This is a genomic window from Vibrio ostreicida (genome assembly GCF_013074385.2).
GTDB lineage: Bacteria > Pseudomonadota > Gammaproteobacteria > Enterobacterales > Vibrionaceae > Vibrio > Vibrio ostreicida.
Map to the genome: position 1 here is coordinate 57,672 of NZ_JABEYA020000018.1, position 57,671 is coordinate 115,342.

The window sequence follows — 57,671 nt, forward strand, 5'->3', positions numbered from 1 at the left end:
TTTGCTGTTCGCTAAACCACACACTCTAAGCACAATACCTTTTTCCGCCAATTTAGCCTGCTGACGTTGAATTTGATCGACCAGCTCACCGCCCACACCTCCCACTCCAACAACAAAAACATCGAGGAAATGTTTGGAATTAAAGAGGTTTTCATGACACGCCTTAATCGCTTCTGAAATCTTATCTTCTGGAATAACCGCAGATATAGCGCGTTCAGATGATCCTTGTGCGATAGCCACTATGTTAACGTTTACTTCAGCAAGTGAAGAGAAAAACTGAGAGGCCACACCACGAGATGTCCGCATACCGTCACCCACCAGAGTCACGATCGCAACGTCGTCCATGAATTCGACTGGCTCAAGTAGGCCATCTTTAAGTTCCAACTCAAAAGCATCGTTAAGTGCTTGTTGGGCAATTTTTTTATCCTGAGATTCAATACAGAAACTGATGCTGTATTCAGACGAAGACTGGGTAATTAAAACGATAGAAGCCCCCGCTGAAGACATTGCGCCAAAAACGCGGCTAGCCATACCAACCATGCCTTTCATTCCAGGACCAGAAACATTGACCATGGTAAGATCACCCAAGGTGGTGATCCCTTTAATGGAGAGTTTATCTTCACCAGTATCCTGACCAATTAAGGTTCCTGCTCCTTGAGGGTTAAAACTGTTTTTAATGAGGCAAGGAATATGGAACTGGGCAATCGGAGCAATGGTTTTGGGGTGGAGAACAGACGCACCAAAATAGGAAAGTTCCATCGCCTCCTGATAGCTTAAACTCTTAAGTAAACGAGCGTCTTCCACCAAGCGGGGATCACAGTTAAAAACCCCATCCACATCTGTCCAAATTTCACAGCATTCCGCTCTGAGGCAAGCCGCGAGTACTGCCGCAGAATAGTCTGACCCATTACGTCCAAGCGTCACGATTTCGCCTTGTTCATTGCCTGCTGTGAATCCAGGCATAATATTGACATGGCCTTTCAGTAACGGCTGATTACGGAAGTTTTGCGTCGAAACCTCAACATCGACCATGGCTTCTAGATATTCACCTTGAGCAAATAAATAGTGTACAGGATCAATTAAGCTAGCGGGTTGATCTTTCGCCTCCAAAACGGCCTTCATCAACTGAACAGAAATTCGCTCACCCTTACTAATGATTCGCGCATTCACATTGTCTGGACACATACCCAGAAGATCAATGCCATGGACAAACTGTCGAAGTTGAGTTAACGATGTCTTGACCTGATTGTCATAATCAGAGCCATCGATATGGGGTAAAACGTGTTTAATCCCCTGATACAAATCACGTAAAGCATCTTCTAGCTCATTAATTTGCAATTCAGCTTGACCATTTTTTAGTGCTCCATCAATCACTGCGACCAATTTATTCGTTGTTTTTCCGGGCGCGGATAGGACCACAGCGACCTCTTCCTGCTGTGCATTGTTCGCAATGATATCTGCGGCTCGTAAAAAGCGCTCCGCATCGGCTAATGATGAGCCTCCAAATTTCAAAACACGCATTACTTCCTCCAAAAATCTGTCAATTGGTATAAAAAAAGGCCTGTATCTGGTGGGATACAGGCCTTTTTTTTAAAATTTCTTTCGCTTAGCCGCCTGCCCCAACATGTATGATGTCGGTAATAATAATGGTGGTGGTCATTACTGAAAGGCTGAGCTTATACATATATAAATGTTTGCGATAGTGTGATTGCTTACCCATACGTTTAACCCATTTGTTATTCTCGAGTCAATGAAAAAAAATATTTTTTTCTTTGTTCGGGTCGGAAAATCTGTTCTGTGAGCCAGTTCAACAAGTTATCTTTCGACGAAACAGTTTGAGTATGGTTGCATAATAAGGAAATCGATCATGGTCTTAAAATGTCGCTACCAGCTTGAGTGATTTATGCTTTAATTGATCGTGCGGTGGATCAATAACAATCAAGGAGTGGCAAATGAAAACAATACTAAGCCTGTTGCTAACTCTGTTCGCAAGCTCCTCACTTGCGACCGCACTGCCCGAATTGCCATCCAAATACAAAGGATCGCCACACAAGATTTTTCTCTCAAGCGAAAGCAACCATCAAGACTTCGACACTTGGAAAATTGACGGCGGTTATTCCTACAACATTTTCAGCAACATCGATGTTTATGTCGGTGCTCGTCTCGATCAGGGCAAGGACATCAATGAAAGTGGGATAATGAGCGGAGTCAGCTATCAAATCACGCCGAGAGTGTCTGTTAAAAGCACACTTCATGCCTATGCAGACGACCTAGCAGCAGACAAGGATGACAATGTCGTCAGTGCCGAGGTCTCTAGCCGGATGCGACTAACCGAAAACCTCGATTTTCATGCCACTCTCGAACATCAAGAGTGGCAGCAAGAGCTTGAGTTTGGTATTGGATTTCGTTTCTAATTCCAGTCTAGAATATCTGCTGACGTCAAGACACCATTCCAATCAGCATAAACATAATCACTGGGTTGAATCATTTGGTTTTGTACCGTCAAGGTCACATTAATTTCTCCAGCTCCTCGCTTTTCCGTTTTGAATGGGCTGGTCCCCAACGCTTTGATGCCTATTTCCATTTCCGCCATTGCGGCCGCGTCTCGAATCGCCCCATAGATAATAATGCCTTCCCAATGGTTGTTGATCGCTAACAGCGCCAGTTGATCGCCAAGTAACGCTTTCTGGCATGAACCGTTACCATCGACTATCAAGACTTTTCCTTTTCCATTTTGGCTCAATGCCTCTTTGATCTTTGAGTTATCATGAAAACAACGAACCGTAACAATTTCACCCCAAAATGCACTTTTATGGCCAAAGGTATGCAAAGGCAGATTCAGCAATCTGACTTTGTCCTCATGTCTATCACATATGTCCGGTGTAATGTCTTTCATGTTTCCTCCATGAGTATCTCAATCAAAGTTTATTTTCATCGAAACGTCCACTCTCTAAGGCTCACTTTAGTTTGGGCACCAAGACAGCAAATGGTCATCGTAAACACAGTAAATTGCGTTTTGTTGATATTTCCCCCACAGCAAGCCTTTACCCACTGACATGACAGGGACTTTGAGATCGTCGGTTTAACGACACTCTTTCGTTGAGCTTGGGTTCTTTCTATTGACCTGATGTTGGTTCAACCTGTGGCTGGATGGGTTCCATGCAATGATGATAGCAAACTTGTTGGCCAAAAGTTTGCCACAAAACACAAAATAGGGATCTAAGTAATTTTGCCAAAGCCGAACATTCAAACTCATGGTAAATCGTCATTTTCATCTGTTTTAGACCAATAATATTTGTTACATTCAAACTCTTGATATAAATCAACAAAGAGTATGGAATTAATACTCTGACGTTGTTAGCAAGCTGTTAACATTATAGAATCCGCCTCAAAGACTGGTAGAGGCAATGAGGGAAGGGACCTCAGAGAAGTGAATTAGTACCATGGACGGCGGGCAATCAAAGAAAGTATGTTTTTTAGAGTCTTTGGTTTATTATCAACATCACATTACCTGTATGTTAGGTTTTTGCCTAGAATTTATTCTATTAGCACAATTTTTTCACAAGTTTAGGTACCGCCAATGCAAACCCCGCACATTCTTATTGTTGAAGATGAGCAAGTAACTCGTAACACTCTAAAGAGTATTTTTGAAGCAGAGGGATACGCTGTTTTCGAGGCCAGTGACGGTGAAGAGATGCACCAAGTGCTGTCTGACAATCAAGTAAACCTAGTAATTATGGACATCAATCTTCCGGGAAAAAATGGCCTTTTGCTTGCACGTGAATTGCGTGAACAGGCAAATGTAGCCTTAATGTTCCTTACGGGCCGAGACAATGAAGTTGACAAAATTCTTGGTCTAGAAATAGGCGCGGATGATTACATCACAAAACCTTTCAATCCTCGCGAGCTCACTATTAGAGCGCGAAATTTGCTGAGCCGCTCAATGAGTGCAACAGCAACCACTGAAGAAAAGCGCAGTGTCGAAAAATACCAATTCAATGGCTGGGTATTGGACATTAATAGTCGCTCACTGGTTAATCCTAGTGGCGAAGGTTATAAACTGCCGCGTTCAGAGTTCCGTGCTTTACTGCATTTCTGCGAAAACCCAGGTAAGATCCAGACACGTGCTGATCTCTTGAAAAAAATGACCGGACGTGAGCTGAAGCCACATGATCGCACCGTCGATGTGACGATTCGACGTATACGCAAGCATTTTGAATCCATCTCTGGGACACCAGAAATTATTGCCACGATTCATGGTGAAGGCTATCGCTTCTGCGGTGATCTAGAAGAATAATGCCTGACTAAAAACTAAAAAATGGAGCCGAGTGGCTCCATTTTTCGATTGCAGGGGTTGTTCCCAAACTCATCTATCACTTTTTCTGACAATCCGATTAACTTCGGCCGCCTTTGATTGCGTCGATGATCTCGGTGGTTGAACAGCCATCTTCAAAGTTTAACACCTGAACATCACCACCATTGGCCAACACTTCTTTGCCACCAGCAATCTCTTCAGGTTTATAATCCCCTCCCTTGACTAACAAGTCTGGAAGCACATCCGCAATAAGACGCTGTGGGGTGTCTTCATCAAAAGGAACCACCCAATCTACCGCGCCAAGTCCCGCTAAAACCGCCATACGGCGGTCAGTTGGATTAACCGGCCTGCCGGGCCCTTTCAAACGCTTCACCGACTCATCAGTATTTACCGCAACAATGAGACGATCACCTAACTCAGCGGCGTGATTTAAATAAGAGACATGGCCTGCATGGAGAATATCGAAACAACCATTGGTCATCACAACCTTTTCACCTTTCGACTGAGCTGTTTTAACCGCATCAATTAAAGCTCGCTCTGTCGTCACACCAAAATCAGTATCTTGGCTACCATGCACGGCTTCCGCTAATTCTATTGTCGACACAGTTGATGTACCCAGTTTACCGACAACAACCCCTGCAGCCGCATTGGCTAAGGCGCATGCTTCATCAAGAGGCTTACCTGATGCGACGGAGGCTGCAAGAACCGATATGACGGTGTCCCCCGCACCCGTTACGTCGTACACTTCTTTTGCCAGCGTGGGTAAATGAAAAGGTTCCTGACCACGACGAAGAAGCGTCATCCCATGCTCGCTTCTTGTCACCAAGAGCGCTTCAAAATCATATTTTTCAATCAGGGCCAGTCCTTTTTCTACCATCTCATGCTCGGATTTGACCTGACCGACGACCAGCTCAAATTCTGCCATATTTGGAGTTAGGAGTGTGGCTCCTCGGTAACGTTCAAAGTCAGCCCCTTTGGGGTCAACGAAAACGGGCACCTGTGCTTGACGAGCTTTTTGAATGAACTGCTGCACATGTTCAAGTGCCCCTTTAGCATAATCCGACAACACAACAGACTTTACTTTGGGCAGAGCGAGTTCCATTCGATCCAAAATGAGGTCCGCTTGCGTATTTTCAAACTTGTCTTCAAAATCGAGACGAATCAGTTGTTGTCCACGGCTCAGTACACGCAACTTGGTTATGGTCGGATAGTTTGGCAGTGCCACAAAATCACACTTCACTTTCAAAGCAGCTAACGTTTCATTCAACACTTTTGCAGGCTCATCAATGCCAGTCAGACCGACGATATGCGCAAGGCCTCCTAAAGAAGCAATATTCATTGCCACATTGGCAGCTCCACCAGGACGCTCTTCGTTGTTTTCTACTTTAACCACAGGGACAGGCGCTTCTGGAGAAATTCGCCCAGTCGGGCCATACCAGTAGCGATCCAACATCACATCACCGATAATCAATACACCAGAATCACTGTAGTTAGGCAGGATTGGTTTCATTGTGAGTCTCCAAAGTCTAGTTCGGGCATGAGTTTAACACAGGGTAAGACGCGCCAAAACCTATTCCAACCATTGGTGCCAAAGCGCCTTTACCAACTCACGTTCTTCAATAAGCTTATCATCAGCAACATCCGCATCAAGGTGGAGAAGATTACGATGATGTATTTGGTCTCGCATCTTAATATATGCATTCATCACGCCCTTTGCTGCCGATCCTTCCATAATCCCCTCGGCCATCATCGATTCAAAAACTCGAACATTGTCACTCCAACGCGTCAGCTCCGGCTTATTTTGGCTGTACCGTAGAACGAGGTATTGAGCCAGAAATTCAACATCGGCGATCCCTCCAGGGTCCTGCTTGATCATAAATCGACCCGTTTTTTTTCCTCCCAGATAGGTTCTCATCTTAGCCCTCATATCAACCACCGACTGTTTGAGCTCTTCTTCCTCTCTGGGTAATGTAAGAATAGTATGCCGTATTTCGGCAAAATCACTTTGCAATTGTGGCGTTCCGAAGATCATTCGAGCACGAACTAGGGCTTGATGCTCCCATGTCCAGGCCTCATTGTGCTGGTAGTCAGCAAAAGCCTCAATAGGACTCACCAACAAGCCTGAAGCGCCAGATGGCCGCAAACGGGTGTCCACTTCATACAACACGCCAGACGCAGTCCGAGTAGAGAATATGTGAATGATTCGTTGAGCCAACTTAAGATAAAATTGACGGCCGTCTATTATCTTCTCACCATCGGTATAAGAATCGACAGGGCAGTCATGCATAAAAACAATGTCTAAATCCGAGGTATAGCCCAGCTCCCACCCCCCTACCTTTCCATAACCAATAACCGCAAACCCTCGTCCTTCGCTATGTTTCAAGTGAGCGGGCTCACCAAACTTTTTAGACACCTGTAACCAAGCTTGGCTGATCACCGATTCAACAATAGCTTCAGCTAAATAAGTAAGATGATCACTGACTTTCATAATAGGCATGGCATCAGCGATATCGGCGGCGGCAATTCTAAGCATACAAATCTGTTTGAATTGGCGGAGCCCTTCCATCTGTTGTTCCATATCCTCTTCTGGAATACGGGCTAAAAAATCCCGAAGTTCCGTCCGATAACTTTCAAGTGGCACTGGATGATACAGCTGCTGAGGATCAATAAGTTCATCCAACAAAATAGGATAACGACCAAGCTGCTCAGAGATCAATGGACTGGCTGTGCACAAGCGTACTAAGTGAGTGAGCGCAGCAGGGTGTTCATCGAGCAGCTCCAAATAGGTCGTTCGTGTGACTATTTTATTCAGTAAGTGTAACACCCTCGGCAAACCAAATTGAGCGTCGGCATGAGAATAGATCGCTGCAAACATCTTTGGCATTAAGTCATTGATCACTTCACGTCCACGTGGTCCAAGCGTTTTCTTCACTAAATCCTGATGGAATTGAAAAACGTTTGAGGCCATAGAAACAGGATCATCGACCCCAATATCTTGAGATAAGATTTGTTCGACTACATCTTGCTTCTCGGCCATATTCCATAGCTCGTGAAAGTGGCTTTCGACATCCAAACCGTCTTCGTCTTCATCTCCAATCAACTGGCGAAATATCTGATGTACATTGGCCATATGCTGGCCAATCTCTGCGATAAGCACACTCCAATTCACATACCCCATTGCCGTTGATATTCTCAACTGTTCAATGCCGTCTTCAGGTAAGCTCTGGGTTTGTTTATCGTTTGTTGCTTGGATGAGGTTCTCCAAGCGACGAAGAAACTGATAGGCCAGTTTCAGAGATTCAACATCTTGACCACTTAGCAACTCAAGTTCTGCAATGCCCGACAGCGTTTCCAATAAGCCTCGGTGGCGCAAAGTCGGTTCACGCCCACCACGGATAAGCTGAAACACTTGCGCAATAAACTCAATTTCACGGATCCCGCCTGCGCCTAATTTTATGTTGTTACTCAAACCACGGCGACGGACTTCGCTGCTGATCATCGATTTCATTCTTCTCAATGATTGAATCGCGCTAAAGTCGATATAACGGCGAAACACAAATGGACGTAACATACCTCTAAGTTCCTGATATTCAGGGTACATTTCGCAGCCCATTACTCGGGCTTTTATCATTGCGTAACGCTCCCAGTCACGTCCCTGCTCCTGATAATAATCTTCCAAAGCGGAATAACTCATGACTAACGGACCACTGTCACCAAAAGGTCGCAACCTCATATCGACCCGATAACAAAACCCATCCAAAGTCTGTTGAGACAAGGCTTTGATAATGCGCTGCCCCAAACGGGTGAAAAACTGGGCGTTAGCAATGCTTTTTCTTGCCCCTTGTGTTTCGCCGTTCTCAGGATAAGTAAAAACTAAATCAATATCCGACGAAAAGTTGAGCTCCCCTCCTCCCAGTTTACCCATTCCGATAATCAGCATAGGTTGAGGGATACCCTCATCATTGCATGGCGTTCCCCAAAGAGCGCAACATGCTTTATATTGCCATTGATAGGTTTCAAAGATCATTGCCTCAGCCAACTGAGAGAGATGAGCCAAACTCTGCTCTAGCGTCCAGCTTGAAGTAAAGTCCCGCCACGCGATATAAGTCATTTCACGGTAACGAAATTGGCGCAGAATTTTCAGAAGTTCTTCTTCATCAGCACACGCTTTCAATAGATCCGCTAAGTGCTTACGATACCCTTCCGAACGAGACTCATGCTGGAGCATATCTAAAAGATTAGACTGCAAAAACGAGTCATTTATCAAAGCGTGAGCAATGAATTCACTTAAGCCCACAACATACTCTAACTCGTTTTGGCGTTTTGTTGGCCACTCCGAAAAAGGGGCATTGTCCAGAAAGGTTTTGACCGTCGATTGAGAGATCGCGTAAAGCGTGGGTGGCAATGTCATAATGATTCCTTGGGCAACAAATCTTGTTAGGAAGTTTATATCAATAAAAAATACCCACTAACAATAAGTGAACGAGAATTGGTGCCATTCTGATCATCAGACTTTAAGAGATGTGATCTTAGCCCCCATCGCGCCCCCTTTCGTGACCAGCCGAATGATGAGTGATGGCTTATCCCCATCGATTAAAAGCCACCCTAATCCCTGTTTACGCTCCGCAAGTCGTTTGTATTTTCGTTGTTCTAGGCAGATATCTGTGGTGTTTCGCTATGCTTCGTAGCAATGAGATCATAGACTGACAACTCGCTTCTATTTTATTGACAACAAATAGCTACATAGAGCCCCATATGAAAAAAAGTGATATTAGAGACGATATAAAACCCATGAGTGTCTTGTCGCTCATCTTGTCATTTATGGCCTTATTCGTGATATCTGGGCTCTTATTTTTTCCACTGAGGGCAGAAATACGCCAAATTCTCATTGGTTTAGATTTTGTTATCTGTAGCATTTTTTTAATTCAATTAAGCATAGATTTTTTCCGTTCAAACGATCGAAGGCTTTTTTTGAAACAGCACTGGCTTGATATCGTCGCCAGCATTCCGATGATCGAACCTTTGAGGTATGCTCGGATATTCCACATTCTGAGGATCATTCTAGTGATGCGTACCAGCCGCAGTGTGATCAAGCAACTACTCAAGAATAAACATGAAACGACCATCGCTTCTATTTTGCTGATGATGGTCATTTTACTGACGTTAGGCTCAAGTTTGATGCTATTCATTGAAGGTCATTCACCTGAGGCAAATATCCAGTCTGGTGGGGATGCGATGTGGTGGGCTCTGGTGACTATCTCGACGGTCGGCTACGGAGACCACTACCCTGTGACCGAAGGAGGAAAAATACTCGCTGCTGGGTTGATCATTGGTGGCGTCGGTCTGTTTGGTATGATTTCAGGGTTAATTACCTCTATGATCACAGCCCCTTCTCAATCTCAAACTTATCGCTCTGAAAACAAAGAACGTTTACTCATTGAGATAGTCGCCAAGCAAGAACTGATTTTAAAACGTTTGGATCAAATTGAACAACATCAAAAAAGGGAGCACAAAGCCCCCTAGATCAAGGTGAGTAAGGAGAATCAATCTTGCCAGTAAGGTTCTGCCTCAATACAAATGACACGCGTCTGTTCCATCGCATGCAGAATAGATCCTTCTTGACGAGATAACCAACGCTCGAGTTGTTCACGTTCGTCACCAACGAGCTTCTCGACGAGATGTTGCAAAGTCCTCAATTTCAGAAGATCATCAATACCATGCAATAAGTCGTGCCACGGTAACCGGAATTTATCACGCTCTTCAACATCAAATAAACTGGCGAAACCGATTCCGGTGTAAAGGTTGCGCATGAGGCGATACTGTTGATCAATGTAGCCCTGACTATCTAGTGTTCGCTCCGGTGGAAAAGCTTCTATTAGCTCAGCCCATGAACGATCCAACTGTTTGATTGAAAAAGGCTCTATCGTCAATGACATTTTATCTCTTGCCTTATCATCAAGACATGACTGCCAACCTCGAGTAAGGATCCAATGGCTCAAATCCAACCATAAACTGGTGTAACGCGCAGACGTGAGCAAACTCAACATAGCATCACGATCTGGAAGTGTTTCTTGTATCTGTTTGAGCTCGCTGACGAGGAACTTTCGTGCATCCAACTTACGCAACGCATTCCCTTTATCATCGAGGAGAGATTCAAGGTAATCATAATCACTCAACCAGTCTAACTCTTGCTCAAGCCATTTAAGATCTTGACGGAGCGACGTACTCGCGCGTTTTGGAACCACTCCGCCATAAACGGTCAGCACCTGACGAATAAACCTAACAGCACTCTTGATTTCCAGTAGCGCTGCCACCGATTCCCTTTCTGCATAAATCTGCTCGTGATAATGCCAATGAGATAAACCATGCTCAATAGAATGAATAAAACAAGATTCAAGAGTGTCGTGCTTGCTTGTATTCACCAAGTGAAGTGATTGAACCTCATCACCAGTGTGGCCACTAGCCAAACGATAGCCCTGAGCGGCTTTACTCAAATTGCCAAGACGCATTCCACCAGCGTCACAAAAACGACGCGCTAAAGTGAACAAGGCTTCGGTCTGGCCGGATTTAAGTTCTAATTCTACCTCACAAATAGGCGTTGCATGTCCTCTAGCCTCGACTTTGCCCTGATCAAAAGCAACTTCAACCTGACTTCCATCAGGCATCACCAACAACCATAGCTCTCGGGTGAAGTTAGTCGAAAAGAGTGGAATCAACTCCGATTGGAGTGTTTGTGGATCTTTGCCATCAGGCCAGATTTCTTCAGGGTGGAGATGAATAAGGGGCTCATTGCTGTGATGTTCGGCGTTGAATTCAGGTCTTTGATGCAAACCCGCGACCACCCGCCCAGAGGTTTTGACTGTTTGGGTAAACACACCATCAAAACGACGAATTCTTAACCCTATATCATGTTGACGGAGCCAACTGTCTGGCGTATCGAAATAGGTATTCCCTAAATCACGACAGGTGTGTTGAAGGACTTTTTCCTGAGATATTTTCTCTCTCAAAACGCTTGAAAATTGGGGAGAAACAAAAAACTTCAGTTCTATCTCGGTTTCCATAACGATACCTTTTAAAGCAGATACCAACAGGATATTGCCAATTGTCATACCGGGCAAGAAAGAAATATCGACGTCGTGATGATCTAAAACAGTTTAAATGAGAGATTTAATGGGTTAACATGCGCGCCTTTATAGCCATCGCTCAACATTTCACCATGAATGGTGTATGTTATTCTTAGGTTATATTTATAGGTTTAATGAGCATGCCAGTGAATACAATTATGGGGTTATTTGCAAAGTCCCCGATTAAACCTTTGCAGCGCCACGTTGTGTGTGTCAACGAATGCTGTTCGCACCTTGTCAATTTCTTTGAAGTCAGTTCAAAGGGTGATTGGGAGAAAGCATCCGAAATCCGTGCACAAATTGCTCACCTTGAGAAAGAAGCTGACGTTTTAAAACGCGAAATTCGTCTCAAACTCCCTCGTGGTTTGTTTATGCCAGTCGATCGTGGCGATATGCTCGAGCTTTTGACTCAACAAGACAAACTGGCAAATCTAGCTAAAGACATTGCTGGCCGCGTCTACGGCCGTCAACTGACTATCCCCGAATCTCTTCAAGAGAATTTCATTGCATACGTGGAACGTTGTCTCGATGCAGCCAATCAAGCACAGAAGGTAATCAACGAACTCGATGAGTTATTAGAAACTGGGTTTAAAGGCCGTGAAGTGACGCTTGTGGCTGAAATGATCCATCAACTGGACGTGATTGAGGACGACACTGATGTGATGCAGATCCAACTTCGTCAACAACTAATGACACTTGAAAATGACTTAAATCCAATTGATGTCATGTTCCTTTATAAAATTCTTGAATGGGTGGGTGGTATAGCCGATCAAGCGCAGCGTGTGGGTGCGCGCCTTGAGCTAATGCTGTCCCGTTCATAACATAAGTCAACCATATAACGAAGAGCATTTAACTGCACACTCTGTTAGGCGATAAAACGAAGCGCCGAAGGAGTCTTGTCGTGCTAAATTTGCTCCGCTTGTTATCAACAACTAGGTATTACGATGGATATCCTTGCGAATTACGGCACTGTCCTGATCATTATTGCAGCAATTTTTGGTTTTATGATGGCAATCGGTATTGGCGCCAATGACGTTGCCAATGCGATGGGGACCTCAGTAGGTTCAAAAGCCTTAACGGTAAAACAGGCCATCATCATCGCGATGATCTTTGAGTTTGCTGGGGCCTACCTTGCAGGCGGTGAAGTCACCGACACTATCCGTAAAGGCGTGATTGAAACATCGCTGTTCGCCAGTCAACCCGATGTTCTTGTTTTTGGAATGATGTCTGCTCTGCTTGCCGCAGGTACTTGGCTTTTACTGGCTTCTTACATGGGCTGGCCTGTTTCTACCACTCACTCAATCATCGGTGCGATAATAGGCTTTGCTTGTGTCTCTGTGGGTACAGAGGCCGTAGATTGGGATTCCGTACAAGGTATTGTCGGAAGTTGGATCATTACGCCAATCATCTCTGGCTTCTTTGCTTATGTCATTTTTGTCAGCGCTCAGCGGTTAATCTTTGATACTGAGAAACCGTTATTTAATGCCAAGCGTTTTGTGCCAGTTTACATGTTCATTACCACCATGGTGATCGCACTGGTGACCATCAAAAAAGGCTTAAAACACGTTGGTCTCCATCTAACGAATAGTGAAGCTTGGATGTGGTCTGCTGTCGTTTCTGCTCTGGTGATGGTTGGCGGCTATATTTACATTCAGAAAAAATTCTCAAGCCGTGAAGACGACCATGGTTTTGCCGGTGTCGAAGGTATCTTTAGTGTTCTCATGGTAATTACCGCATGTGCGATGGCATTTGCGCATGGTTCAAATGATGTCGCCAATGCGATTGGTCCATTATCAGCCGTTGCCTCGACTATCGAACATATGGGTGAAATCTCTGCTAAGAGCAGCATTGCATGGTGGATACTCCCTCTCGGAGGCCTTGGCATCGTAGTTGGCCTTGCCACTCTAGGTCATAAAGTCATGGCAACAGTAGGGACAGGGATCACAGAGTTAACACCAAGCCGTGGTTTCGCCGCTCAGCTTGCGACAGCTTGTACCGTTGTACTGGCCTCTGGCACTGGTTTGCCTATCTCAACCACTCAAACCTTGGTTGGTGCGATTCTAGGCGTTGGGTTTGCTCGTGGGATTGCTGCACTTAACCTAGGTGTGATTCGCAATATTGTTGCATCTTGGATAGTCACTCTCCCTGCAGGTGCCCTGCTGGCGGTCATATTCTTCTACACATTACAGAGCCTATTTATTTAGTCAGACATGTGTTAACTGGCTGTCATTATTGACTCTAATCCACAGAAAGGGAGGCTTAGCCTCCCTTCTTTGTTGCAGTAATGACCGAAACTACTTACTATTTGGCACAAGCACGTTACAAAAAAAGATGTTAAAGGATTTACCGTGAAAAGATTGGTTTGCCTGCTTTTACTTACAATGATGGCGGTTCCCTCTGCCTTTGCAAAAGACCGTTATATCTCAGATAACCTATTTACTTACATGCACTCAGGCCCTAGCAACCAATTTCGCATTATCGGTAGTGTGGATGCTGGTGATCGAGTCACCTTTTTGGCGGCCAACAAAGAGACGGGATACACTCAAGTGCAAGACAGCAAAGGACGAAAAGGCTGGATTGAAAGTCGCTTTGTGACCACACAAGAAAGTATGGCTCTGCGTCTTCCCAAATTGGAAAAAGAGTTAACCGATGTGAAAGCGAAACTTGCTAATGCACGCACCAACGCCGATCAAGCGAAAGAAGGCTTAGCGGACTCGCTGGAAAGTCGTAACCGTCAGATCGCCGAACTCGAAAAAAGTTATAGTGACATTAGCCAACAACTCACAGCCTCTCAAGAAGAAGTGCGTAACCTTCGTGCAAAACTCGACACTCAGAAAGATGATCTTCTGATGAAATACCTCATGTATGGCGGTGGTATAGCCGGTATTGGTCTGCTCTTCGGGTTGATCCTTCCTCATATCATTCCAAGTAAAAAACGTTCTCGTCCAGGCTGGGCATAAGTTCAACAAAAAAGAGGTCGCCAACGCGACCTCTTTTTGATTAGCCCTTCCACTCATAAAGCGCTGGAATCGCTATCACGGTTCCTTTATATCGTATTGTGCTGCGCTGTGGTTCAATACTTTTCAGCTGAATATCCTTCGTAATCGAATCCCCTTCACTGTATTCAGTGCCATTTATTTTCACCCATCGCTTACCTGAATTGCTCGAATAGACATGGGTTTGGAAATTCAACGGGGGTAAAATACCCTGCCATTGACGGCTACTCACTGCCAAATCAGAGAGTTCAACACCGGATGATTCATCCACAACTGCTGACGAATCAGAAGCCAATACTGATTCCACTTTCAAAGCCAACTCTGGGGAAAGATCGGATAAATCGAGGCCATCCAAAAGATTCTCAGTTTTCGACGGATTATGTCTTTGAGGAAGGTCGACCTTCTCTTTATTAAGAGCGACAGGTTCGGATACCGGTTTGAATTGGCTTAATTCATCAGTGTTACGTAACGGTTCGACATTAGGGTATGGCAGGACTCGATAATCAAAGGCGACTTCTTGAATTTCTGGCAAAGCCTGCTTTTTCTGTTGCCATACAGACAGCTGCTTCCCATAGGTTTGATAGATTCCCAAACCACCAGCCAGTATGGGTGGTAACACAACCGCTGCCACCAACATCCACGTAGACACACGACGCGGTGAGGGTCCATTTGACCTTGTATGTTGATGACTTTGTCCCGTGACATTTTGATGATGCTTCTCCGAGCGCTCAAGCGCATCCAGAACTCTTGACATTATACTTCCTCCTCTGGACCACTCAGTGTCGGGGCGATATCTTGGGAAAGCTTCTCCAAACGTTGCAGAGTTCTTCTGCCAGCAATCCCGTCGACATCCAACCCTTGCCATTGTTGAAAAAGCTCTACTTTTTGTTGTAAAGACTGATCATAGCGATCGCTATCACTGTGAGGCTCACCCATAATATTCGACAAACGTTGAGCAAACTCTGCCACCGCTGGACCTGACATCGTGGGCTTTAGGGTCTGATTCCAATAACCCTGCCAGATTTGGTGATACTGCCCGTCCCAAATCGATTCCAATTTATCTATCGGTAACGCTATACGTTGTCTGCCTAGCAGCAGCTGTGCGGTGTTTGTATTAAGACGGTAAAGGACAGCGTAACCCCTTACATTCTGATGCCTCAAAAACAACAATACAGGCCTATCTGCGTCACGTATCTCTTCCAGACTGCCCCGCTCTCTGACACAACGAAAGACACTGGTTGTTTCTGTACGACAATACCGCTCAGAAACCGAGGCTCTAATCCCCCAAACCTGATACAAATCGTCAATGCCTTGCTCAAAGCTGGAGGCGCCTTTCAACAAATTCTGCAGATAAGGGGGAAACACCTCTTTCTCCAATGGCGGTACAATTTCCAGTGGATAGGCCTGAGCAATCTGCTCACTCACCCGATCTGCTACTATGAACGGCGTCAATGCATAACTGCCCATCGCCAAAAGGATTCCGCCAATAAAGGCCGTAAAAAACGACAGACGAGGGCTTGGTACACTGGACTGGATAGGCTGATAAGACGTCTGAAAACTCATCACTTCTTCACAGGCGATGTCGACACTCTCCCAGCTCGGTTGGGGCTCGCCTAGGTTATAAGCACGCTTTAATGCGTGGTCACAGATCAGGTTAACTAACCGGGGAATGCCCGAAGATTGCTGCGCGATGTACTTGATTGATTTAGAGGAAAACAAGTCGACATTCCCTCCGGAACACTCCAGCCGATACTGGATATAGCGGATGGTTTCTTTTTCATCTAGTGGCAAGAGGTGATAACGGCCAGTAATTCGTTGCGCGAGTTGACGCAATTGAGGCATTTTCAACTTTTGTTGCAACTCAGGTTGCCCAACCAAAAGTACTTTGAACAGTTTTTGGCTTTCCGTTTCAAGATTGGTGAGTAAGCGAAGCTGTTCCAGTACATCTGCGGACAAGTGCTGAGCTTCATCAATGACTAAAAGGGTTTGCATCCCTTTAGCATAGCGATCAAGAAGAAAGTCATGAATCAACTTACTGAGCTGTTTTAGAGAGGAGTTAGCCTCATAAATGATAGAAAACTCATCGCAAATTGCTTCCAACAGTTCTATGCTTGAAAATGTGGGATTAAGAATTAAACCAGACTGTGTCTCTGTGCCCAACGATTTTAATAGTGCCCGGGCAACGGTGGTTTTTCCCGTACCAACTTCACCAGAAAGTAAGGCGAATCCACTCCCCTCTCCTAGGCCAGCCTGAAGACGAAACAACGCCTCTTTGTGTCTGAGACTCCGAAAAAGGAAACGAGAATTAGGCACAATCGAAAACGGCAGTTCTGTGAATCCAAAATATTGTTTATACATACTTCTCGTCTCTAGGAATTTACCGATAAGGAAAGTACCATTGCTAGCATCAATAGCCAATTCTAAAATCTGAATTTAAGAGAGGTATCAGTGCAAACATTTCTGGTTGGCGGTGCAGTACGCGATAAATTATTGAATATTTCAGTGAATGATAAAGACTGGGTCATTGTTGGCTCGACTCCACAAGCACTGATCAATGATGGATTTACCCCAGTAGGCAAAGAGTTTCCCGTATTTTTACATCCGACAACCAAACAAGAATACGCTTTGGCGAGAACGGAAAGGAAAACCGGCTCTGGATATCAGGGTTTTGCTTGTTATTTTTCTCCCGATGTGACTTTAGAAGAGGACTTAGCCCGCAGGGATCTCACCATCAACGCAATGGCCGAAGATAAGGATGGCAAAGTCATCGATCCCTACGGCGGTCAGCATGATCTTAAACATCGTCTATTACGCCACGTTTCTGGTGCCTTTATCGAGGATCCCTTAAGAGTATTGCGTGTGGCTCGTTTCGCCGCCAAACTCCACCATCTTGGCTTTCGCATTGCCGATGAAACACAACAACTGATGGCAAACATTGTCGATGCTGGCGAGCTGCAGCATTTAACGGCGGAAAGGGTTTGGCAAGAATGGTACAAATCTCTCTCAACTCAGAATCCACAGATTTTTCTGACTGTTCTGCATAAATGTGGTGCATTAAAAGTCATCTTACCCGAAATCGATAACTTGTTTGGTGTGCCTCAACCTGAGCAATGGCACCCAGAAATCGATACTGGTATACACACCTTATTGGTGGCAAAACAGGCAGCGTTATTAAGCCACTCACTCACAGTGCGTTTTGCATCTCAAGTGCATGATTTAGGCAAAGGTATGACCCCTGAATCTGAATGGCCAAGTCATAAACGACATTGCTATACGGGGTTGGAATTAATTGAAGAATTGTGTGACAGAATTAAAGCCCCAAGAGATTTTCGCGACCTCGCCCTTTTGGTCTGTGAACAACATTCAAATATTCACCGAGCGGCTGAACTCAAACCTGCAACGATACTCAAGTTATTAAATAAAATTGATGTGTGGCGCAAACCGGATCGCCTCAACGAGGTACTGCTTTGCTGTCAAGCAGACAGTCAAGGTAGAACTGGATTTGAAGCCACAGACTACCCGCAAAAGAGAGTGTTTGAAACAGCCTATCACGCCGCACTGCACGTCAATGTGCAAGACGTTGTCAAAGCAGGTTATCAAGGAGCGGCTATCCGCGAAGAGGTAAATCAACGCCGTCTGACAGCGATTAAAGATTTAGACATGAAGTCCATGTTCGATCGTTGAACATCAAGAGCCGATATAAAAACACCTCGCCGAAGCAAGGTGTTTTATTGCGATAACGCTCAACTTATTTACTCAAAGAGATTAAGCTTGGCCTTTCACTTCTTTGAGGCCTTTGTAAGGCGCACGCTTACCTAGTGCTTCCTCAATACGGATCAGTTGGTTGTACTTAGCAACACGGTCTGAACGGCTCATAGAACCCGTTTTGATTTGGCCTGCAGCAGTACCCACCGCAAGATCAGCGATAGTAGCGTCTTCTGTTTCACCAGAACGGTGAGAGATCACTGCAGTATAACCTGCATCTTTCGCCATCTTGATCGCCGCTAGCGTTTCTGTCAGAGAGCCGATTTGGTTGAACTTGATAAGAATTGAGTTCGCCACACCTTTTTCGATGCCTTGAGCCAGGATCTTAGTGTTGGTAACAAACAGGTCATCACCAACAAGTTGAAGCTTGTCACCCAGTAGTTCAGTTTGATGTTTGAAACCATCCCAATCGGACTCGTCCAAACCATCTTCAATAGAAACAATAGGATATTGAGCCGCAAGATCAGCAAGGTAATGGTTAAACTCTTCAGAAGAGAAAATCTTACCTTCACCTTTCATGTTGTAGTTACCCGCTTCTTTATCGTAGAACTCAGAAGCGGCACAATCCATAGCCAAAGTAACGTCTTTGCCTAGAACATAACCTGCTGCTTCTACCGCTTCTTTGATCGCCGCTAAAGCCGCTGCGTTAGATTCTAGGTTAGGAGCAAAACCACCTTCATCGCCCACTGCCGTGCTCAAACCTTTGGACTTGAGCACTTTCGCTAAATTGTGGAAAACTTCAGCGCCAATACGTAGGCCTTCTTTGAGTGTCTTCGCACCAATTGGCTGAATCATAAACTCTTGAATGTCGACGTTATTATCCGCGTGCTCACCGCCATTGATGATGTTCATCATAGGTAAAGGCATAGAGAATTGACCCGGTGTACCATTAAGTTCGGCAATATGCTCAAACAAAGGCATACCTTTTGACGCCGCTGCCGCTTTCGCATTGGCTAGAGAGACCGCTAGAATAGCGTTTGCACCGAACTTAGACTTGTTTTCAGTACCATCAAGGTCGATCATCACTTGATCAACGTCGGCTTGTGCCTTAGCGTCTTTACCCACCAACGCTTCAGCAATGTCACCATTTACAGCTTCAACAGCTTTAAGAACACCTTTACCTAGAAAGCGGCTCTTGTCGCCATCGCGCAGTTCAAGCGCTTCACGAGAACCCGTTGACGCGCCAGAGGGTGCCGCTGCCATACCAACGAAACCACCTTCTAGATGGACTTCCGCTTCTACGGTTGGGTTACCACGTGAATCGATGATTTCACGACCTAGAACTTTAACGATCTTAGACATTGATCTTTCCTCTCGTTCAAATATAAATGATAAATTTCAAAAGCAGCGGCAAACCTTCGCCACTGCGGGTATTCCGATTAATTGTCGAATTCACCACGTGTGTATTGGCCCGCGGCTTTAACAAAGCCTGCGAATAATGGATGGCCATCACGAGGAGTTGAAGTAAACTCTGGGTGGAATTGGGCAGCGACAAACCAAGGATGCGCAGGGTTCTCAATCATTTCCACCAGTTTTTTATCGGCCGATAAACCTGAGACTTTCAACCCTGCTTTTTCAATTTGTGGGCGAAGTCTATTGTTCACTTCATAACGATGACGATGACGCTCATGAATGGTTGCATTACCATAGAGTTCACGAGCTTTGGTTCCTTTTTCTAGATGGCACAATTGAGAACCAAGACGCATCGTTCCGCCCAGATCGGAAGTCTCTGTACGCTCTTCAACACTTCCCGTTTCGTCAACCCATTCTGTAATCAGCCCTACCACAGGGAACTTCGTCTCTTTACTGAATTCCGAAGAATGTGCCCCTTCCATACCTGCCACATTACGTGCGTATTCAATCAGCGCAACTTGCATACCTAAACAGATACCAAGATAAGGGATCGCATTTTCGCGAGCGTATTGTGCCGCTCGAATCTTACCTTCAACCCCACGATCACCAAAACCACCAGGAACCAAAATGGCATCGAGGCCAGCAAGGGCTTCTTCTCCTTTTGATTCAACGTCTTGGGAGTCAACATATTTAATTGTTACATTAAGGCGGTTTTTCAGACCTGCATGTTTCAAGGCTTCATTGACTGATTTGTAAGCATCTGGCAATTCAATATATTTGCCAATCATGCCTATTGTGACATCACCTGTTGGGTTCGCTTCTTCGTATATAACCTGTTCCCATTCAGACAAATCCGCTTCAGGGGCGGTAATGCCAAAACGAGCACACACGAGATCATCAAGACCTTGGGCTTTAATTAACTGAGGGATTTTATAGATTGAATCCACATCTTTCATTGATATCACGGCTTTCTCTGGAACGTTACAGAACAAAGCAATTTTCTTACGTTCATTTGCTGGAATGATGCGATCTGAGCGACAAACTAAAATGTCTGGCTGAATACCAATCGAAAGCAATTCCTTCACAGAGTGCTGAGTCGGCTTCGTTTTGACTTCACCTGCTGCGGCCAAATATGGAACCAATGTCAGGTGCATAAACATCGCACGTTCACGACCCAGTTCAACCGCCAACTGACGAATCGCCTCCATAAAAGGGAGAGACTCAATATCACCAACGGTACCACCCACTTCAACAATAGCGACATCATGGCCTTCAGAACCGGCAATAACGCGATCCTTGATAGCATTAGTGATATGAGGAATAACCTGAATGGTCGCCCCTAAGTAATCACCGCGTCGCTCTTTGCGAAGGACGTCAGCATAAACACGACCTGCAGTAAAATTGTTACGCTTGGTCATCTTGGTACGAATGAAACGCTCATAGTGGCCAAGGTCTAGATCAGTTTCTGCGCCGTCTTCCGTCACAAAGACTTCACCGTGCTGAGTTGGACTCATTGTACCTGGATCTACGTTGATGTAGGGGTCAAGCTTCATCATCGTCACTTTAAGACCACGAGCTTCAAGAATAGCGGCAAGAGATGCAGCTGCAATACCTTTACCTAGAGAGGATACAACCCCGCCAGTAACAAAAATGTAATTTGTCGTCATGTTTAACCTGAAATTGGTTGAATGAGGGAAATGGAATTCTTCTGGACGGGAGATAAATATACCAGAAGACCCTTGCCGCCACAACGTGAAATCTATCACACTATGATTTTAATTTTTTGCTTCAAATCAATTTCGCGTGGCTCTGTTTGATTGTTTTATCCCTTCGCTTCTTGTCGTTTTACTTCATCCCATAAAGTATCTAACTGTTGTAAATCACAATCTTTTAGTTGTTTATTCTGTTGACCTACCAAAGATTCAACCGCCATAAACCGCCGTGAAAATTTAAGATTCGCTTTACTCAAAGCCGATTCCGGATCACAGCCTAAATGTCGACTTAGGTTTACCGTAGCAAACAAAAGATCACCAAGCTCTAATTCAATTTTTTCTTGGACTGGGGTAATTTGCAGGGCCTCATCCATGACTTCATCAACCTCTTCTCGGACTTTATCGACCACGGGCCCAAGAGAATCCCAATCGAAACCGTAGCTGGCACACCGACGCTGAATTTTGGTCGCGCGAGCAAGCGCTGGTAACGAATTGGGGACAGAATCTAAAATACTTTTTTGAACCGTACCCGCGTCCAATTTCTCCTTTCTTTTTTCCGCTTCCCAATGACGATTAAGTGCTTCTTCGCTTTCAAATATTGCGTCAGAAAAAACATGGGGGTGACGGCGAATCAGTTTTTCGTTGACCGTGTCCACGACATCCGAGAAATCAAATAGCTCTTGCTCTTTAGCCAACTGACTGTAAAAAATCACTTGGAATAATAAATCACCCAATTCTTCTTTAAGGTTTGGCCAGTCACGGTTATGAATCGCATCTACAACTTCATAAGTTTCTTCGATAGTATGCGGAACAATAGTGTCAAAGTTTTGCTTCAAATCCCACGGACAACCGGATTGTGGGTCTCGCAGCTGGGTCATGATCGCTTCTAATTTATCGATTGGGTGACGCATTTTCTCTATCCTCTAGAAAGGCGAATCACGATGCTGAAACCCACCTTTATTTATCGTTTAACGGCCTTGCTTTTGCTACCCTAAACGCTTGACCGTCATAACATCTTTAATTTGTTCTACCCTTTTCGATACTCTTGATAGGACTTCGACATTTGTGACTTCCAGATCAAAGTCCATAATCGACAATTGATTGCGGTAATCAACTCGGCTCTTCATGCTCGTGATCTTGATTTTCTCGTTGGCAAACAGAGTCGTAATATCTTTTAACAAGCCACTCCGTTCCATCGCTTCAACCCTCAAAGTCAGAATATAAGAGCCCACGAACCCACTCCCCCATACCGTATCAATGATTCGCTCTGATGCGTGGTGGCGTAACTCTTCAAGTTGTTCACAATCGCTACGATGAACTGATATTCCACGCCCCTGAGTAATGTACCCCGAGATATCATCCCCTGGGATAGGCTGACAACATCGTGCTAGATGGGTCATCAGGTTGTCGACACCCTCAACCACCACTGCATCTTTCTTTGGCCTGCTATGCACGGGGGCTTTCGATTCGGACTCCTGAAGTTTTTCCAGTGCCTGTTTATCTTCCTCTGCCGCGGTGGGCTTATTAACTAAGGCGTTAATATGGTTAATGATCTGATTAATACGTAAATCACCACTACCGATCCCGACATACAATTCATCAGCACTGTTCACATTAAAGCGCTTCAACGCGTATTGTTGGGCATCTTTGAAGGTCGCGCCAATCTTCGTGAGTTCGTTTTCTAAAATCTCACGTCCTGCTTCAAGGTTCTTTTCTCGTGATTGCTTACGAAACCAAGCATTGATCTTAGCGCGGGCACGTCCGGACGTCACAAATCCCATAGAGGGGTTGAGCCAATCTCGAGAAGGGTTGGGCTCTTTTGAAGTAATGATTTCGACCTGATCCCCCATAGTCAACTTATGGGTAAAGGGAACAATTCGACCCGCAACTTTAGCTCCTATACAGCGGTGACCGACCTCTGAATGGATGTGATACGCAAAGTCGAGTGGCGTTGCACCCATAGGTAAATCAACCACATCACCTCTCGGGGTAAATGCATAGACTCGGTCATCAAAGACTTGGCTTCTCACTTCATCCAGCATCTCACCAGAATCCGACATTTCTTCTTGCCAATCGAGGAGCTTACGCAGCCAAGTTATCTTTTCATCATAACCACTGCGACCACCGCCGCCTTCTTTGTATTTCCAGTGCGCTGCCACACCAAGCTCAGAGTCTTCATGCATGTCCTTAGTGCGAATTTGAATCTCTATTGTTTTTCCTTCAGGCCCGAGAATCACGGTATGAATCGATTGGTAGCCATTGGGCTTGGGGTTGGCAACATAATCATCGAATTCGCTCGGAAGATGCTTGTACTTGGTATGCACAGTCCCAAGCGCTGCATAACAATCTTGCAGCTGGTCAGCAATAATGCGCACAGCACGAACATCAAACAATTCATCATACGCCAGACCTTTCTTTTGCATCTTGCGCCAAATGCTATAAATGTGTTTCGGACGCCCACTCACTTCAGCATTAATTGATGATGTTTTCATCTCAGCGGTCAGATCATCGACAAAGTCTTTAATGTACTGCTCACGGACAATCCTGCGTTCCGATAGTTGCTTTGCGATTTGCTGATAGGTTTGTGGCTGTTGGTATCGAAAAGCGTAGTCTTCAATTTCCCACTTTAACTGGCCAATGCCCAAACGATTGGCCAATGGTGCATAGATATTTGAACACTCTTTTGCAGCAGAACGGCGCACTTCGTCAGGGGCTTTCTTGACTTCAATCAGGTTACAAATTCGCTCTGCGAGTTTAATGACGACGCAGCGAAAATCATCCACCATCGCCAGTAGCATGCGCCTTACGTTATCAACTTGAGAGGAGGCTGCGCTTCCTTCCATAGTGATATTGAGTTGCCCCAATGCCGCCATTTCTTCAACCCCATCAATCAATTTGATGGTCTCTTTTCCAAAGTCGTCCTCTAGCGCTTCACGATCGTAGGCACCACTGGAGACCACAGGAAACAACAAAGCGGACACTAATGTCGCTTTATCCATCGAGAGTGTGATAAGAATTTCAATCATTTCCCGCCCACGCCAGAGCAAAAGTGGGCCCTGTTCATGGTTTTCGAGTACCGTCTCACAATGGCGATACACTTCGCTGAGGCGTTTGGCCACATTGGAGTCAAGCCCCAGACTCGCAATCCAGTTATTCAGTTCAAATTGTTCATCTTGATTTAAATGCGCGCTTCTTACCGCAACCATTGTCTTTGTCCTGTTTTACTATTTCTTCAGCGTATTCAAAGGGCATTCTCACTTTCAAACGCTGTCTATTTAGCCCTTCACAAACAGAGCCATGGACTCTAAGTGACTGGTATGAGGAAACATATCTATCATTCCAAGCCTCTCCAATCGAAAGCCCTGACGAAGTAAGCTTTGAGAATCTCTGGCAAGTGTGGCCGGATTGCACGAAACATAAACGACCCGTTGCGCTCCTAACGCCGCAATGTGTTCAATCACCCCACTCGCACCTGCTCTCGCGGGGTCCAATACTATCTTATCAAATTTTTTCTTACTCCAATGCCAAGAAGAAATGTCTTGCTCTAAGTTTGCCTGCCAAAATTCCGTATTCTTTATGTGATTAAGTTGGGCATTATATGAAGCTTTATCAACCATAGATTCGACCCCTTCCACCCCGACTACACTGTCGACTTGAAGAGCAATAGGTAAGCTGAAGTTACCCAATCCACAGAAAAGATCTAAGACTTTGTCTTGCGAGGATAACGCCAACCAATCCAAGACCTGTGATACCATTTTTTCATTGACCTTTTGATTGACCTGAATAAAGTTATTTGGTTCAAACGGTATGGTTACACCCACTTCCTGATACACACCAGGTTCACCTGACTGAAGCAACACTTGCTCACCAGTGGGTCTGAGATATAACGTCACATTATGGTGCGCAACAAATTCACTCAGTGCGGCAAGATCAGCCGGCCTAAGTGGTTTTAAATGACGAAGGACGACAATACGAGTATTGTCTCCTTTTACCAACTCTACGTGACCAATATGTTCTTGCTGTGAAAAGCTCTGAAGCAACGTATAGAGTTCAGGTAATAAAACATTGAGGTCTGGGTCCAAAACTGGACAATCCGTTAGTGTCACAATATCTTTGCTGTTCTTTTTACGAAAGCCAAATTTGAGCTGACGTGTTTTTTTGTCCACATCCACACTCATACGCGCTCGTCGACGATAACCTTGAGTGTCTCCTAAAATAGGGGCATCTAGACTCAGAGTTTGCCCTGCAAATTTTTCCATCAATTGACTGAGTGTGCGTTGTTTGTGCTCTTGCTGATGTTGACTGCTCAAGTGCTGCATATTGCAACCACCGCACTGGGTAAAGTGTGGACAAAAAGGCTCCACACGTTGCTGACTGATTGTCTGGAGTTTAATTAACTCCGCCCTAGAAAATTTGCTTTTACTTTCAGTTAATTGTACCAAGACCTGTTCACCTGGTAACGCCCCTTCAATAAAAACAGGTTTCTTATTTTGATAGGCAATGCCAGCGCCATGATGATCGAGCTTTTCAACCTGCAAGGATTGATGCTTGGCATTCAGTTGGGTTTTCTTCTTAGGTTGGTAAAAACGCGCCATGGTTTACTCTTTATCTTTGACTGTTGCACTTATATTGCTATCTAAGTGTCACCTTTTCAGGCTTGAATCATTGTCTGAGTCGAACGAGTTGATTATGCTTAGTAACCATAGTTAACGTGATTTGGTTCGACAGCCTCTATTATTTTGGACGCTATTTTCCCATATCCACACCACGATGTTTAGACAATAATGACAAGATATGGCTTGCGCGCCCGCGTTATTACTCTCACACTTGCACCAACATTGATCATTGGCCTGCTACTGAGTGCGTTTTTCTCCTTTAATCGCTATCACGATCTTGAAAAGCAAGTCATCAACTCCGGTTTAAGTATTATCGAGCCTTTGGCGATTGCCAGTGAAGACGGATTGAAAAATAACAGTCGTGAATCTGTGCGCCGTATCATTAGCTACGCCCATCGAAAAAATTCAAAGTTCGTACGCAGTATTGCCGTTTTTGATTACAACCATGAACTGTTCGTCACGTCCAATTTTCATCCTAATTTTGAATCACTCACGTTCCCACGCAGTGAGGCGATCCCTCTTTTAGTTACCTCATACCTAAAAGACAACACTCTCATTCTTCGGGCTCCAGTGATCACCGAATCCGGCCTCATTGCAACGCCAAAAGGACAAAATGCTCGCTCAGCCTTGGGCTATATTGCTATTGAATTGGATCTATCCTCGCTGAGGCTACAGCAATATCAAGAAGTATTCTCCGCTTTTCTGGTTCTCCTTTCTGGACTTGGCTTATCCGCGGTGTTTGCCCAGCGTCTCATGTATGATGTTACTCGCCCAATCTCACACATGAAGAATATGGTGGATAGGATTCGCCGAGGCCATCTAGATGTCAGAATTGAAGGAAAAATGCATGGTGAGCTCGATTCGCTTAAAAATGGCATTAACGCGATGGCAATATCGCTCTCCGAATACCATGTAGAAATGCAACACAGTATTGATCAAGCGACATCCGATCTCCGGGAAACTCTAGAGCAATTAGAAATTCAAAATGTCGAATTGGACATTGCGAAAAAACGCGCTCAGGAAGCCGCTCGGGTCAAATCAGAATTTCTGGCCAATATGTCCCATGAGCTGAGGACGCCTCTCAATGGCGTAATAGGATTTACGCGTCAAATCCTCAAAACCAAGCTGACCAACAACCAAGCCGACTACCTTCAGACGATTGAAAAATCAGCAAAGAACTTACTGCATATCATCAACGACATTCTTGATTTTTCAAAACTAGAAGCGGGAAAATTAGCCTTAGAAAATATCCCTTTTGAATTTCAGGAAACACTGGAAGAGGTTGTCAATCTTCAAGCCACCAACGCTCATGAGAAAGGTCTGGAGCTAACTCTAAAGGTTGATTCAAAGATTCCATATGGTCTGATTGGCGATCCGTCACGTATCCAGCAGGTGTTAACCAATCTCGTCGGAAATTCAATTAAGTTTACCGAACGAGGCAATATTGACATCAGTGTTGAGTTACGCTCAAAAAAAGAAGACGTGGTTGAATTGCAGTTTATGGTACGTGACACAGGTATCGGAATTTCTGAACGGCAACAAGCACAGCTATTCCAAGCATTTAGCCAAGCCGATGCCAGTATCTCTCGCCGCTATGGCGGTACTGGTTTAGGTCTTGTCATCACCCAAAAACTCGTCGGTCAAATGGGCGGAGAAATCAGCCTAACCAGTCGCCTGCATCAAGGGTCAACTTTTTGGTTTAATTTACGTCTCAATGTCACCGACATGCCCGTCAATGAACTGTTTGAAAGCCGTGTATTGAGAAATCACTCGATTCTCTTAGTGGAACCAAATATGCAAGCGGCGTCGGTCGCTCAGCAAGCACTTACCCAAGAAGGTCTGATTGTCACGTATCGCTCCTCTATTCCAGATCAAGTCACCCACTATGATTACGTGTTGCTTAACCTTGCTGCGAGCAACACTCCAGAAGCAGACGTTGTTGAACGTTGGGTTGAGGTAGCGAAGCAATGTGCGCCACAAGTCATCGTCGGTATTCCAAGTACTTCACTGGCCCTGTCTGATCACTTAATTCAGACCTATCAAATTAACTGCATCAGCAAACCTATTTCTCGCCGGAAACTCTTGCAAACACTGACGACAAATCAGGAAAGTTTACCCATTATCGAGGCCACACCGACCTACAATGAAAAACTACCATTGACTGTTATGGCCGTCGATGACAATCCCGCAAATCTCAAACTTATCAGCGCTCTACTTCAGGAGAGGGTAACCCAAGTGTGTACCTGTACCAATGGTATTGATGCTGTAGCCCTTGCGGAACGTCAAAGCTTCGATATTATTTTGATGGATATTCAGATGCCACATATGGATGGCGTTATGGCTTGCAGCAAAATCAAAAAGACCAAGCTTAATGCCAAGACGCCAGTCGTTGCCGTTACCGCTCATGCAATGACTGGCGAACGCAACCGACTACTTAACGCAGGAATGGATGACTACCTGACAAAACCGATCGAAGAACATGTACTTCAACAAGTCTTGATGCATTGGAACCCGAATACATCAGAAAAAGAGCTTGGAAAACTTGAAATTGCTGCCAGTGAACCTCCAGAGAGTGGAACCAATCAGGCACCAGAACATAGCCATATGATTATCGATTGGCAAACCGCTCTAAAGCAGTCCGCGAACAAAGAAGATCTCGCAAGGGATATGCTCCAAATGTTAATTGACTACATACCTGAAGTCCTGACTATTGTAGAGAGGGCCTTGGAGGAGGACGGCTTTGATATAACACAACTCAACCACCATGTTCATAAACTACACGGCAGTAGCGCGTATTGCGGCGTACCTAGACTAAAAAAAATCTGCGCGACGATTGAAAAAGCATTAAGCTCCGGCGCCAATATCGAAAACATAGAACCAGAGCTGTTTGAACTTCAAGATGAAATGGAGAAAGTCAGCGCAAGTGCTGCGCCCTATTTAGACTCATAGATGACGGTAGCAACGGCGTAATGCCTTTCATCAGAAATGGACAGGTGGACATGCGCCACCTTTTTTTGTTTGGCAAATTCCAGAGCTTTACCAGACAACGATAATATCGGAGCGCCGTGCTCGTCATTAGTGACGATAAAGTCATGAAAGGTAACACCCTGCGCAATACCGGTCCCTAGCGCTTTAGAAGCGGCCTCTTTGACCGCAAATCGTTTGGCAAGAAACCGCCCCTGCTGCTTCAAGTTGTTGAATTTTTCAAGTTCAACATTCGTTAGGATCCGCTTTGCAAACGCCTCGCCATTACGAGCAAGCGCCTTTTCTACTCGATCAATCTCTGCAATATCTGTCCCTAATCCAATAATGGCCATAGCGACTATTTACGTGCTTCAACCATAAGGGCTTTCATATCCGCCACCGCTTTGTGCAGGCCATCAAACGCAGCACGTCCAATGATGGAATGCCCTATATTGAGTTCATAGATTTCTGGAATGGCCGCAATCGGAGCGACATTGTGATAAGTCAGCCCATGTCCAGCATTGACCGTAATACCTAAGTCAGCGGCGTAGCTTGCTCCTGCAGCAATTTTTTTGAGTTCATCTTGCTGATCTTCATCAGTATCAGCATCCGCGTAATGTCCCGTATGAAGCTCAACAAACGGCGCACCACAAGCCTTAGCTGCATCAATTTGTTCACGGTCTGGGTCGATGAACAAAGAGACTTTTATGCCAGCCTCAGACAACGTTTGAGTTGCCGCCTTGATCTTGTCCAAGTGACCGAGAACATTTAAGCCCCCTTCAGTAGTCAACTCTTCACGTTTTTCAGGCACTAAACAGACGTACTCAGGCTGAGTTTGCAAAGCGATCTCAACCATCTCATCTGTCACCGCCATTTCGAGATTCATACGGGTTTGGATCGTCTCGCGTAAAATTCGAACATCTCGGTCTAGAATATGGCGTCGATCTTCTCTTAAATGAATCGTAATACCATCAGCACCAGCGCGTTCAGCCACTTCAGCCGCATGAACGGGATCTGGGTACTTCGTACCACGTGCATTGCGCAATGTAGCGATATGATCGATGTTAACACCTAAATAGATTGAACTCATTTTCCAGTACTCCGTGATCTGGGCGCTAATATTTGCATAAATAGCTCCCTACTCTTTAGTGGTTTTCCGCCAAGATAAGGCTTTAGGGCTACACGTGTAAAGCGTTTTGCCGCGTTAAGTTGTTCTTTTGTGGTGAACCTTCTCTCACTAATGGCGATTAGCTCATCCCCTAAAAACGACAAGTTATCTCGTCTCACTGACGCAATGAACCCTTTCTGCTCTCGATATCGATAGGTCATCTTAGGTTCAATAGGCTCCCCACTGCCTGCACAATGCAGGAAATCAACGCCGTACCCCATTGCTGACAACAAGGCCAGTTCAAAGCGTCGCAGAGCGGGCTCTGGATTTTCGCACTGAGCTAACTCTGTCAAAGCGTGGAGATAGTCATGAAACAATGAGGGCATAGCAACTTCCGCAGCCAACACTCTACCTAAAAGCTCATTCACATAGAGCCCTGAATACAGATAAATGCCGCTTAAAGGAAGACCTAAGCTAATCGGTTCAGCCTGGCGAAGTGTTTTCATCGAGCCTTTCCCTGACCATTTAAGTAGCAATGGCGTGAAAGGTTGGAGGGCGCCTTTTAAGGTAGAACGTTTGCTTCTAGACCCTTTGGACATCAAGGTTACTCGGCCGTATTCTTCACTAAACACATCAAGAATCAGGCTTGATTCACTGTAGGGGCGTCGATGGATCACAAAGCAGCGCTGTAAACCTTCTGAAGTCATAGAAATCGCCAATATTGCATGAAAAATAAGGAGCCTTTAGGCTCCTTATTCAAAGTGTTCTTAGAACGAACTCAATTCGCGGCCCAAATTACAAATCGTCGATATAACCTAGTGAGCGCAAGGCGCGTTCATCATCAGCCCAACCAGATTTCACTTTGACCCAAGTTTCTAGGTAGACCTTACGCCCAAATAACTCTTCCATATCAAGTCGAGCTTCTCGGCCAATTGTCTTTATCTTATCACCACCCTTACCAATAACCATCTTCTTCTGGCCGCTGCGTTCGACGAGGATCAGAGCATTGATATGAAAACCATCGGTTTCTGGGTTGTAATCAAAGCGTTCAATCTCAACAGTGACTGAATATGGAAGCTCTTCTCCGGTGAAACGCATCAGCTTTTCACGGACAATCTCAGAGGCCATAAAACGTTGAGACCTATCGGTAACATATTCTTCAGGGAAATGGTGCGTCGCTTTAGGCAAATGTGCTTTTACATGCTTGCGAAGTACATCAATGTTCTTTCCGTGTTTAGCCGAAATAGGGACGACATCGACAAATTCCATTTTCTTCGACATGTCCATCATATGCAACATGACATCATTACGATCTTGTACATTATCGACTTTGTTCACACACAGGACAACAGGAAAATTAGATTTGCGGAGTTTGGTCAGTACCATCTCATCATCATCTGTCCAGTGAGTACCATCAACCAAAAAGAACACCAAGTTCACGTCACTGAGTGACGAGTTTGCCGCGCGATTCATTAGACGGTTGATCGCTCGCTTTTCTTCAATGTGTAATCCTGGCGTATCCACATAGATGGCCTGATGGTCACCTTGTGTATCGACACCCATGATACGATGGCGAGTTGTTTGCGGCTTTCGTGATGTAATCGAGATTTTCTGGCCCAGAATTCGGTTCAGCAAGGTTGATTTACCGACATTTGGACGCCCAACGATCGCGACAAAACCACAATGCTGATTCTCAGGAGAGCTGGCTGGCTCTTCATTTGATGAGAAAAAAGCATCAATATCAAAATCATTATTTTCTGTTGAATCAGTCATTGTTCAGTTGCTCTAATGCTAGCTCGGCAGCCGCTTGTTCTGCTTTGCGACGGCTCGTACCTTTACCAATTACAGGTGAACGAATACCTGCTACATCACACGACACCGTAAACTGCTGGTTATGTGCTTCACCTTTAATATTAGTCACTGTGTAGACAGGCAAGGCTTTTCTTCGCCCCTGCAGAAACTCCTGAAGACGAGTCTTAGGATCTTTCTGAGAGACTCCGGGTTGAATAGCATCAAGCCTTTGCTGATACCAACTCAGGATCATCTGGCGAACGCCTTCGATACCCGTATCTAGGTAAACCGCACCAATGATAGCTTCAACAGCGTCCGCTAAAATCGAGTCGCGACGAAAACCACCACTTTTTAATTCACCTGGACCTAATTTTAAGTGATCTCCTAGTTCGAATTCTCGCCCCAACTCCGCCAGAGTGTGGCCACGAACTAATGTCGCACGCATACGGCTCATATCTCCCTCATTAATTTTAGGGAAGCGATGATAAAGATCGTCAGCAATGACAAAACTTAAAATTGAATCGCCCAGAAATTCAAGACGTTCATTATGCTTTCCATTTGCGCTACGGTGTGTCAGCGCCAAATGGATAAACTCGGCATCTTTAAACTGATAACCGAGCTTTTTTTCTAGTTTGGAAATAGGAGAATTCATGCTTTCTCAATAGGGTTAGTTAATACCACCGATGCGGTCAAATCGCACATCAGTTGGAATCCAGGACGGCAAAATACTGTCAGAATCACGTTCAAATTCGAAACTGATCCAGATTGCGACGGCTTTACCTACTAGATTAGCCTCTGGGACAAACCCCCAGAAACGACTGTCTTTACTGTTATCACGGTTATCTCCCATGACAAAGTATTGGCCTTCCGGTACCACCCATTCGTTCACACCACGTCGAGGCTGATATTGGTCCTCAAAGTTGGGGCGAGTTGGGTTGACGAGAATTTGGTGCTCTGTCGCTCCCAGCTTTTCATTGAGCTGGATGAGTGGCACAGAACCTATACGATACGGGCTTTCCTTGATTTCAGACAAAGGGACTTGAGTACACTGACTCTCACCTTTCGATTGAATACACAGCTCTTTTGTCCGGCTGTAACGCACGATATCACCGGGTAGCCCGACAACTCGTTTGATGTAATCCACACTTGGCTCTGGCGGATACTTAAAAACGACAATATCGCCTCTTTCAGGCCTACCTGTTTCAACCAGCTGCTTTCGCCAGACCGGATCTTTGAGACCATAAGCGTATTTTTCAACCAAAATAAAATCCCCGACCAATAAGGTCGGCATCATTGAGCCAGAAGGAATTTGAAAAGGCTCATAGATAAAGGAACGTAGAACCAACACTGCACCAATGACAGGAAAAATAGACACACTATTTTCAATCCACCAAGGCTGTTTGCTCAACTGCGCAACCGTCGATGAATCGAGACCGTTGGTCTTTGCCTCAAGCTCAGCTAACTTTGCTCTGCGCTGTTTAGCAAATATTAGTTTCTCTAGTACCCAAACGATACCAGTCACCAATGTGACAAGAACCAGAATCAGTGAAAATGTCTTCGCCATTGAATTCCCTTATCTCAGAAATACGAAAGTGAAAGAGTTCAAACCCTTTCACTCACCAAACATCTTATTAGGTCAACACCTAACAAGTTAATCTTTACCTACGTGTAATATCGCTAAGAAGGCTTCTTGAGGCAACTCAACATTACCGATTTGCTTCATCCGTTTCTTACCTTCTTTTTGCTTTTTCAGTAGCTTTTTCTTACGGCTCACATCACCACCATAACATTTAGCAATCACGTTTTTACGTAGCTGCTTAACGGTAGAACGAGCAATTATATGGTTACCAATCGCCGCCTGAATAGCAATATCAAACATCTGACGAGGGATAAACTCTTTCATCTTTTCAACAAGCTGACGACCACGTGTCTGGGAGTGTTCTTTATGAGTAATCATCGCAAGAGCATCGACCGTATCACCATTGAGAAGTACATCAACACGCACCATATTGGATGCTTCAAAGCGCTGGAAGTTGTAGTCCAAAGAAGCGTAACCGCGAGAGGTCGACTTGAGGCGATCGAAAAAGTCGAGTACAACTTCAGCCATAGGAATATCATACGTAACCGCAACTTGATTGCCGTGATAAACCATATCAACCTGAACACCCCGCTTCTCAACACACAAGGTAATTACGTTGCCCAAATATTCTGAAGGAACCAAAATATTACATCGAGCGATCGGCTCACGGATTTCTTCAATATCATTCACTGCAGGTAGCTTAGCTGGGCTGTCTACATAAAGTAACTGACCCCCCGCTTGCTCGACCTCATAAACAACCGTTGGTGCCGTTGTAATCAAATCTAAGTCATACTCACGCTCAAGACGTTCCTGAATGATCTCCATATGCAACATACCAAGGAAACCACAACGGAACCCAAAACCCAATGCCGCTGAATTTTCAGGCTCATAAAAGAGAGACGCGTCGTTTAAGCTCAGTTTGCCTAAGGCATCACGAAAGTTTTCGTAATCATCGGAAGACACAGGGAACAAACCTGCATAAACCTGAGGTTTGACTTTCTTAAAGCCTGGGAGAGGCGCTTGACATCCATTCTTTGCCAAGGTCAATGTATCCCCCACTGGCGCGCCAAGAATATCTTTAATACCACATACAACCCAACCAACTTCACCGGTTCTAAGTTCGGAGGTGTCGACCTGCTTAGGTGTAAAAATACCCAAGCGATCCACGCCCCAAACCTGTCCAGTACTCATGACCTTGATCTTGTCATTCTTGGTAAGAACACCATTTTTAATTCTTACTAAAGAAACAACACCGAGGTAATTATCAAACCAAGAATCAATGATTAAAGCTTGTAATGGTGACTCGGGGCTTCCTTCCGGCGATGGGATAGAGGCAACAATGTTTTCTAACACATCTTGAACACCTAATCCGGTTTTCGCTGAACATCGCGTTGCTTCAAGTGCATCGATACCCACAATTTCTTCGATTTCTTCTGCAACTCGCTCAGGATCTGCCGCTGGAAGATCAATCTTATTTAGGATAGGAACCACTTCCAGATCCATTTCAATTGCGGTGTAACAATTGGCCAGAGTTTGAGCCTCTACACCTTGGCCAGCATCGACGACCAAAAGGGCACCTTCACACGCAGCCAATGAGCGTGAGACTTCGTAAGCAAAGTCGACATGCCCAGGAGTGTCGATGAAATTTAACTGGTAGGTTTCACCGTCTTTGGCGGTGTAGTTGAGTGTCACACTTTGGGACTTAATGGTGATACCACGTTCACGCTCAAGATCCATCGAGTCTAAGACTTGCGAGGCCATTTCTCGATCACTTAATCCACCACAATCTTGGATCAAACGGTCAGAAAGGGTCGACTTACCATGGTCGATATGGGCGATTATCGAAAAGTTACGAATGTGCTTCATGATTTGGTGTGACAAACTCTTTAAAATAGGGACATAAGAAAGCCGTCTTAAGACGGAGTTTCAATCAAGGGGCAGATTCTACCCAATTTCTGTGCACTTCGCACTAGCTAATTGGCTCTCCCAATATACGGAGCAAAACCACACCTTGCATCGACTGACGCTCAACATTCAATGATAGCTTTTTCGCTAGGTAGATTCCTAATGCGGTACAGAGTGCAGATGACAGAATAACAGGGCCTTCACCAGCACCTAGCGCAGGAGCCAGCAACCATTGACCGCATAAAGCGCCGAGTATCATAGAAAATAATGGCACCAAATAAACCACCGCGGCAGATTGAAGTAAGCTCTTTTCTGGCAAACCAATTTCAACAACCTGCCCTTCCTTAACCAATTTATGCGTGCTTAAGTGCCAGTGGAGAGATTTATTGCCAAGTGCTTTCGACACGATCCCCGTACCACAATTTTTCTGTGAAGCGCAGCTATTACAACTGGTTTGTTGCTCACAACTCAGTTCTACATTGTACCCTGTAGGAACTGATGTAACAGAAGATACCGTCGCTAAGGCCGTCATCATGGCGTTAAACTCTTGTTTTTATCTATGGTCACTGATTGAGCGATACGTTTTGCTGTTGCTGGCGGGATATCACCAATAACAGAAATCTCTTTATCACCTTTTACGTAGCTATGAAGCGTTCGGCGCCCTTGTCGTACCAATTGCCCTTTCAGGGAATTACTGTCGCGTTCAGACACGTAGATGGAGAAACTGAATAAGCCATCGGTGAACATCTGTGTTTCAACCATTCGAGCAGTATCTTCCATTCTATAACGATTGAGCTCTTCAGATTCAAAGCCCTTTGGAATCCATCCAACATCCCAGAAACTCTCTTTTAACTTACCTTTTGGTAAAGAAAGGACTTCAGGCAGCTTGACCTCATTCAATCGACCCAAAATATCTGCAATTTTGTCGTTAACACTGAACGAAATTGTACGGAACTGCTCCAACACTTCACCGTCACGATCGACTAAATCGGCTCTCAGTGGCAATTTGGTTTGCTCGTCTATCCACAAGATATAGGAATAGCGCAACCCATCTTTGGGAGCAATTCTCAGCACTTGACATGCAGAACCTGCTTCGCGAGCACGACCCACTTGGACAAAATCGTAAAATTCTCCAAGTTGGTCAACATTGGAATTGAGTAAGGGGATTGTAGGCGCTACGATGTTGCCTGACTCAATGGTAAAGGGTTCAACACCCGGTTCGATGTAACTCACTTCATCACCGCGACGAATCACCTCCCTTAGCGAGCCACTCAGATAAACCAGATGCGCTAATTGTTGTTTATCATTGCGGGCATGACGATACAAAAGGGGTTCAATGCTGTTTTTCTTGATGAGGATATACGATAGCTCATAGTTGAGATGCTGACTGGCTTTGTTCATTTGAAGCAACAAAGCCTTCGCAGGCTTTTCGTCTGCGAAGGCTAATGGCGAGCTCAAACTGAACAGTGTCAGTACACTGATCAGAAATTTTCTCATTCAGCGACCGTCTCTAGTTTATCAGTACTGTTGCTACTTAAACGCAACTGCAATTCATAGTCTTGCAGCAGCGCATTAATATGGCGACGTTGTCCCTGAAGATTCGCTTCACTTGCTGGTGATGCTTGTTCAACAGAAGAGCGCGTTAAACTGACTGGGGCAGCGCTCCCAGAAAAAGGAATAGTTTGCAGCACGGGAAGCTGATCGGTTGCAGGCTGACCTGATTCACTCCCACCATACTGTTGCACACCCAATATCACCGCCAGTGAGACACAAGCCGCGACCGCAACCTGTCCAAACTGAGTCAGCCAGACAGGCAAATGGCGACGAGCGCGAGAAGGTACAGGCTGTGATTCCAGTGGTTGTTCGCTAATATCGACGATATTGTCGACAGTAAACGTTGAATGCACAGGTTCATCTTCCAGCGCGAGCGCCACGTTCTGTGCGATATTCCATTCCAACCTTTCTGGCGCCTCACCTCTCATTACATCACCGATCAGGTGAAAGTGATTCCACGTTGCAAGTCCATCTTGCTCTATTTCTGTAATTAGAGCCTTATCGACCAGTTCCCCATCCATAAGTGCTGAAAGTTTTTCTTTGTCAGCCATTCTCTTCACCATAATTTATGCTGGTACTAGCGTTGCAAAAGTGGCTGAATTTTATTTTCAACCGCTTCACGTGCGCGGAAGATACGAGATCGTACCGTTCCAACAGGGCAATCCATTACTGCCGCGATCTCTTCATAACTTAAACCATCTAGTTCTCGAAGAGTCATCGCCGTTTTTAAATCATCGGGTAGTGCTTCGATTGCACTGAAAACTACGCGTTTCAACTCATTGGACAACGTTAAATTCTCAGGGTTCGAAATTTCTTTCAATGCACTACCTGTTTCGTAATATTCAGCTTCTTCAGTATCCACATCCTGTGCTGGTGGACGGCGCCCTTGAGCAACGATATGATTTTTGGCGGTATTAACCGCGATTCGATATAACCAAGTATAGAAAGCACTTTCGCCACGAAAACTTGGTATTGCACGGTACGCTTTTATAAATGCTTCTTGTGCGACGTCAGGTACATCTCCAGGATTGTTGACGTAGCGAGAAATAAGGTTGCAAACTTTGTTTTGGTACTTCGTTACCAATAAGTTAAATGCTTGCTTATCTCCATTCTGAACGCGCTCAATTAATACTTGGTCAGTCAGAGGCTCGTTCATTCGAGCATGTACTCCTATTGTTATTTTCAACCCTATCTTATTCCGACATGGGTATTACTTCTGCAAAATGTAGTATTGACACCACTGCTTACTTGAGCACTATTGTGACTCAGCAATAAAAGTAAAGTTCAAACTTTCTTCAAAATTTATTTGAGAAATCATGTAACGATGACTTTATGCTTCAGATTGTGATGATGAAAGGTACGAAAAGCAATATTATTTACGAAGAATTGCCTTCACCCAAATGCTACTATAGCGTAATGAATCTGGCACGCTCAGAGTCCGAATTGCAATTTAAATATTTGTTTAAGAATATATACGCTCTGTGAATGACGCTTTCAATTGGAGTAGCGTCAGTTCAATCTAACTCGGGAATTTAAAAGTTTTATGAACGCAAACCGTGAACATCAGTGTGATGTGTTAGTGGTGGGTAGTGGTGCAGCAGGTCTCTCACTCGCCCTGCGTGTCGCACAGCATGGCAAAATCATTGTGTTAAGCAAAGGACCACGCAGCGAAGGGGCCACGTATTACGCCCAAGGCGGTATTGCTGCTGTTTTTGATGAGTCGGACAGTATTGAATCTCATGTTCAGGATACGCTCATTGCAGGTGCTGGCCTTTGTGAAAAAGACACCGTTGAATTTATTGCTCAGAATGCAAAAAGCTGTGTCCAATGGCTTATTGATGGCGGCGTCCCTTTTGATCGCGAAGACGGCGATAGTGATGACAATCCACGCTACCACTTAACGCGCGAAGGCGGACATAGCCATCGTCGTATTTTGCACGCCGCAGACGCCACCGGAATGGCAATGCAAACCTCCCTGCAAGATAATGCCCACCATCATCCAAATATCACTGTTTTAGAACGGTACAATGCTCTTGACTTGATTTGTGAAGACAAAATCGGGGGTGACAGTAACAAGGTGGTAGGCGCCTACATTTGGAACCGTAATCAAGAACATGTCGAAACTGTACGAGCGAAATTTGTCGTACTTGCCACTGGTGGGGCATCAAAAGTATACCAATACACCTCAAATCCGGATGTGTCTTCTGGTGATGGTATCGCCATTGCGTGGCGGGCAGGCTGCCGAGTTGCCAATATGGAATTCAACCAATTCCACCCGACCTGTCTCTATCATCCTGAAGCACGAAACTTTCTATTGACCGAAGCCCTTCGTGGAGAGGGTGCTTATCTGATCAGGCCAGATGGCTCTCGCTTTATGCCCGACTTTGACCAAAGAGAAGAACTCGCGCCGCGAGATGTGGTTGCCCGAGCAATAGACTTTGAAATGAAACGTCTTGGGGCCGATTGCATGTATCTTGATATCAGCCATAAGCCAGCGGACTTTATCGAAAAACACTTCCCTACCATCTATTCACGTTTGATGGATTTGGGTATCGATATGACAAAAGAAGCTATCCCCGTTGTGCCTGCCGCTCACTACACCTGCGGTGGCGTAATCGTCAACAAGCAAGGTGAAACCGACCTTTCTCAATTGTATGCAATTGGCGAAGTGAGTTATACCGGCCTCCATGGTGCTAACCGGATGGCGTCCAATTCCTTACTAGAATGTGTTGTTTACGCTTGGTCTGCCGCCCGCGACATTATTCAACGTTTAGAGAATGCAAATATGCCTCCTTCTTTACCGCACTGGGACGAAAGCCAAGTGACCTGTTCTGACGAGGAAGTGGTCATCCAGCACAACTGGCATGAATTGAGGTTATTCATGTGGGATTACATGGGGATTGTACGCACGAATAAACGACTGGAACGCGCATTGCGTCGTATTCAACTCCTTCAGCAAGAAACACACGAATATTACAGCCATTTTAGGGTTTCAAATAATTTGCTTGAACTGCGCAACTTGCTACAAGTAGCTGAACTCATGGTCCGTTGTGCTATGGAGCGTAAGGAAAGTAGAGGCTTACACTACACTCTCGATTACCCTGAGTTGGACCAAAATAGCGGCCCAACGATACTCAAGCCACACTAAGGGTTAACATCACTCGTTGGGGGGAGCTTCGGCTTCCTTTCTCAATAATACGAGTAGTTGTCGATAACGGCGTTCAGAAACACTGTCTCGCCACAATATTCTGTTCTCACTGTTTTTGACGATAAAGATAATTGCGAACGATGAGCAACTTAACAAATGCAGGCTGATGTTAAGGCGTTGACCATTACATTCACATCCTGCGGTATGAAAAAAAACGAGGTTTCCCAATAACGGTTTGGCGAGCAAAGATGACAGTGAACGAGTACATAACACAGCGCCCAGTAGGCTTATGCTGGGAGCCAAGGGAAAGTCAGAAGAGACAACGACATAAAAGGTCAACAGCATCAGGGCGGTGTTGACCTTTTTGGCCAATAATGAGGGCGTTGAAAATAACCTAACGCATTTTGCTGAGGTTATGGGCAACAATTTTATCAACCATCGACGCATGTGCAAGGTTGTCACTACGCCCATGCCCCATAATCCAAGTAAATAAATCAGGGTCATCACACTCTAGCAAAGAGACAAAATTACGCTGTTCATCGCTCTGGAGATCGTCAAAACACTCTTCAAAAAATGGCATAATAACAACATCCAACTCCAACATTCCTCGACGGCATGCCCATTTTACACGTGCTTTTTCTTCCGCTTTATACATTATTTTTCCTCACCGGTTCGGTTGTTAGCGACGAGTGTAGCAAGCAAAACATTCAACAACCACTACGTCAGTCACACTACCGAGCGAGCCATGCCACATCCAACCCTCATTCTGACCACTCTAAAGCTTGTCCATGATGCCATTTAAACGCTAACATAGCCCTACTACTCTATGCCCTTTTAGGTAAACTCAATGAACTGTCAACATGATTTCCCCTCTTTTCCTCTATCGAGCTCGGATACCCTTCCCTCATTATCCCTCACCTTACTCACATCATGGAGTACCATCTGGATGGAGGGTGAAGACAAACTGCCCTATATTCAGGGCCAAGTAACATGTGACGTAGGCCACTTAGATGAGAAAGAGTCAACCTTCGGTGCCCATTGTGATGCAAAAGGAAAAGTTTGGAGTGTGTTTCGTCTGTTCCACCACAGGCAAGGCTACTCAATGTTTCAGCCTAAGTCAGCGGTCGATGCAGAACTCGCTGAATTAAAAAAGTACGCGATTTTTTCCAAAGTAAATATCGTTGAAAGCAACGATGTCCTGCTCGGACTCATTGGTAACGACGCCCAAATGGTTATTGATGGTTTATCTGATCACAAAGGCGATGTGAGACCGATCCAAGGAGGCAACGCGGTTAAAATTGATCAACAGCGCTGGTTACTTGTTCTTGAGCCAGAGTCAGCTGATCAATTGTGTCAAACCATAGAGGCAACCAAAGTCTCAGAAGCACTTTGGACTCGTTTAGATATTGAAGCGGGCTTTCCTTTCGTCACCAAAGCACATCAAATCGAGCATATTCCACAAGCGCTTAATCTTCAGGCATTGGGAGGAATCAGTTTCTCCAAAGGGTGCTATACCGGTCAGGAAACTGTCGCTCGGGCAAAATATCGTGGTATGAATAAACGTTCTTTGCACATCATTCAAGGCAAAGTAAAGGCACCATTGTCCGGCGAAATCGAAATTGAACGGGCCGTAGGAGATAACTGGCGCAGTGCCAGTCAACTCATGAGCTACCATCACTTTAGTGACGGTCAGTGTATCGGCTCCATTGTCTTACCCAACAACCTAGATGCACAGACCCAGTTTCGCCTCAAAAATGAACCAGAGTCCATTTGGACAATGGTTCCACTGCCATACTCGCTCGCAGAGGATTCGTAGACAGCAAGATCGCCAGCGGAAGTTTTTACGTAAAAAGCCGATACCTATTATGCCTTTATCGTTAGGCGACGCTTTAATTGGCGTTTGTTGAACCCTAAGCCCGTGACCGTAACTGCCCGCCCGCTGCTGCGGGCTTTTTTATACATAAATTTGACAGAGAATTAGCAATTTCTAAAAAAGATAATCTATTCTTAAGAATGTCATAATTCTCGGGTTTACTATGCACTTACTGGCAATCCGAGTTAAGTTCCATTTTCAGAACATAAGTGAGGTGATTGTCACGATAAATTGGATATTTATCCGGATTCTTTGCCATAGCAACACAAATATCCAATAAAATACGGTTTACTGCATATTTCTCCAGTTGAATCACATTATTACCAAGGAGAAATTCGTATACTTCGCAGTGCTTGCTAACCATAAGGATTGTCTATGAGACTGTTTAAGCGCTATACACCAGGTATGATTGCTAAACACATAAGCCGGCTATTTAAGGGAAGAATTTATATCTACGGCATAGGTAGATTCGAGTTTGATAATGGCAAACTCATACTCCCAGACAAAGCAGAAAAGCGCCATTTTCAGACAGTAAAAGAAGTCAATCAAGAGATCATGAGACTTCGCTGCTCGTACGCTTGATACTGAAATTATGAAAAGGCTGGCGACGCTAGCCTTTTCGAGTTTAACCTTAAAATCTGGCCAGTGTGGGCAACTCGCCTTTCAATCCTAAAGCCCGCTTAATGATTTCGTCTTTCGCTCCCGGAAGGCGTCCCACCAGCGTCATGCCCAAGTTCCTGACGATTTTCTTCGCGGGGTTATCGCTGGAAAATAAGTCTTTAAACCCTTGCATTGCGGCTATCATTTTCGCTGCTTCTGCCTTACGCCATCGCTCGTAAAACCTTAAATTTCTTTTAGAACCAATATCCTCACCTTTACGCCATAAGGCGATCACTTCTTGCGCTAGGCTAGCAGCGTCAAGAAGGCCTAAGTTGGCGCCCTGTCCAGCCAACGGGTGAATGGTATGTGCCGCATCACCAACCAAAGCGACTCGCTCTGTGACAAAATCCCTTGCATATCTCATTTTGAGTGGAAAGGAAAAACGTTCACCAACAACGTCACACAAACCTAACCTAGCATCAAATTCCGCGGTAAGCGATTTATTGAACTCAGCGTCCGTCATCGACATTAGCTTGTTTGCACGAGAAGGCTCAGTCGACCAAACAATTGAGCTCATATGGGCGTCACCTAAGGGCAAAAAAGCCAGAGGCCCCTGTGGAGTAAAGATCTGGCGTGCAACCTTTTGGTGAGCTTCTGCTGTAGACACATTAGCGACAATAGCATTGTGCCCATAATCCCAATGGGTCAATGGGATATCTTGCTGCTGACGTACCCAAGAATTCGCCCCGTCAGCACCAATAACGAGTTTGCTCGTTAACGCTTGTCCATTATCGAGTGTCAACCAAGCTTCACTTTCCCCAATAGACATGGATTTGCATTGAGCGGGCATAAACAAGGTTACATTGTCTTGGTTTTTGACTTGTTCGAGCAAAGAAAGTTGAATAACTCGATTTTCGATGATGTGCCCCAAATCGGGCTGCGCGAGTTTCTGAGCATCAAATTCAAGGCGGGAAAAGCTGTCCTGTTCCCATACTTCCATCGCAGTGTATGGCGCAGCTCGGCGCTGAACCATGCCATCCCAAGCGCCTACATTGCGCAGCACGCGTTCACTGGCTCGACTCAATGCAGAGACCCTAACGTCATAAGAATCAGTAAGTTCAAGATCAGGAGCATGGGATTCAATCACTGCTACTCTCAAATCGGTATCTTTAAATGTGGCGGCAAGCGTCAAACCAACCATACCGCCACCGACAATAACAATATCAACACTTTGAATCATATCAATTCAATCCTTATTTACACGATTAGCGCTCTACTAAACCTAACGTTCTCAATAACAGAGGCGATTTTAGCACGGGAAAATGGTCCATCACCGATAAGCCAACATTACGTCCAATACGCAGGGTCATGTAGTCATTCGAAAAAATATGCACCAGAGAGGAGGTTAGAGAAATGACGGTTTCACGATCATTTTCACGACGCATTTTAAACTGACGCAACACGGAGTAAGACCCTGGGTCTGTGTGACTGGCCGCGATAAGTTCCGCCAATGTCGCAACATCACGTATACCTAAGTTAAACCCTTGCCCCGCAATAGGATGAAGAGTCTGTGCCGCATTACCGACAACAGCAAAACGGTGGGATGTATTCTGCGGGCGATAGCTTAGTTTTAAAGGATAAGAAGAACGCTGACCCACCTTTTCCAGTTTGCCTAAACGCCAGCCAAAGGCAGCCTGTAACTCGTTAAGAAACATAGCGTCACTTAAACCCATGACACGTTGCGACTCATCAGGCTTTAAACACCAAACCAAAGATAATCTGCCTTCACTCATCGGCAATAAAGCGAGTGGGCCTGACGACGTAAAGCGCTCAAACGCCTGCCCACAATGAGGCTCTGCCGTAGTAATATTCGCAATCACTGCGACTTGGTGGAAATCTTGCTCGGTGACGTCTAAACCTATCTGCTGACAGCAAACGGAGGTTGCACCATCCGCAGCGACCAATAACTTCCCAACGATCTCTTGTCCGCCATTAACGCGAACTCGCACTTGGTGTTGATCACGTTCAACATGCTCAACCGACGTCGGGCACAGTAACGTAATGTGTTTGTCCCTCATCGCCATATCAACCAATATACGCCCAACATCGGACAGTTCCACAACATAGCCTAAAGCTTCAAGCCCTAATTCCTCGGTGGTTATATCTGTCATACCAATATGAGTTCGGTCAGAGACCTGAATATGCTTGATCGCCGTAGCCACATGAGAAATATCGTGCCAAAGTTCGAACTGCTTAAGAATATTCACTGTGCCATAAGACAGAGCGATGGACCGAGCGTCAAAGCCTGGGTGAACCTGAGCTTTGAGATCAAACGACTCGACCACCGCAATAGAAAGAGGCTTGTCAGATAACTTATTGATGGCCAGGGCCAGCGTCATACCTGCCATTGCACCACCGGCAATGACAACGTCAAACTTTGTCATAGCTTTCCCTGATTAGTGAATCGTCGGAGGCGTTTCTTGACTGACTTTCTGACCTAACTCAGCATGAATAATGAGCGCGCAAGCCTTGACGTGTTCGATGACGTGCTCAAGCAATTGAGCCTGTTCTTGCAAGTCATCATCTTCGTCAATGCCCAAACGAGCGATTTCTTCTAAATCAGCCAATGCTTCTTTCACATCTGTTGATGTTTTTTTTAGCTCGGCCCCGGCAAGCCCTAGCCCAGAGATATAATGGTTAACCCATTCAGCAACAGCATCTGCGGTCTCGAACAGACTGTTACGGCTTTGTTCGTCTGGGAGCATTATAGAGATGTCCATCTCAGTGCCCGTAAACTCTTTGATTGTCACATCCAAAGTTGACTGAGCAAGCTGCAAGGAGTTTGTCGGCCAGCCCAGACCATCATTGGTGTAATCAAAAAGTAGTGGTTGCCAGCTGTTGTCCGTCAGATTCAAACCACCACTGACCATTCCGGCAAGAAGCCCGTGTAACTCAGCAGGGTTAACAGCAAGACCAGCGGATTGCAGTGCATTAGCCAAAGTCAGGTACTCTGGCAGATTGCTTTTGCTCATAATTAGACCTAATTTAAGCTAAATAAACGAGATTCTACCATTTACCAACAAAACCGAAAACGCACGATTACACAATTGTGGCCAGCATTTATACAATTTGCCCAATTACTGTGTTATTGCGCTCTGTTTTACCTCGCTTGGTAGGGAAAAGCTTGAATCTTAACTGGCCTTTTTCTATAGTTTCCTCCTTGGTGATTGTCTGCATATCACCCTTAATAACGCATCTAGAGTCGGTATGAACAATCAAGCGGTTGAAGTCGAAATTTTAGGCAAGTTAACTCGGGTCAATTGTCCCGAAGGTCAAGAGACATCTTTGCGTGAGGCTGCTCAACGTCTTGATGACCGTTTGAAAGATATGGCCGCCAAAACGAAAATAACCAACGAAGTTCAGCTGTTAACTTTCGTTGCACTTAACTTCTGTCATGAACTTGAAAGCCGTGATAGAGTGGAACAAGATCATAACGTTGCTGTAGACGAAAAATTAGAACAATTGATTACATTGCTCAATGATGCAATGAGTCACCACAGCAGTACGCTTGATAACTGATATAAAATAAATTTACCCTAGAGTGTTCGTGAGGGGATTACGTCCCCGAGCCGATAAGCAATAACCCAGGGTTAGTACTTGATAACTATTGAGCAAGCTCGGCTTGTACCGAGAAGCCTACGGTTAACATTGCTGACCCGCCTTGAACTAGCTGGTTCAAGGGTCAAAATCTCCAACGGCACTCTGGGGTATCCTTTTCCCTACCCTACAGCGGGTATTGTTATGATACTTTCACGAACAGAACTACGCGCCCTCATACGAAATAAACGCCTTCAATTGACAGATGAAGAACAAATCTTCGCAAGCACCTCCCTAGTCAGTCAGTTTTCTCAATTGCCCGAAATGTCTTCTGTTCAACATATTGCTCTATACCTCAGCGTAGATGGTGAAATAGACACCGCCCCATTAATTGACTGGTTGTGGCAACGAGGCAAGACCATCTATCTTCCAGTTATTCACCCTTTTTCAGCTGGGCATTTGCTCTTTTTACGCTACGAACCACACACTCCTTTAGTCCTTAATCGCTATAAGATAAAGGAACCCAGATTGGATGTAACTGAGATCCTACCCGCTCATAAACTGGATATCATTTGTACACCGCTGGTTGCTTTTGATCACAACGGACACCGATTGGGGATGGGCGGAGGTTACTACGATCGTACTCTCGAGCCATGGTTTAAGAACCAATCGGGCCCCAAGCCCATTGGGCTCGCCCATCAATGCCAGAAAATTGACCAACTGCCGATTGAATCATGGGATGTGCCTTTACCTAAAATAGTGACGCCCGTAGAACTCTGTGATTGGGAATAGTCATCGATAGATTATATAATCGCCGCAAAATTTTTAAATGAAACCCTACTCAGGAGATGTGCATGACTCAGGATGAAATGAAAAAAGACGCTGGTTGGGCAGCACTCAAATTTGTCGAAAAAGACTCTATTGTTGGTGTTGGTACAGGCTCTACCGTCAATCACTTCATAGACGCTCTGGCTAGCATTAAAGAGGACATTAAGGGCGCTGTTTCAAGCTCAGATGCCTCTACTCTAAAGCTCAAGCAATTGGGTATCGAAGTATTTGACTGTAATCAAGTGGCAAGTCTTGATGTCTACGTCGATGGTGCCGATGAAATTAACGCAGCACGTGACATGATCAAAGGTGGAGGCGCTGCCCTAACCCGAGAAAAAATCGTCGCAGCCATCGCAGAAAAGTTCGTGTGTATTATCGATGATACCAAAGCGGTCAATGTACTCGGTGAATTCCCTCTTCCTGTTGAAGTGATCCCAATGGCTCGCTCTTATGTCGCTCGAGAATTGGTTAAACTCGGCGGAGATCCTGCGTATCGAGAAGGTGTGGTCACCGATAATGGCAATGTTATTTTGGATGTCTACAATATGACGATCACAAATCCTAAACAGATGGAAGATCTCATCAATTCGATCGCGGGGGTCGTCACTGTTGGACTTTTTGCTCACCGAGGGGCCGATATCGTCATAACCGGAACCGCTCAAGGGGCAATAATTGAAGATTAATTAGCATCCTTTTCGTCATTTCACGACAAACGGCACCATTAGGTGCCGTTTTTCTATTTCATCTTAGGTGAATTATGTCTTATAACGTAATTTTCTTACCCAAAATGGTTTTTTTTTGTTAATTTAATGGACAGGATATAGGCAAGGTAAACGTTTGCTTTCCATTTTTCGCTGATTAAACGTTTACCTTATTAAGATTATGAGCCCTTTGCGCTGATTAAGCTCCAAATTTTATATTTTAAGGAAGAAAAGCATGGCTAAAGTTTCACTAGAAAAAGATAAAATCAAGATCCTGCTCCTTGAAGGACTCCACCCCTCATCTGTAGAAGTCCTTAAGGCTGCTGGCTACACAAATATCGAGTATCATAAGGGCTCATTACCTGAAGAAGAGCTTCTAAAAGCCGTTAAGGACGTTCACTTTATTGGTATTCGTTCCCGAACTCACCTTTCTCAGCAAGTCATCGATTCCGCAGAAAAATTAGTCGCCATTGGTTGTTTTTGTATCGGAACCAATCAGGTCGATCTCGGTGCTGCCGCCTCACGTGGTATTCCGGTATTTAACGCCCCATTCTCAAATACTCGCAGCGTAGCGGAGCTAGTGCTTGGGCAAATTCTGTTACTGCTCAGAGGCATTCCTGAAAAAAATGCTTTAGCACATCGAGGGATCTGGAAGAAAAGTGCCGACAGTTCTTTTGAAGCTCGAGGAAAAAGGCTAGGCATTATCGGCTACGGTCACATCGGAACCCAGCTTGGTATTATTGCCGAAAACTTGGGCATGCGCGTTTATTATTACGATATAGAAAATAAACTGTCATTAGGCAACGCCACACAACTGCATTCATTAAACGATCTGCTTAATACATGTGATGTCATTTCTATGCATGTCCCAGAAACCCATGAAACCAAGAACATGATGGGCGCAGAACAATTTGAACGCATGAAGCCTGGCGCAATTTTTATTAATGCTGCGCGTGGCACCGTGGTCGATCTTGAAGCACTATGCCATGCGATGGAATCACAACACCTTTCAGGCGCGGCGATCGATGTCTTTCCTACGGAACCAAAAACCAACTCAGATCCATTTGAGTCGCCATTGCAAAAGTTTGATAACGTCATTCTGACGCCACATGTTGGGGGTTCAACTCAGGAGGCTCAAGAAAACATCGGGGTCGAAGTCGCCGGAAAGCTCGCAAAATATTCCGACAATGGTTCAACATTATCGAGCGTCAACTTCCCTGAAGTCTCTTTGGCAGAACATCGTGATTGTTCACGTTTACTGCATATACATAAGAATCGTCCCGGCATTTTGACTCAAATTAACACCATTTTTGCAACAGAAGGGATCAATATCGCCGGTCAGTACCTTCAAACCAGCGCAGACATTGGTTATGTTGTTATCGATGTCGAAACAGGCCGGTCGGAAGAAGCTTTGACGAAACTCAAAAGCATCGAAGGGACCATCCGAGCACGAATCCTACACTAATCTCCCATCCGTTCATAAAGAGCCACCGTTCTTTGGTGGCTTTCTCTCTAGAATCTAAAATCAACAGCTCAAGCCTGACGACTCCTCTCTTTATCTCAAAAACATCGTAAACACTCGCTTAACCAGTTGTATTATTTAAAAATAAATACATATGTAATCTTAATCACACAAATTACTTATACAAATAATACAATGCGAAATGAGTCAAATAATAGTTCGCCTCAATATCAAAAAACACTTTATCTAGGATAGAAAGAATGAAAGCAACGACACTGTTTACTGGCTGCTTGGCAATGAGTCTGTCTGCCGGCGCCCTAGCCAAACCGCTGGTTATCGCACACCGCGGAGCATCGGGGTATCTACCTGAGCATACGTTAGCCGCAAAAGCGTTGGCGTACGCAATGAAACCGGACTACATCGAGCAAGATGTGGTCATGACTAAAGATGACCATTTAGTTGTGTTGCATGATCATTATCTCGACCGAGTCACTAATGTCGCCGAACAATTCCCAGAGGGTGCTCGTGATGATGGTCGTTACTACGCGATCGACTTTACCCTTGAGCAAATAAAATCTCTTGAAGTCACTGAAGGCTTCAAAATCGACAACGAAGGTAAAAAAGTTGCCGGATACCCTGACCGCTTCCCGATGTGGAAATCTAACTTTACTGTGCCAACGTTAGCGGAGGAAATCGAACTGATTCAAGGCTTAAATAATACTCTCGGTTACGATATTGGTCTGTATCCCGAGATAAAAGCACCTTGGTTCCACCGTCATGAAGGCAAAGATATTTCAAAAGCCGTACTCAAAATACTGAAAGAATATGGCTACGTTAACCAGAATGATAAGGTCTATTTACAAAGCTTTGATGCCAATGAGCTGCAACGCATCAGGAATGATCTGATGCCTGAAATGAAAATGGACCTAAAGTTGGTTCAACTGATGGCCTACACTGATTGGAATGAAACCATGGTCTATGCGAAGGGTCAAGCGACACCCTATAGCTATGACTGGATGTTTGAACCAGAAGGGATGAAAAAAGTGGCGACTTACGCACAAGGCATAGGGCCTTGGAAGCCTATGTTAGTCGATGATGCTTCTACCCAAAACAAGATTATTATCAAGCCATTGATGAAGCTGGCAAAAACCGCAGGGCTTGACGTTCACCCTTATACTTTTCGTGCCGACCCTGGGCGTATCCCACCCTACACAGACAACTTTGAAGGTATGATGGACATTTTCTATAACCAAGTGAGAGTCGATGGTTTATTTACCGACTTTCCTGACAAAGCCGTCGATTTCTTGAAACACAACTAAAAGTAAAAGCCTTAGTTTAGGGCTAGGGCTTTCTCAATCTTTATACCTTTAGTGCGCGCTCACCACGTGCAATTCCAACCACACCGCTTCGCGCGACTTCAACCACCTCAGTGACTTCAGAGATGGCTTGAATGAAAGCATCGAGTTTCTCACTTGTTCCCGTCAATTGGACGGTATATTGCGTAGCGGTCACATCAACGATCTGTCCACGAAAAATATCAGCGGTACGCTTTACTTCTTCACGAATAAACCCACTGGCCCTGACCTTGACCATCATCAGTTCACGCTCGATGTGTTCAACCTCAGTCACTTCTTGTACTTTTAACACATCAATCAGTTTGTTGAGTTGTTTTTGGATCTGCTCAAGCTGCATGTCGTCAGAAATCGTCGTAATATTCAACCGAGACAGTGTCTCATCATCTGTGGGAGACACCGTCAGAGATTCTATATTATAGCCGCGCTGTGAGAACAAACCGACGACGCGAGAAAGCGCGCCTGATTGGTTTTCCAATAAAAGCGAAATGATATGTCTCATATTAGGTTCTCTCCGTCTTGCTCAACCACATTTTGTCCATGCCTTCGCCTTTTATCTGCATTGGATAAACATGTTCAGTGTCATCAACACTGATATCAACAAACACCAAACGATCCTTCATTTCAAGGGCGCTTTTCAAACCAGCCTCTAACTCGTCAGGAGATGAGATGCGCATTCCAACGTGTCCGTAAGCTTCTGCAATGGCAGCAAAATCTGGAACAGAATCCATGTAAGAGTTGGAGTGCCGTCCTTGATAGACAATATCCTGCCATTGCTTGACCATACCTAAAAAGCGATTATTTAAGTTAATAATCTTAACGGGTATGTTGTACTGCAAGGCAGTGGAGAGTTCTTGTATATTCATTTGAATACTGCCATCTCCCGTAACCACAACCACCTCTGCTTCAGGCTTAGCGAATTTCACCCCCATTGCGGCAGGAAGGCCAAAGCCCATGGTGCCCAATCCTCCAGAATTAATCCAACGACGAGGTTTGTTGAACGGATAATACAAAGCGGCAAACATTTGGTGTTGCCCAACATCCGACGCGACGTAAGCTTCTCCATTTGTCACTTTGTGCAACGTTTCAATCACTTGTTGAGGCTTGATACGTTCCGAAGATTTGTCATAGTTCAGACACTGGCGACGTTGCCATACCTTAATGTCATCCCACCAGCGGCTAAGAGTATCTGGTGAACGAGAACCCGCAGTTTCTGCAAGGACGTGAAGCATACTTTGCAATACTTTTTCCGCTGAACCAACAATAGGTAAATCGACTTTAACGTTTTTAGAAATGGAGGAAGGATCAATGTCAATGTGCATCACCTTCGCATTGGGGCAATATTTCTCTAGATTGTTCGTAGTACGATCATCAAATCGGACACCAACACCAAAAATGAGATCCGCATTGTGCATGGCCATGTTTGCTTCATAAACACCGTGCATACCCAACATCCCTAAAAAATTCTGGTGTTCACCGGGAAATGCTCCAAGCCCCATAAGGGTGCTGACCACGGGTAAATTTAAGGTTTCAGATAACGTTAACAAATGGGCGTCTGCTTCTGAAATAATGGCGCCACCGCCAATATAAAGTACTGGCTTTTCAGCTGAAAGTAATGCTTTTAACGCTTTTTTAATTTGACCTTTATGCCCTGTCGTCGTCGGTTTATATGATCGCATTGACAGGCTATTGGGGTATTCATACGGCAACTTTATTTGAGGGTTTAGCACGTCTTTCGGGATATCAATAACCACAGGCCCAGGACGTCCTGTGGTAGAAATATAAAACGCCTTCTTCATGACCTCTGGAATATCTTCTGCTTTTTTGACCAAAAAGCTGTGCTTCACAATGGGGCGAGAGACACCCACTATGTCACATTCCTGAAAAGCATCATTACCAATCAGGCTATTCGGAACATTGCCCGAGATCACTATCATTGGGATAGAATCCATATACGCAGTGGCGATACCTGTCACGGTATTGGTCGCCCCTGGCCCTGAGCAAACCAACACTACTCCGGGTTTCCCTGTTGCACGTGTATAGCCATCTGCCATGTGGGTCGCTGCCTGTTCGTGCCGAACTAAGACATGTTTAATTTTATCTGTTTTCGCATGAAGGGCATCGTAAATATCCAGAACCGAACCACCTGGATAACCAAAAATTTGTTCGACCTCTTCTTCTATAAGAGATTGAACCACCATCTCTGCACCGGACAACATTGTCGTCATATTACTCTCCTCATCAGCTTGCCAATTAGTATGGTCAACCAATTGGGCCGATTTTACATAGTCTAGGTCTTATTCGTAGCCTAATCGAAATACTTCCACTTTTCGGCTATGTCTTATGCTGCTATAACGCAGTATAAGTTCACGCAACAAATGTAACGCTTTCTTTTCAACGGGTCTAATGAGACTTACGTCACACTAAGCCGTAAGTGTCATAAAAATAAACTTTAATGGCATTTAAACCTAAGAAATTAAAAAAATCAGCTTTTAATGTGAGATTTTAAAAATAATAAGATCAATATTTCTCATAAATGAATTATAAATAGTAAAATTAACGCCAATAACTTTCTTCAAAGCGATAAAAAAATCCCTCATCGATTTGGCAGTTACGACTGAGGGATTTTTGACCAGAACTCATGTTAATCAGGGCTTAAGAGGATTTTTTTCGGTCTTATCACTGTACATTTCTTCAATTTCGTCCTGATATTTGTCGTTAATGACCTTACGGCGCAATTTCTGCGTGGGCGTTAATTCGCCTTTATCCATTGAAAATGCAGTGGGTAACAGTTTAAATTTCTTTACTTGCTCAAACTTGGCGAGCTCTTTTTGCAAATTATTCACTCGCTCTTCTAACATTTCAACGACTTGATGATGCTTGATGAGCTCTATACGGTCATGGTATTTGATATTTAAATCTTTGGCGTACTGTTCCAAGCTATCATAACAAGGAACAATCAAGGCGGAGACAAACTTTCTGGTATCGGCAATCACTGCGATTTGCTCGATAAAATGGTCTTTACCTATCGCTCCTTCAATCATTTGCGGAGCAATGTATTTACCACCTGAGGTTTTCATCAGTTCTTTAATCCGGTCGGTAATAAACAGGTTACCGTTCTCATCAATGTGGCCTGCATCACCAGTTTTTAAAAAGCCGTGCTCATCAAATGTTTGGGCGGTTTCTTCGGGGAGATTGTAGTAACCTCGCATCACCATAGGACCTCGCACCAAAATTTCGTTATTGTTGCCAATTTTGACCTGCGCCCCAGGCATCGACATACCAATAGAGTCAGGACTAAAACACTGGTCATCCCAGCAAGACACTGTCGCCGTCGTCTCTGTCATACCATATCCAAGCTTGATATTGATACCTATCGCGTGGAAAAAACGACCAATGTTTGCATCTAGTTTAGCGCCACCGCAGGGCATAAAATTGATTTGTCCACCGAGTAGGGCTCTCATTTTTGTTAGAACTAACTTGTCCGCGAGCGCATGCGCCTGTCTAAGAAGGATGGATGGTTGATAGCCATCTTGGTAGCAAACCGCCATCTTGGCCCCCATATTAACCGCCCACGTAAAGAGTACCTTGCGAAATAGAGGGGCTTTATCGACTTTTTCATGGATAGCGGAGAATATTTTTTCATAGAAACGAGGTACAGCAGACATGACAGTTGGCCGTACTTCACTTAAAGCCTCACGGACCTGCATAGTATTCTGAAGGTAGCAGTTAACCGCTCCCTTATATAAGACATAGAAAGTCCAAGCTCGTTCAAACACATGAGCCAAAGGTAGGAAACACAATGAAACATCGGATTCAGATAGACTCAGTCGCTGATCATGGCCTTCCAGCTGAGCTGCAATATTTGCATAATCCAACATGACCCCCTTTGGCTGGCCTGTGGTTCCAGAGGTATAAATCAACGTCAAAAGATCGTCAAAGTTAGCCTGCGCAAGACGATGATCGAGCTCATTACGCTGCTCTTCTGCGATGTTCACACTGAACTTCTGCCAACCAATAGCAAACTCATGATCCGCAATATCAATGTCATCTGACATCGCCACGATCCATTCTAAGGTCTCGCATTGTTCAAAAATGGTGACGGCCGCATCAAATTGGGACTGCTCACCAACAAACAATATCCGTACGTCGGCATTCTTAAGAATGTACTCAGACTGAGCAGCGGTATTGCTTGGATAGATTGGGACGGTCACCGCCCGAACTTGCAAAGCAGCAAAGTCCGCGATAGTCCATTGTGGCATGTTGCTGGAAAAAATACCGATCTTATCTTGAACGTTGATCCCATGGGTCAGTAAAGCCATCGAAACAGCATCCATTTGCTGACCAAATTGTTTCCAGCTTATACCGTTCCACATATCGCCCATTTTATACTTGAGCGCAATGCCATCGCCGCGCTGAGCAACCTGTTGACGAATTTTTTTGACGATATGAAAATCTAAGTTAGCCATCTTTCACTACCTTTAGCTTACACATGTAAGCTTTTTTTGAGCGGGCAAGTGTACATTTCAGGTAATAAAAGGCAACTGACGGTCGTCAAAGTTCTCGACTGGACAATAAAAAACCTTGAATTATTTGATAAGATTCAAGGTTTTACTGGTATTACAATTCAAAGTAATTACTTAATGGCAACCACTTCACCGCAGCTCATCATCAGCTGATCACGCAACCAAATATGGCCCTTGTCCTTTTCACTTGATTCGTGCCAACTCAGGTAACCACTGATTTGAGCTTGTTCGAACGGGAAAGGCTGAACCTGAAGGTGTTCTTTGTTCGCTGCATTCTCTACCATCCAACGCGGTGCAATCGTAACTAACTCAGACTGGCCGACCACATAGAGTACATTACTCAAACTGGTGCCTTCGTAATAGGCTTGGACATCTAAGTGACGGTAAGCTTGCTCAGAAAAACTGCGCTGACCATGCACTCGCGATAATTTGGCGTGTCTTTCTGCTTTGAGATCTTCCGGTGTCACGTTATGTTGAATCCGAGGATGAGATTTAGAGGCAACCACCACCAACTCATCTTGGAAGATTTCCGTACTTGAAAAACCCTGTTCATCAAAACACGAATAATCAATGACGAAATCAATTTCCTGATAACGCATTCTTTCAGATAGCTGACGATCAAATTCAGCATCTAGATGAAGCTGAACGTTAGGAGCCTGCTCATTAATTGTTGAGATTATCTTGGGAGCAAAGCGGATATCACAAGGACTGCAAATTGCTAACTTGAACAAGCGTGTTGATGTTTCTGGCGAGAAGATAGAACTGGGCAGCTCATTACGGATCAATTGTAGAGCCTGACGCATCGGACCAAAGAGCAATCGTGCGCGTTGAGTCGGCTGAATGCCACGACCATGACGCATAAACAATTCATCGTTAAACATCACTTTTAGGCGAGCAACTGCATTACTAACAGCGGGCTGCGACATACCTAAATTGTGCGCTGCACGAGTAATATTTTGTTCTTGCATTACCGCATCAAACACAGTTAAAAGATTTAAGTCTACGCCACGGAGAGTGCTTTCCATACGGTAGCTAGCAATTGCACTCATCGACTCTTTTTTATCAATCATCAGGAAAGCCTCTTTGTCTTCATACAGTTTAAAATTGGTGTAAATAAGTAGGGTCTGGGTATAGCTAACCGACGCTTGAGCTTATATTTGCGGATTAGATAATTCCCGACAGAACTCTACTATCGACGAATCATTCAGTATTTAGCAACAAGATTGATAATTAATAAGTATTTTTTATTTAATTAACAACATTAAGTATACTTATCATGGACTTAAAAGTTTTATAAAATTTTATAAACTCAATTGACGTACACATTTATTCATTTAAACGGCAGCAAGGTAGGGAACGATTCTAGATTTTGGATTCATTGGCAGGAAAAATAGATTGTCTACATGATATAAAAACAGCATCAATGCTTAGATGCCGTTAATAAAAAAATCATCATTTATCGGAGGCACATCACCAACGTTCTACTTGAGTAACGTAGCTGGGAAAGTCGACTTTGTCCCACAAATGGCGGGTAAGCTGCTGTTTGTTGTCCCAGTCACCTTTTATCAACCACTCAACGATAGCTTGGGCCACATCAGGGTAATGAACACTTTCCGCCTGAGCTTCATCTAACCAAGAACGTACAATAGAAGCATCCAGAATTTCCATACAACTGGCCAACCCTAACTCTTCCAATGTTGCAACATTACTCATTTGCTCAAATTGACCAGATAACGGTTTTAATAGCAGTTTCTTGCCTAAAGTTAACGCTTCTGATGGCAACTCAAAACCGCCATTAGCGATCACCCCATTGCAACGATGAAGGTGGTACTGAAAACCATCAAAGCTCAATGGCAGATAGTGCACGTTATCAATAATTTTTTCTTCGATATTATTAGGGTGGTAGCACACAAATCGTTGCTGTGAGAACCTCAACAATAGGTCAGAAATGTCTTCAAGACTTTCAAACGGTAAGTACACTAAGACGATGTCATCCCCTTCAACCTCCTCTTTTTGCGTATGAACAATGGGCGGTAATATCGGTTGATCAAAATGATACCAGTGCAAACCAATATGATGCTCAGCCGGAGCAAAGTACTCAATGATTTTTTTATCAAACCAGCCAGCGCCTTTGAGCGGCACTGAGTAACGGAAAGCATTTTGGTGGCTAATACTAATCGATGCTTTTCCTTGCTGCTTGGCCGCCCACGCAGAAACGGGTTCAAAATCGTTGATGATGAGATCATAACCACTTAGATCAAGCTGCTTGACCTCTAGATAGAAGGAAAACAAATTATTCCTAACACAGGTCTTGCGATAATTCACTTTACCTTGTTCAGTGATAAAGGTTAAACCACGACGCGTGTGATAGTGACCAAACTCCTCCATAGAAAAATACTTATCCTGAGGACGGCCTGAGAAGAGAAATTCAACGTCTACATCACGCTTTTTCAGGGCAATACTCATTGATCGTGCGCGAGCAATATGACCATTGCCTGTTCCCTGCACTCCATATAATATTTTCATCGCCTAGCCTCCCATTGTTGCGAGTGCTATTTTCGCACTTCCCAATCCTAACAATGCCCCTAGCACAACATCGCTAAAAAAATGGACACCAAGCAAAACCCTTGACGATGCGATAAGTCCAGCCCAAATAAACGCGAACCATTCCAAATCCGTATAAAAATGTCCAATGACTGTCGCCATTAGAAAAGCGGCCGCAGTATGCCCTGACGGCAAACTGTATCGATCTGATGGCGTGATAAATGACGTCACCAGCTCTGACAGTTCTTCTGGCCTTCG

Annotated in this window: 49 protein-coding genes, 1 other RNA gene and 1 other annotated feature (2 of these 51 cut by a window edge); of the genes, 17 read left to right on the top strand and 33 right to left on the bottom strand. The window is 44.7% G+C overall.

Features of this window, described 5'->3' with window-relative positions; all coding sequences use genetic code 11:
• Positions 1-1,521: the 5' portion of a bifunctional aspartate kinase/homoserine dehydrogenase I gene (gene thrA / locus HLM86_RS17425; RefSeq protein WP_076590039.1), read on the bottom strand. The gene continues 939 nt to the left of window position 1, outside the view; the window shows 1,521 of its 2,460 coding nt (coding positions 1-1,521); it begins with the start codon at positions 1,519-1,521; the stop codon falls past the left edge of the window.
• Between the two features lie 29 nt (positions 1,522-1,550).
• Positions 1,551-1,669 (bottom strand) — a sequence feature (Thr leader region).
• Between the two features lie 283 nt (positions 1,670-1,952).
• On the opposite strand from thrA, the gene HLM86_RS17430 reads away from it, so the two are divergent.
• Positions 1,953-2,414, top strand: a complete 462-nt coding sequence (locus tag HLM86_RS17430; protein ID WP_076590037.1) for a hypothetical protein — start codon at positions 1,953-1,955, stop codon at positions 2,412-2,414.
• On the opposite strand, the gene HLM86_RS17435 is transcribed toward HLM86_RS17430, so the two are convergent.
• Positions 2,411-2,896 (bottom strand): putative 4-hydroxy-4-methyl-2-oxoglutarate aldolase, encoded by a 486-nt coding sequence (locus HLM86_RS17435; RefSeq protein ID WP_170883446.1) that lies wholly within the window; start codon positions 2,894-2,896, stop codon positions 2,411-2,413. The two genes, HLM86_RS17430 and HLM86_RS17435, sit on opposite strands and share 4 nt — an antisense overlap.
• Positions 2,897-3,580: 684 nt before the next feature.
• Between HLM86_RS17435 and arcA the strand changes: the two genes are divergently transcribed.
• Positions 3,581-4,297, top strand: coding sequence for a two-component system response regulator ArcA (gene arcA, locus HLM86_RS17440; RefSeq protein WP_076590034.1), 717 nt, complete (start codon positions 3,581-3,583; stop codon positions 4,295-4,297).
• 97 nt (positions 4,298-4,394) lie between these two features.
• Here arcA and hldE read toward each other — a convergent pair whose 3' ends face one another.
• On the bottom strand, positions 4,395-5,825 hold the full coding sequence (hldE, locus tag HLM86_RS17445; RefSeq protein WP_076590032.1) for a bifunctional D-glycero-beta-D-manno-heptose-7-phosphate kinase/D-glycero-beta-D-manno-heptose 1-phosphate adenylyltransferase HldE: 1,431 nt from the start codon (positions 5,823-5,825) through the stop codon (positions 4,395-4,397).
• A gap of 60 nt (positions 5,826-5,885) precedes the next feature.
• Complete coding sequence (gene glnE, locus HLM86_RS17450; RefSeq protein ID WP_076590030.1) at positions 5,886-8,726, bottom strand: bifunctional [glutamate--ammonia ligase]-adenylyl-L-tyrosine phosphorylase/[glutamate--ammonia-ligase] adenylyltransferase; 2,841 nt, start codon at positions 8,724-8,726, stop codon at positions 5,886-5,888.
• 344 nt (positions 8,727-9,070) lie between these two features.
• On the opposite strand from glnE, the gene HLM86_RS17455 reads away from it, so the two are divergent.
• Complete coding sequence (locus HLM86_RS17455) at positions 9,071-9,838, top strand: potassium channel family protein (protein ID WP_076590028.1); 768 nt, start codon at positions 9,071-9,073, stop codon at positions 9,836-9,838.
• Positions 9,839-9,858: 20 nt separating this feature from the next.
• Here the strand turns inward: HLM86_RS17455 and HLM86_RS17460 are convergent, their stop codons facing one another.
• Entirely contained in the window at positions 9,859-11,376 is a 1,518-nt protein-coding gene (locus tag HLM86_RS17460) for a CYTH and CHAD domain-containing protein (protein WP_076590026.1), read from the bottom strand.
• A gap of 203 nt (positions 11,377-11,579) precedes the next feature.
• Here HLM86_RS17460 and HLM86_RS17465 point away from each other — a divergent pair, with 203 nt between their 5' ends.
• The 3 genes from HLM86_RS17465 (at position 11,580) to HLM86_RS17475 (ending at position 14,399) form a co-directional block, all read left to right on the top strand.
• A complete protein-coding gene (locus tag HLM86_RS17465) occupies positions 11,580-12,260 on the top strand; it encodes a TIGR00153 family protein (protein WP_076590025.1) in 681 nt (226 codons plus the stop codon).
• Positions 12,261-12,383: 123 nt separating this feature from the next.
• Positions 12,384-13,643, top strand: coding sequence for an inorganic phosphate transporter (locus HLM86_RS17470; protein WP_076590023.1), 1,260 nt, complete (start codon positions 12,384-12,386; stop codon positions 13,641-13,643).
• A 144-nt stretch (positions 13,644-13,787) separates the two neighbouring features.
• The gene (locus tag HLM86_RS17475; RefSeq protein ID WP_076590021.1) at positions 13,788-14,399 is read left to right on the top strand and encodes a TIGR04211 family SH3 domain-containing protein; all 612 of its coding nucleotides are present in this window, start codon (positions 13,788-13,790) and stop codon (positions 14,397-14,399) included.
• A 40-nt stretch (positions 14,400-14,439) separates the two neighbouring features.
• On the opposite strand, the gene HLM86_RS17480 is transcribed toward HLM86_RS17475, so the two are convergent.
• Both HLM86_RS17480 and HLM86_RS17485 read right to left on the bottom strand, forming a co-directional pair.
• Positions 14,440-15,189 carry a general secretion pathway protein GspB gene (locus tag HLM86_RS17480; RefSeq protein ID WP_170883448.1) on the bottom strand — a complete coding sequence of 250 codons (750 nt, stop codon included), beginning with the start codon at positions 15,187-15,189 and terminating at the stop codon, positions 14,440-14,442.
• Entirely contained in the window at positions 15,189-16,793 is a 1,605-nt protein-coding gene (locus HLM86_RS17485; protein ID WP_170883450.1) for an ExeA family protein, read from the bottom strand. Before HLM86_RS17485 ends, HLM86_RS17480 begins: the two co-directional genes overlap by 1 nt.
• A gap of 90 nt (positions 16,794-16,883) precedes the next feature.
• Here HLM86_RS17485 and HLM86_RS17490 point away from each other — a divergent pair, with 90 nt between their 5' ends.
• The gene (locus HLM86_RS17490) at positions 16,884-18,119 is read left to right on the top strand and encodes a multifunctional CCA addition/repair protein (protein ID WP_170883452.1); all 1,236 of its coding nucleotides are present in this window, start codon (positions 16,884-16,886) and stop codon (positions 18,117-18,119) included.
• Between the two features lie 81 nt (positions 18,120-18,200).
• On the opposite strand, the gene eno is transcribed toward HLM86_RS17490, so the two are convergent.
• From eno to rlmD, 5 genes are all read right to left on the bottom strand, one after another.
• A complete protein-coding gene (eno, locus tag HLM86_RS17495; RefSeq protein WP_076590014.1) occupies positions 18,201-19,502 on the bottom strand; it encodes a phosphopyruvate hydratase in 1,302 nt (433 codons plus the stop codon).
• Positions 19,503-19,579: 77 nt separating this feature from the next.
• Positions 19,580-21,220 carry a CTP synthase gene (pyrG, locus tag HLM86_RS17500; RefSeq protein ID WP_076590012.1) on the bottom strand — a complete coding sequence of 547 codons (1,641 nt, stop codon included), beginning with the start codon at positions 21,218-21,220 and terminating at the stop codon, positions 19,580-19,582.
• A 155-nt stretch (positions 21,221-21,375) separates the two neighbouring features.
• Positions 21,376-22,176 (bottom strand): nucleoside triphosphate pyrophosphohydrolase, encoded by an 801-nt coding sequence (gene mazG, locus HLM86_RS17505; protein WP_076590010.1) that lies wholly within the window; start codon positions 22,174-22,176, stop codon positions 21,376-21,378.
• Positions 22,177-22,251: 75 nt separating this feature from the next.
• The gene (gene relA, locus HLM86_RS17510; protein ID WP_076590008.1) at positions 22,252-24,471 is read right to left on the bottom strand and encodes a GTP diphosphokinase; all 2,220 of its coding nucleotides are present in this window, start codon (positions 24,469-24,471) and stop codon (positions 22,252-22,254) included.
• Positions 24,472-24,540: 69 nt separating this feature from the next.
• Positions 24,541-25,860, bottom strand: coding sequence for a 23S rRNA (uracil(1939)-C(5))-methyltransferase RlmD (gene rlmD / locus HLM86_RS17515; protein ID WP_170883454.1), 1,320 nt, complete (start codon positions 25,858-25,860; stop codon positions 24,541-24,543).
• A 189-nt stretch (positions 25,861-26,049) separates the two neighbouring features.
• Between rlmD and barA the strand changes: the two genes are divergently transcribed.
• Positions 26,050-28,830 (top strand): two-component sensor histidine kinase BarA, encoded by a 2,781-nt coding sequence (gene barA / locus HLM86_RS17520; protein WP_170883455.1) that lies wholly within the window; start codon positions 26,050-26,052, stop codon positions 28,828-28,830.
• Here the strand turns inward: barA and acpS are convergent.
• The 11 genes from acpS to rpoE all read right to left on the bottom strand — a co-directional run bounded on the left by acpS (position 28,815) and on the right by rpoE (position 37,938).
• Entirely contained in the window at positions 28,815-29,198 is a 384-nt protein-coding gene (acpS, locus tag HLM86_RS17525) for a holo-ACP synthase (protein ID WP_076590003.1), read from the bottom strand. The two genes, barA and acpS, sit on opposite strands and share 16 nt — an antisense overlap.
• 5 nt (positions 29,199-29,203) lie before the next feature.
• A complete protein-coding gene (pdxJ, locus tag HLM86_RS17530; protein ID WP_076590001.1) occupies positions 29,204-29,935 on the bottom strand; it encodes a pyridoxine 5'-phosphate synthase in 732 nt (243 codons plus the stop codon).
• Positions 29,932-30,660, bottom strand: coding sequence for a DNA repair protein RecO (recO, locus tag HLM86_RS17535; protein ID WP_076589999.1), 729 nt, complete (start codon positions 30,658-30,660; stop codon positions 29,932-29,934). The genes pdxJ and recO overlap by 4 nt, the downstream gene beginning before the upstream one ends.
• 88 nt (positions 30,661-30,748) lie before the next feature.
• Complete coding sequence (gene era / locus HLM86_RS17540) at positions 30,749-31,726, bottom strand: GTPase Era (RefSeq protein WP_076589997.1); 978 nt, start codon at positions 31,724-31,726, stop codon at positions 30,749-30,751.
• The gene (gene rnc, locus HLM86_RS17545; RefSeq protein WP_076589996.1) at positions 31,719-32,396 is read right to left on the bottom strand and encodes a ribonuclease III; all 678 of its coding nucleotides are present in this window, start codon (positions 32,394-32,396) and stop codon (positions 31,719-31,721) included. The genes era and rnc overlap by 8 nt, the downstream gene beginning before the upstream one ends.
• Positions 32,397-32,411: 15 nt before the next feature.
• Complete coding sequence (lepB, locus tag HLM86_RS17550) at positions 32,412-33,308, bottom strand: signal peptidase I (RefSeq protein WP_076589994.1); 897 nt, start codon at positions 33,306-33,308, stop codon at positions 32,412-32,414.
• Positions 33,309-33,395: 87 nt separating this feature from the next.
• Complete coding sequence (gene lepA / locus HLM86_RS17555) at positions 33,396-35,189, bottom strand: translation elongation factor 4 (protein WP_076589992.1); 1,794 nt, start codon at positions 35,187-35,189, stop codon at positions 33,396-33,398.
• Positions 35,190-35,292: 103 nt separating this feature from the next.
• Positions 35,293-35,763: a SoxR reducing system RseC family protein gene (locus HLM86_RS17560; RefSeq protein WP_076589990.1), complete on the bottom strand. Its 471-nt coding sequence runs from the start codon at positions 35,761-35,763 to the stop codon at positions 35,293-35,295.
• On the bottom strand, positions 35,760-36,725 hold the full coding sequence (rseB, locus tag HLM86_RS17565) for a sigma-E factor regulatory protein RseB (protein WP_076589988.1): 966 nt from the start codon (positions 36,723-36,725) through the stop codon (positions 35,760-35,762). Before rseB ends, HLM86_RS17560 begins: the two co-directional genes overlap by 4 nt.
• Positions 36,722-37,333 (bottom strand): RseA family anti-sigma factor, encoded by a 612-nt coding sequence (locus HLM86_RS17570; RefSeq protein WP_076589987.1) that lies wholly within the window; start codon positions 37,331-37,333, stop codon positions 36,722-36,724. The genes rseB and HLM86_RS17570 overlap by 4 nt, the downstream gene beginning before the upstream one ends.
• Positions 37,334-37,359: 26 nt before the next feature.
• Positions 37,360-37,938, bottom strand: coding sequence for an RNA polymerase sigma factor RpoE (gene rpoE / locus HLM86_RS17575; RefSeq protein ID WP_076589985.1), 579 nt, complete (start codon positions 37,936-37,938; stop codon positions 37,360-37,362).
• Between the two features lie 387 nt (positions 37,939-38,325).
• On the opposite strand from rpoE, the gene nadB reads away from it, so the two are divergent.
• Positions 38,326-39,930, top strand: coding sequence for an L-aspartate oxidase (gene nadB, locus HLM86_RS17580; protein WP_076589983.1), 1,605 nt, complete (start codon positions 38,326-38,328; stop codon positions 39,928-39,930).
• A 394-nt stretch (positions 39,931-40,324) separates the two neighbouring features.
• On the opposite strand, the gene HLM86_RS17585 is transcribed toward nadB, so the two are convergent.
• Positions 40,325-40,585 (bottom strand): FAD assembly factor SdhE, encoded by a 261-nt coding sequence (locus tag HLM86_RS17585; protein ID WP_076589980.1) that lies wholly within the window; start codon positions 40,583-40,585, stop codon positions 40,325-40,327.
• Between the two features lie 192 nt (positions 40,586-40,777).
• Between HLM86_RS17585 and ygfZ the strand changes: the two genes are divergently transcribed.
• Positions 40,778-41,746: a tRNA-modifying protein YgfZ gene (gene ygfZ, locus HLM86_RS17590; RefSeq protein ID WP_170883456.1), complete on the top strand. Its 969-nt coding sequence runs from the start codon at positions 40,778-40,780 to the stop codon at positions 41,744-41,746.
• 432 nt (positions 41,747-42,178) lie between these two features.
• Positions 42,179-42,385, top strand: a complete 207-nt coding sequence (locus tag HLM86_RS17600; protein WP_076589974.1) for a DUF1107 domain-containing protein — start codon at positions 42,179-42,181, stop codon at positions 42,383-42,385.
• Positions 42,386-42,434: 49 nt separating this feature from the next.
• On the opposite strand, the gene HLM86_RS17605 is transcribed toward HLM86_RS17600, so the two are convergent.
• The 3 genes from HLM86_RS17605 to HLM86_RS17615 are packed head-to-tail and all read right to left on the bottom strand — an operon-like array spanning position 42,435 to position 45,435.
• Positions 42,435-43,643, bottom strand: a complete 1,209-nt coding sequence (locus tag HLM86_RS17605; RefSeq protein WP_076589972.1) for an FAD-dependent 2-octaprenylphenol hydroxylase — start codon at positions 43,641-43,643, stop codon at positions 42,435-42,437.
• 25 nt (positions 43,644-43,668) lie between these two features.
• A complete protein-coding gene (ubiH, locus tag HLM86_RS17610) occupies positions 43,669-44,847 on the bottom strand; it encodes a 2-octaprenyl-6-methoxyphenyl hydroxylase (protein ID WP_076589970.1) in 1,179 nt (392 codons plus the stop codon).
• A gap of 12 nt (positions 44,848-44,859) precedes the next feature.
• Positions 44,860-45,435, bottom strand: coding sequence for a YecA/YgfB family protein (locus HLM86_RS17615; protein WP_076589968.1), 576 nt, complete (start codon positions 45,433-45,435; stop codon positions 44,860-44,862).
• A 235-nt stretch (positions 45,436-45,670) separates the two neighbouring features.
• On the opposite strand from HLM86_RS17615, the gene HLM86_RS17620 reads away from it, so the two are divergent.
• The 6 genes from HLM86_RS17620 to glpQ all read left to right on the top strand — a co-directional run bounded on the left by HLM86_RS17620 (position 45,671) and on the right by glpQ (position 50,310).
• Positions 45,671-45,982 carry a cell division protein ZapA gene (locus tag HLM86_RS17620; protein WP_076589966.1) on the top strand — a complete coding sequence of 104 codons (312 nt, stop codon included), beginning with the start codon at positions 45,671-45,673 and terminating at the stop codon, positions 45,980-45,982.
• Between the two features lie 11 nt (positions 45,983-45,993).
• Positions 45,994-46,176: non-coding RNA, 6S RNA (ssrS, locus tag HLM86_RS17625), on the top strand.
• A gap of 28 nt (positions 46,177-46,204) precedes the next feature.
• Positions 46,205-46,792 carry a 5-formyltetrahydrofolate cyclo-ligase gene (locus tag HLM86_RS17630; RefSeq protein ID WP_076589964.1) on the top strand — a complete coding sequence of 196 codons (588 nt, stop codon included), beginning with the start codon at positions 46,205-46,207 and terminating at the stop codon, positions 46,790-46,792.
• Positions 46,793-46,854: 62 nt separating this feature from the next.
• Complete coding sequence (rpiA, locus tag HLM86_RS17635) at positions 46,855-47,511, top strand: ribose-5-phosphate isomerase RpiA (RefSeq protein ID WP_076589963.1); 657 nt, start codon at positions 46,855-46,857, stop codon at positions 47,509-47,511.
• Positions 47,512-47,764: 253 nt separating this feature from the next.
• Positions 47,765-48,994 carry a phosphoglycerate dehydrogenase gene (gene serA / locus HLM86_RS17640; RefSeq protein WP_076589961.1) on the top strand — a complete coding sequence of 410 codons (1,230 nt, stop codon included), beginning with the start codon at positions 47,765-47,767 and terminating at the stop codon, positions 48,992-48,994.
• Positions 48,995-49,251: 257 nt separating this feature from the next.
• Positions 49,252-50,310, top strand: a complete 1,059-nt coding sequence (gene glpQ / locus HLM86_RS17645; protein ID WP_076589959.1) for a glycerophosphodiester phosphodiesterase — start codon at positions 49,252-49,254, stop codon at positions 50,308-50,310.
• Between the two features lie 40 nt (positions 50,311-50,350).
• Here the strand turns inward: glpQ and ilvN are convergent, their stop codons facing one another.
• The 6 genes from ilvN to HLM86_RS17675 all read right to left on the bottom strand — a co-directional run.
• Complete coding sequence (gene ilvN / locus HLM86_RS17650) at positions 50,351-50,845, bottom strand: acetolactate synthase small subunit (RefSeq protein WP_076589957.1); 495 nt, start codon at positions 50,843-50,845, stop codon at positions 50,351-50,353.
• Position 50,846: 1 nt separating this feature from the next.
• Complete coding sequence (locus HLM86_RS17655) at positions 50,847-52,571, bottom strand: acetolactate synthase 3 large subunit (RefSeq protein ID WP_076589956.1); 1,725 nt, start codon at positions 52,569-52,571, stop codon at positions 50,847-50,849.
• Positions 52,572-52,991: 420 nt separating this feature from the next.
• On the bottom strand, positions 52,992-54,812 hold the full coding sequence (locus HLM86_RS17660) for an AMP-dependent synthetase/ligase (protein ID WP_076589954.1): 1,821 nt from the start codon (positions 54,810-54,812) through the stop codon (positions 52,992-52,994).
• 167 nt (positions 54,813-54,979) lie between these two features.
• Positions 54,980-55,939, bottom strand: a complete 960-nt coding sequence (leuO, locus tag HLM86_RS17665; protein ID WP_076589951.1) for a transcriptional regulator LeuO — start codon at positions 55,937-55,939, stop codon at positions 54,980-54,982.
• A gap of 400 nt (positions 55,940-56,339) precedes the next feature.
• Positions 56,340-57,395: an MJ1255/VC2487 family glycosyltransferase gene (locus HLM86_RS17670; protein ID WP_170883457.1), complete on the bottom strand. Its 1,056-nt coding sequence runs from the start codon at positions 57,393-57,395 to the stop codon at positions 56,340-56,342.
• Between the two features lie 3 nt (positions 57,396-57,398).
• Positions 57,399-57,671 carry the 3' portion of a phosphatase PAP2 family protein gene (locus HLM86_RS17675; protein WP_076589946.1) on the bottom strand. Its footprint extends 255 nt past the window's final position, so 273 of the gene's 528 nt are visible here — the last part of the coding sequence; its start codon lies off the right edge, out of view — the gene reads right to left on this strand; its stop codon occupies positions 57,399-57,401.

Bases quoted from the DNA above. Each gene is read 5' to 3' on its own strand.
- HLM86_RS17430 (WP_076590037.1), top strand. From the start codon at position 1,953: ATGAAAACAATACTAAGCCTGTTGCTAACTCTGTTCGCAAGCTCCTCA.
- HLM86_RS17435 (WP_170883446.1), bottom strand. From the start codon at position 2,896: ATGAAAGACATTACACCGGACATATGTGATAGACATGAGGACAAAGTC.
- arcA (WP_076590034.1), top strand. From the start codon at position 3,581: ATGCAAACCCCGCACATTCTTATTGTTGAAGATGAGCAAGTAACTCGT.
- hldE (WP_076590032.1), bottom strand. From the start codon at position 5,825: ATGAAACCAATCCTGCCTAACTACAGTGATTCTGGTGTATTGATTATC.
- glnE (WP_076590030.1), bottom strand. From the start codon at position 8,726: ATGACATTGCCACCCACGCTTTACGCGATCTCTCAATCGACGGTCAAA.
- HLM86_RS17455 (WP_076590028.1), top strand. From the start codon at position 9,071: ATGAAAAAAAGTGATATTAGAGACGATATAAAACCCATGAGTGTCTTG.
- HLM86_RS17460 (WP_076590026.1), bottom strand. From the start codon at position 11,376: ATGGAAACCGAGATAGAACTGAAGTTTTTTGTTTCTCCCCAATTTTCA.
- HLM86_RS17465 (WP_076590025.1), top strand. From the start codon at position 11,580: ATGCCAGTGAATACAATTATGGGGTTATTTGCAAAGTCCCCGATTAAA.
- HLM86_RS17470 (WP_076590023.1), top strand. From the start codon at position 12,384: ATGGATATCCTTGCGAATTACGGCACTGTCCTGATCATTATTGCAGCA.
- HLM86_RS17480 (WP_170883448.1), bottom strand. From the start codon at position 15,189: ATGTCAAGAGTTCTGGATGCGCTTGAGCGCTCGGAGAAGCATCATCAA.
- HLM86_RS17485 (WP_170883450.1), bottom strand. From the start codon at position 16,793: ATGTATAAACAATATTTTGGATTCACAGAACTGCCGTTTTCGATTGTG.
- eno (WP_076590014.1), bottom strand. From the start codon at position 19,502: ATGTCTAAGATCGTTAAAGTTCTAGGTCGTGAAATCATCGATTCACGT.
- pyrG (WP_076590012.1), bottom strand. From the start codon at position 21,220: ATGACGACAAATTACATTTTTGTTACTGGCGGGGTTGTATCCTCTCTA.
- mazG (WP_076590010.1), bottom strand. From the start codon at position 22,176: ATGCGTCACCCAATCGATAAATTAGAAGCGATCATGACCCAGCTGCGA.
- relA (WP_076590008.1), bottom strand. From the start codon at position 24,471: ATGGTTGCGGTAAGAAGCGCGCATTTAAATCAAGATGAACAATTTGAA.
- rlmD (WP_170883454.1), bottom strand. From the start codon at position 25,860: ATGGCGCGTTTTTACCAACCTAAGAAGAAAACCCAACTGAATGCCAAG.
- barA (WP_170883455.1), top strand. From the start codon at position 26,050: ATGACAAGATATGGCTTGCGCGCCCGCGTTATTACTCTCACACTTGCA.
- acpS (WP_076590003.1), bottom strand. From the start codon at position 29,198: ATGGCCATTATTGGATTAGGGACAGATATTGCAGAGATTGATCGAGTA.
- pdxJ (WP_076590001.1), bottom strand. From the start codon at position 29,935: ATGAGTTCAATCTATTTAGGTGTTAACATCGATCATATCGCTACATTG.
- recO (WP_076589999.1), bottom strand. From the start codon at position 30,660: ATGACTTCAGAAGGTTTACAGCGCTGCTTTGTGATCCATCGACGCCCC.
- era (WP_076589997.1), bottom strand. From the start codon at position 31,726: ATGACTGATTCAACAGAAAATAATGATTTTGATATTGATGCTTTTTTC.
- rnc (WP_076589996.1), bottom strand. From the start codon at position 32,396: ATGAATTCTCCTATTTCCAAACTAGAAAAAAAGCTCGGTTATCAGTTT.
- lepB (WP_076589994.1), bottom strand. From the start codon at position 33,308: ATGGCGAAGACATTTTCACTGATTCTGGTTCTTGTCACATTGGTGACT.
- lepA (WP_076589992.1), bottom strand. From the start codon at position 35,189: ATGAAGCACATTCGTAACTTTTCGATAATCGCCCATATCGACCATGGT.
- HLM86_RS17560 (WP_076589990.1), bottom strand. From the start codon at position 35,763: ATGATGACGGCCTTAGCGACGGTATCTTCTGTTACATCAGTTCCTACA.
- rseB (WP_076589988.1), bottom strand. From the start codon at position 36,725: ATGAGAAAATTTCTGATCAGTGTACTGACACTGTTCAGTTTGAGCTCG.
- HLM86_RS17570 (WP_076589987.1), bottom strand. From the start codon at position 37,333: ATGGCTGACAAAGAAAAACTTTCAGCACTTATGGATGGGGAACTGGTC.
- rpoE (WP_076589985.1), bottom strand. From the start codon at position 37,938: ATGAACGAGCCTCTGACTGACCAAGTATTAATTGAGCGCGTTCAGAAT.
- nadB (WP_076589983.1), top strand. From the start codon at position 38,326: ATGAACGCAAACCGTGAACATCAGTGTGATGTGTTAGTGGTGGGTAGT.
- HLM86_RS17585 (WP_076589980.1), bottom strand. From the start codon at position 40,585: ATGTATAAAGCGGAAGAAAAAGCACGTGTAAAATGGGCATGCCGTCGA.
- ygfZ (WP_170883456.1), top strand. From the start codon at position 40,778: ATGAACTGTCAACATGATTTCCCCTCTTTTCCTCTATCGAGCTCGGAT.
- HLM86_RS17600 (WP_076589974.1), top strand. From the start codon at position 42,179: ATGAGACTGTTTAAGCGCTATACACCAGGTATGATTGCTAAACACATA.
- HLM86_RS17605 (WP_076589972.1), bottom strand. From the start codon at position 43,643: ATGATTCAAAGTGTTGATATTGTTATTGTCGGTGGCGGTATGGTTGGT.
- ubiH (WP_076589970.1), bottom strand. From the start codon at position 44,847: ATGACAAAGTTTGACGTTGTCATTGCCGGTGGTGCAATGGCAGGTATG.
- HLM86_RS17615 (WP_076589968.1), bottom strand. From the start codon at position 45,435: ATGAGCAAAAGCAATCTGCCAGAGTACCTGACTTTGGCTAATGCACTG.
- HLM86_RS17620 (WP_076589966.1), top strand. From the start codon at position 45,671: ATGAACAATCAAGCGGTTGAAGTCGAAATTTTAGGCAAGTTAACTCGG.
- HLM86_RS17630 (WP_076589964.1), top strand. From the start codon at position 46,205: ATGATACTTTCACGAACAGAACTACGCGCCCTCATACGAAATAAACGC.
- rpiA (WP_076589963.1), top strand. From the start codon at position 46,855: ATGACTCAGGATGAAATGAAAAAAGACGCTGGTTGGGCAGCACTCAAA.
- serA (WP_076589961.1), top strand. From the start codon at position 47,765: ATGGCTAAAGTTTCACTAGAAAAAGATAAAATCAAGATCCTGCTCCTT.
- glpQ (WP_076589959.1), top strand. From the start codon at position 49,252: ATGAAAGCAACGACACTGTTTACTGGCTGCTTGGCAATGAGTCTGTCT.
- ilvN (WP_076589957.1), bottom strand. From the start codon at position 50,845: ATGAGACATATCATTTCGCTTTTATTGGAAAACCAATCAGGCGCGCTT.
- HLM86_RS17655 (WP_076589956.1), bottom strand. From the start codon at position 52,571: ATGACGACAATGTTGTCCGGTGCAGAGATGGTGGTTCAATCTCTTATA.
- HLM86_RS17660 (WP_076589954.1), bottom strand. From the start codon at position 54,812: ATGGCTAACTTAGATTTTCATATCGTCAAAAAAATTCGTCAACAGGTT.
- leuO (WP_076589951.1), bottom strand. From the start codon at position 55,939: ATGATTGATAAAAAAGAGTCGATGAGTGCAATTGCTAGCTACCGTATG.
- HLM86_RS17670 (WP_170883457.1), bottom strand. From the start codon at position 57,395: ATGAAAATATTATATGGAGTGCAGGGAACAGGCAATGGTCATATTGCT.